This is a genomic window from Pseudoalteromonas sp. SG43-5, assembly GCF_014164345.1.
Lineage (GTDB): Bacteria > Pseudomonadota > Gammaproteobacteria > Enterobacterales > Alteromonadaceae > Pseudoalteromonas > Pseudoalteromonas distincta.
Genome location: NZ_JACJFA010000021.1, coordinates 1 through 55,309 on the forward strand (window position 1 = coordinate 1; position 55,309 = coordinate 55,309).

At 39.9% G+C, this 55,309-nt stretch carries 51 protein-coding genes; 22 read left to right on the forward strand and 29 right to left on the reverse strand.

The genetic code is table 11. From position 1 onward, the window contains the following. Window positions 1-326: 326 nt before the first annotated feature. Together H5161_RS17135 and H5161_RS17140 are read right to left on the reverse strand one after the other, a co-directional pair. Entirely contained in the window at window positions 327-2,111 is a 1,785-nt protein-coding gene (locus H5161_RS17135) for a choice-of-anchor I family protein (protein ID WP_182769743.1), read from the reverse strand. 83 nt (window positions 2,112-2,194) lie between these two features. After that, a complete protein-coding gene (locus H5161_RS17140; RefSeq protein WP_182696218.1) occupies window positions 2,195-3,424 on the reverse strand; it encodes an acyltransferase family protein in 1,230 nt (409 codons plus the stop codon). A 144-nt stretch (window positions 3,425-3,568) separates the two neighbouring features. Between H5161_RS17140 and H5161_RS17145 the strand changes: the two genes are divergently transcribed. Next, a complete protein-coding gene (locus tag H5161_RS17145) occupies window positions 3,569-4,411 on the forward strand; it encodes a LytTR family DNA-binding domain-containing protein (RefSeq protein WP_182769744.1) in 843 nt (280 codons plus the stop codon). Between the two features lie 28 nt (window positions 4,412-4,439). Here H5161_RS17145 and glmU read toward each other — a convergent pair whose 3' ends face one another. From glmU to rpmH, 20 genes are all read right to left on the reverse strand, one after another. Beyond that, window positions 4,440-5,798 (reverse strand): bifunctional UDP-N-acetylglucosamine diphosphorylase/glucosamine-1-phosphate N-acetyltransferase GlmU, encoded by a 1,359-nt coding sequence (gene glmU / locus H5161_RS17150; protein ID WP_002962912.1) that lies wholly within the window; start codon window positions 5,796-5,798, stop codon window positions 4,440-4,442. 304 nt (window positions 5,799-6,102) lie between these two features. Further along, on the reverse strand, window positions 6,103-6,525 hold the full coding sequence (locus H5161_RS17155; RefSeq protein ID WP_004335277.1) for a F0F1 ATP synthase subunit epsilon: 423 nt from the start codon (window positions 6,523-6,525) through the stop codon (window positions 6,103-6,105). Between the two features lie 13 nt (window positions 6,526-6,538). Then, window positions 6,539-7,924 carry a F0F1 ATP synthase subunit beta gene (atpD, locus tag H5161_RS17160; protein ID WP_004335274.1) on the reverse strand — a complete coding sequence of 462 codons (1,386 nt, stop codon included), beginning with the start codon at window positions 7,922-7,924 and terminating at the stop codon, window positions 6,539-6,541. A gap of 33 nt (window positions 7,925-7,957) precedes the next feature. After that, window positions 7,958-8,818 carry a F0F1 ATP synthase subunit gamma gene (gene atpG, locus H5161_RS17165; protein WP_024597176.1) on the reverse strand — a complete coding sequence of 287 codons (861 nt, stop codon included), beginning with the start codon at window positions 8,816-8,818 and terminating at the stop codon, window positions 7,958-7,960. Between the two features lie 60 nt (window positions 8,819-8,878). After that, window positions 8,879-10,420 carry a F0F1 ATP synthase subunit alpha gene (atpA, locus tag H5161_RS17170; RefSeq protein WP_004335270.1) on the reverse strand — a complete coding sequence of 514 codons (1,542 nt, stop codon included), beginning with the start codon at window positions 10,418-10,420 and terminating at the stop codon, window positions 8,879-8,881. A 14-nt stretch (window positions 10,421-10,434) separates the two neighbouring features. Then, window positions 10,435-10,968, reverse strand: coding sequence for a F0F1 ATP synthase subunit delta (gene atpH / locus H5161_RS17175; RefSeq protein WP_004335267.1), 534 nt, complete (start codon window positions 10,966-10,968; stop codon window positions 10,435-10,437). Between the two features lie 16 nt (window positions 10,969-10,984). Beyond that, a complete protein-coding gene (atpF, locus tag H5161_RS17180) occupies window positions 10,985-11,455 on the reverse strand; it encodes a F0F1 ATP synthase subunit B (protein WP_004335264.1) in 471 nt (156 codons plus the stop codon). Window positions 11,456-11,496: 41 nt separating this feature from the next. After that, complete coding sequence (atpE, locus tag H5161_RS17185; protein WP_007585980.1) at window positions 11,497-11,739, reverse strand: F0F1 ATP synthase subunit C; 243 nt, start codon at window positions 11,737-11,739, stop codon at window positions 11,497-11,499. Between the two features lie 61 nt (window positions 11,740-11,800). After that, entirely contained in the window at window positions 11,801-12,658 is an 858-nt protein-coding gene (gene atpB / locus H5161_RS17190) for a F0F1 ATP synthase subunit A (RefSeq protein WP_024597178.1), read from the reverse strand. A 14-nt stretch (window positions 12,659-12,672) separates the two neighbouring features. Next, entirely contained in the window at window positions 12,673-13,053 is a 381-nt protein-coding gene (locus H5161_RS17195) for an ATP synthase subunit I (RefSeq protein WP_004335240.1), read from the reverse strand. A 142-nt stretch (window positions 13,054-13,195) separates the two neighbouring features. Further along, complete coding sequence (locus H5161_RS17200; protein ID WP_039488567.1) at window positions 13,196-14,122, reverse strand: ParB/RepB/Spo0J family partition protein; 927 nt, start codon at window positions 14,120-14,122, stop codon at window positions 13,196-13,198. A 20-nt stretch (window positions 14,123-14,142) separates the two neighbouring features. Further along, the gene (locus H5161_RS17205; RefSeq protein WP_004335235.1) at window positions 14,143-14,928 is read right to left on the reverse strand and encodes a ParA family protein; all 786 of its coding nucleotides are present in this window, start codon (window positions 14,926-14,928) and stop codon (window positions 14,143-14,145) included. Between the two features lie 14 nt (window positions 14,929-14,942). Beyond that, the gene (gene rsmG, locus H5161_RS17210) at window positions 14,943-15,563 is read right to left on the reverse strand and encodes a 16S rRNA (guanine(527)-N(7))-methyltransferase RsmG (protein WP_004335232.1); all 621 of its coding nucleotides are present in this window, start codon (window positions 15,561-15,563) and stop codon (window positions 14,943-14,945) included. A gap of 15 nt (window positions 15,564-15,578) precedes the next feature. Beyond that, the gene (mnmG, locus tag H5161_RS17215; protein WP_004335230.1) at window positions 15,579-17,468 is read right to left on the reverse strand and encodes a tRNA uridine-5-carboxymethylaminomethyl(34) synthesis enzyme MnmG; all 1,890 of its coding nucleotides are present in this window, start codon (window positions 17,466-17,468) and stop codon (window positions 15,579-15,581) included. Window positions 17,469-17,896: 428 nt separating this feature from the next. Further along, entirely contained in the window at window positions 17,897-18,346 is a 450-nt protein-coding gene (gene mioC / locus H5161_RS17220) for an FMN-binding protein MioC (RefSeq protein WP_024604761.1), read from the reverse strand. A 1,070-nt stretch (window positions 18,347-19,416) separates the two neighbouring features. Further along, window positions 19,417-20,781 carry a tRNA uridine-5-carboxymethylaminomethyl(34) synthesis GTPase MnmE gene (gene mnmE / locus H5161_RS17225; protein ID WP_007584209.1) on the reverse strand — a complete coding sequence of 455 codons (1,365 nt, stop codon included), beginning with the start codon at window positions 20,779-20,781 and terminating at the stop codon, window positions 19,417-19,419. Window positions 20,782-20,915: 134 nt separating this feature from the next. Beyond that, the gene (gene yidC / locus H5161_RS17230) at window positions 20,916-22,553 is read right to left on the reverse strand and encodes a membrane protein insertase YidC (protein ID WP_024597181.1); all 1,638 of its coding nucleotides are present in this window, start codon (window positions 22,551-22,553) and stop codon (window positions 20,916-20,918) included. Between the two features lie 8 nt (window positions 22,554-22,561). Then, window positions 22,562-22,837 (reverse strand): membrane protein insertion efficiency factor YidD, encoded by a 276-nt coding sequence (gene yidD, locus H5161_RS17235; protein ID WP_004335219.1) that lies wholly within the window; start codon window positions 22,835-22,837, stop codon window positions 22,562-22,564. Between the two features lie 129 nt (window positions 22,838-22,966). After that, complete coding sequence (gene rnpA, locus H5161_RS17240; RefSeq protein ID WP_004335217.1) at window positions 22,967-23,389, reverse strand: ribonuclease P protein component; 423 nt, start codon at window positions 23,387-23,389, stop codon at window positions 22,967-22,969. Window positions 23,390-23,396: 7 nt separating this feature from the next. Next, window positions 23,397-23,531 carry a 50S ribosomal protein L34 gene (rpmH, locus tag H5161_RS17245; RefSeq protein ID WP_004335215.1) on the reverse strand — a complete coding sequence of 45 codons (135 nt, stop codon included), beginning with the start codon at window positions 23,529-23,531 and terminating at the stop codon, window positions 23,397-23,399. Window positions 23,532-24,049: 518 nt separating this feature from the next. Here rpmH and dnaA point away from each other — a divergent pair. From dnaA to H5161_RS17280, 7 genes are all read left to right on the forward strand, one after another. Continuing rightward, window positions 24,050-25,432 (forward strand): chromosomal replication initiator protein DnaA, encoded by a 1,383-nt coding sequence (gene dnaA / locus H5161_RS17250; protein ID WP_004335207.1) that lies wholly within the window; start codon window positions 24,050-24,052, stop codon window positions 25,430-25,432. A gap of 13 nt (window positions 25,433-25,445) precedes the next feature. After that, window positions 25,446-26,549: a DNA polymerase III subunit beta gene (dnaN, locus tag H5161_RS17255; RefSeq protein ID WP_004335206.1), complete on the forward strand. Its 1,104-nt coding sequence runs from the start codon at window positions 25,446-25,448 to the stop codon at window positions 26,547-26,549. Between the two features lie 15 nt (window positions 26,550-26,564). Then, a complete protein-coding gene (gene recF / locus H5161_RS17260) occupies window positions 26,565-27,659 on the forward strand; it encodes a DNA replication/repair protein RecF (protein WP_024597182.1) in 1,095 nt (364 codons plus the stop codon). Window positions 27,660-27,671: 12 nt separating this feature from the next. Continuing rightward, window positions 27,672-30,098 carry a DNA topoisomerase (ATP-hydrolyzing) subunit B gene (gene gyrB / locus H5161_RS17265; RefSeq protein ID WP_024597183.1) on the forward strand — a complete coding sequence of 809 codons (2,427 nt, stop codon included), beginning with the start codon at window positions 27,672-27,674 and terminating at the stop codon, window positions 30,096-30,098. 140 nt (window positions 30,099-30,238) lie between these two features. Beyond that, the gene (gene glyQ, locus H5161_RS17270) at window positions 30,239-31,141 is read left to right on the forward strand and encodes a glycine--tRNA ligase subunit alpha (protein ID WP_004335201.1); all 903 of its coding nucleotides are present in this window, start codon (window positions 30,239-30,241) and stop codon (window positions 31,139-31,141) included. Between the two features lies 1 nt (window position 31,142). Then, a complete protein-coding gene (gene glyS / locus H5161_RS17275) occupies window positions 31,143-33,212 on the forward strand; it encodes a glycine--tRNA ligase subunit beta (RefSeq protein ID WP_182769745.1) in 2,070 nt (689 codons plus the stop codon). A gap of 74 nt (window positions 33,213-33,286) precedes the next feature. Then, entirely contained in the window at window positions 33,287-33,736 is a 450-nt protein-coding gene (locus tag H5161_RS17280) for a hypothetical protein (RefSeq protein ID WP_004335197.1), read from the forward strand. Between the two features lie 197 nt (window positions 33,737-33,933). Here H5161_RS17280 and tusA read toward each other — a convergent pair whose 3' ends face one another. The 3 genes from tusA to fadB all read right to left on the reverse strand — a co-directional run bounded on the left by tusA (window position 33,934) and on the right by fadB (window position 37,799). Further along, entirely contained in the window at window positions 33,934-34,173 is a 240-nt protein-coding gene (gene tusA, locus H5161_RS17285; protein ID WP_182696209.1) for a sulfurtransferase TusA, read from the reverse strand. A 292-nt stretch (window positions 34,174-34,465) separates the two neighbouring features. Continuing rightward, window positions 34,466-35,635, reverse strand: coding sequence for an acetyl-CoA C-acyltransferase FadA (gene fadA, locus H5161_RS17290; protein WP_024597185.1), 1,170 nt, complete (start codon window positions 35,633-35,635; stop codon window positions 34,466-34,468). A 4-nt stretch (window positions 35,636-35,639) separates the two neighbouring features. Further along, window positions 35,640-37,799: a fatty acid oxidation complex subunit alpha FadB gene (gene fadB, locus H5161_RS17295; protein WP_138489862.1), complete on the reverse strand. Its 2,160-nt coding sequence runs from the start codon at window positions 37,797-37,799 to the stop codon at window positions 35,640-35,642. Window positions 37,800-37,991: 192 nt separating this feature from the next. On the opposite strand from fadB, the gene H5161_RS17300 reads away from it, so the two are divergent. From H5161_RS17300 to H5161_RS17335, 8 genes are all read left to right on the forward strand, one after another. Next, window positions 37,992-39,878 (forward strand): transglycosylase SLT domain-containing protein, encoded by a 1,887-nt coding sequence (locus tag H5161_RS17300; protein ID WP_182673063.1) that lies wholly within the window; start codon window positions 37,992-37,994, stop codon window positions 39,876-39,878. A 310-nt stretch (window positions 39,879-40,188) separates the two neighbouring features. Continuing rightward, on the forward strand, window positions 40,189-41,511 hold the full coding sequence (gene pepQ / locus H5161_RS17305; protein ID WP_182738243.1) for a Xaa-Pro dipeptidase: 1,323 nt from the start codon (window positions 40,189-40,191) through the stop codon (window positions 41,509-41,511). 86 nt (window positions 41,512-41,597) lie between these two features. After that, window positions 41,598-42,212, forward strand: coding sequence for a YigZ family protein (locus H5161_RS17310; protein ID WP_182734642.1), 615 nt, complete (start codon window positions 41,598-41,600; stop codon window positions 42,210-42,212). Window positions 42,213-42,308: 96 nt separating this feature from the next. Further along, window positions 42,309-43,760, forward strand: coding sequence for a TrkH family potassium uptake protein (locus H5161_RS17315; RefSeq protein WP_182769746.1), 1,452 nt, complete (start codon window positions 42,309-42,311; stop codon window positions 43,758-43,760). A 45-nt stretch (window positions 43,761-43,805) separates the two neighbouring features. Then, a complete protein-coding gene (locus tag H5161_RS17320; RefSeq protein ID WP_024597190.1) occupies window positions 43,806-44,465 on the forward strand; it encodes a flagellar brake protein in 660 nt (219 codons plus the stop codon). A 465-nt stretch (window positions 44,466-44,930) separates the two neighbouring features. Further along, window positions 44,931-45,143, forward strand: a complete 213-nt coding sequence (locus H5161_RS17325; protein WP_182769747.1) for an EF-hand domain-containing protein — start codon at window positions 44,931-44,933, stop codon at window positions 45,141-45,143. 140 nt (window positions 45,144-45,283) lie between these two features. Then, window positions 45,284-45,496, forward strand: coding sequence for a calmodulin (locus tag H5161_RS17330; protein WP_004335174.1), 213 nt, complete (start codon window positions 45,284-45,286; stop codon window positions 45,494-45,496). Window positions 45,497-45,559: 63 nt separating this feature from the next. Continuing rightward, window positions 45,560-45,775 (forward strand): EF-hand domain-containing protein, encoded by a 216-nt coding sequence (locus H5161_RS17335; RefSeq protein ID WP_182694279.1) that lies wholly within the window; start codon window positions 45,560-45,562, stop codon window positions 45,773-45,775. A gap of 81 nt (window positions 45,776-45,856) precedes the next feature. Here the strand turns inward: H5161_RS17335 and trkA are convergent, their stop codons facing one another. The 4 genes from trkA to def form a co-directional block, all read right to left on the reverse strand. Beyond that, a complete protein-coding gene (trkA, locus tag H5161_RS17340) occupies window positions 45,857-47,233 on the reverse strand; it encodes a Trk system potassium transporter TrkA (protein ID WP_154904167.1) in 1,377 nt (458 codons plus the stop codon). 86 nt (window positions 47,234-47,319) lie between these two features. Continuing rightward, window positions 47,320-48,615, reverse strand: a complete 1,296-nt coding sequence (gene rsmB / locus H5161_RS17345; protein ID WP_004335167.1) for a 16S rRNA (cytosine(967)-C(5))-methyltransferase RsmB — start codon at window positions 48,613-48,615, stop codon at window positions 47,320-47,322. Then, window positions 48,608-49,561 (reverse strand): methionyl-tRNA formyltransferase, encoded by a 954-nt coding sequence (gene fmt, locus H5161_RS17350; RefSeq protein WP_182696206.1) that lies wholly within the window; start codon window positions 49,559-49,561, stop codon window positions 48,608-48,610. The genes rsmB and fmt overlap by 8 nt, the downstream gene beginning before the upstream one ends. 21 nt (window positions 49,562-49,582) lie before the next feature. Then, entirely contained in the window at window positions 49,583-50,089 is a 507-nt protein-coding gene (gene def, locus H5161_RS17355) for a peptide deformylase (protein ID WP_004335162.1), read from the reverse strand. Between the two features lie 118 nt (window positions 50,090-50,207). Here def and H5161_RS17360 point away from each other — a divergent pair, with 118 nt between their 5' ends. The 6 genes from H5161_RS17360 (at window position 50,208) to hemF (ending at window position 55,155) form a co-directional block, all read left to right on the forward strand. Continuing rightward, window positions 50,208-51,326 carry a LysM peptidoglycan-binding domain-containing protein gene (locus H5161_RS17360; protein WP_004335161.1) on the forward strand — a complete coding sequence of 373 codons (1,119 nt, stop codon included), beginning with the start codon at window positions 50,208-50,210 and terminating at the stop codon, window positions 51,324-51,326. Between the two features lie 31 nt (window positions 51,327-51,357). Continuing rightward, entirely contained in the window at window positions 51,358-52,449 is a 1,092-nt protein-coding gene (dprA, locus tag H5161_RS17365; protein ID WP_182738752.1) for a DNA-processing protein DprA, read from the forward strand. 1 nt (window position 52,450) lies between these two features. Beyond that, window positions 52,451-52,924, forward strand: a complete 474-nt coding sequence (locus H5161_RS17370) for a DUF494 family protein (protein ID WP_182769748.1) — start codon at window positions 52,451-52,453, stop codon at window positions 52,922-52,924. Window positions 52,925-53,038: 114 nt separating this feature from the next. After that, window positions 53,039-53,614, forward strand: a complete 576-nt coding sequence (locus H5161_RS17375; protein WP_004335155.1) for a type I DNA topoisomerase — start codon at window positions 53,039-53,041, stop codon at window positions 53,612-53,614. 25 nt (window positions 53,615-53,639) lie between these two features. Then, window positions 53,640-54,203: an L-threonylcarbamoyladenylate synthase gene (locus tag H5161_RS17380; protein ID WP_004335153.1), complete on the forward strand. Its 564-nt coding sequence runs from the start codon at window positions 53,640-53,642 to the stop codon at window positions 54,201-54,203. 1 nt (window position 54,204) lies between these two features. Then, window positions 54,205-55,155, forward strand: a complete 951-nt coding sequence (gene hemF, locus H5161_RS17385; protein ID WP_024594982.1) for an oxygen-dependent coproporphyrinogen oxidase — start codon at window positions 54,205-54,207, stop codon at window positions 55,153-55,155. Window positions 55,156-55,309: the final 154 nt, after the last annotated feature.

Below are 55,309 nucleotides of genomic sequence, written 5' to 3' on the forward strand. Positions count from 1 at the left end.
TGTCAACACTTAAATTTAAACTTTCTAAAAAGATTCAATCTAAGTTTTACTTAACACCCTGAGTTGTTCGTGCCTCGCTATGCGTTGCTGTTTCCCGTCTCAGTGGGGTCGCATTATAGGGAGATTCGAGCGGGGGTCAATGTTTTATTTCAGCTTTTTGACAATTAAATGAATTTAGTATGAAAGCTATACAAACAAAGGGCTACAGGATACTTTTAGTTTAAAAAACACGCACAATATAAGTATCTATTGATGAGGTATTAGTAAGGTTTAAACTAAGCTGTATGTTAAACAAACAACACACAGCTTTATTTTAAATTAAAGGTTTATTTAGATGCTATTTCCCATACGGCAATGGAGCCTGATATTTCATTTCCAACGATTAATAGTGGGTTTCCTGTAGCACTTTGCTCAGCTGGAACGAATTCCATTCCTTCAGGCGCTAAATCGCCTGTAATATTAGCGTCTTTAATTAAGCCTCTATTATAGAAGTAGTCTTCAAACTGCACATTATATGGATTGGTAATATCATAAACCATAATCCCACCCATACGCTCGAGCCCTATAAAAGCAAATGTACGATCGTCAATTTTACCAATAGTCAGCGCTTCTGGCTCTGCGCCTTTATCATCTGAACGTGAGTCACCTTTGTTTTCATCTTCATTGTTGTTAAATGCTTCACCATGAACCGATGCAGTAATACGACCTATATCATCGCCTGAATCAAACACCACCAGCCCATTGCTGTCCAAAATGGTAAACGAACGTGCACCATAAGCATAAAGCGATTCGTATTGACCATCATTATTAGTATCGCCTTTTATTGTTGTTACTTTTAAGCGACCAATATCGTTATCGTCGTTATTTAAGTAATCAAAATTAGCTGCAAGCGTTAAGTCTTCAACGCGGCTCTCATCTATATAAGCTAAGCAGCCGTCGTCTTTATCGTAATCAAGTCCCCCCTTTGCTATACAATCTGCTTCATCCGTTGTATCAAAAAAGTATTCTCTTGCGTCACCTTCGTTGGCAGTGACTATAAAGTTAGCGCCTTTCCAACTAAAGCTTGAGATAGCATCGGGCTGGTACATACCATAGAGCCCTGGGTATGATTTAAAATTAACGCCGCCATCTTTATCTGAAGCATCAAGTTGTAAGCTTGACCAATCTTTAAAGCCTAAGCCCTTTAGCTCAAGGCTGTTGTCTTGTAGGTTAACTATTGCAAATGCATTGTTTTCTTGAATAGATACATAAGCGTATTTGTTATCTTTAGAAATGCTAACGTACTCGGGCTCTAAATCCATAGCTACTGTGGTATTTATCAGATTACCGTTAATAGTACGACCATTGGGGTTTGCAAAAACGACCCCTTGCGCTTCTAGTTCGGTTTGTTTGTTGTTATAGGCTTTAAAATCAATATTTATTGCCGTATCGGCTATTACATTATTTGTTATATCGATAATACTAATAGAACCTTCAGGATCTACGCTGTAGTCGCCACTTGGTTCACCTTCGTTAGCAACCACTGCCTTTGCGCCATCATGGGTGAACGTCACCATGTCTGGTAAAAATCCGACTGTAACATTTTTAATAAATACAGGTGAGTCGCCGCTTATATCGTAAAAAGCAATTTGACCTGCATCACCCGTGCTTTTAGCAGCCATTGCGACCGCTAGTAAATTATTATTTTCATCAATAGCAATGCTGTTTGCATCGCCTTGGGTATGCTCGTTTAAAGACAACGTAATAACGGACGTTAAATTTGTGGCGCTGATAACCCCTTCGTTATCTTTAACGAGTGCGGCAGTATCAAAGGTATCGGCGGGTAAAATATTAATAACAGCGTCATCGCCTGAACTGTTAATAGCGTAAATCCATTTTTTAGATGCTTGGTAAGCAACTATTTCAGCGGCACCTTCTGGACTTTGTGCATTTAATACTCCTCTTCCTACGAGGCTAATATTTAATACCGAATTAGCATTTACACCATTTATCCCATTTGCGCCTTGTTCTCCCTGTAATCCTTGAGAGCCGTTTTGGCCATCGTCACCATCAAGTGAGCAACCAGTAAGAACAGATATAAGTGACAGCGCAATAATTGATTTTTTAAACATGTGATTTTCCTTAGTATTGTATTTGCTAAATATCAACACACAGGCATGACAAGATTATGGCAATTTTAATACAGCCCCTTAGCCTAAGTAATTAGCTTATACGCTAGCGGAGTTATTAAAATTAAAGCAGCCGTATAGCCAAGTATTTTTACAGTCGGGGAATAATCTCGTTTAATTGCAACCCCTAGCAAAGGTCTAAGTACATCAATACGTGTAATACCCCATGTAATAACACCGCAAAAAGACCAAGTCCCTGTAATAATGATGAATGGTTCAGCACCAGGCCCTAAACCTAAAGGCTGTAGTAAAAAACACAAAATAATCAAAATGCTTTGATGCAATAAATAAAAGGGAAACACCCATACATTGAGCTGTTTTAAATAGTAAGTATTAAAATTTAAGAATCGGTGAGCGAGCGCAAGTACAAAAAATACACCTACAACACGTTGAATATTGTAGCTAGCGCTTAAAATAAAATGAGGAAGAGTAAACACCTTCTGATAACTTAATATTATAAGTACAAACAAAACCGCAAAACTCAAAGCTAGTAATACTAATTTTTTATTTAAGCAGTTCCAAAAGTAAGTGTTTTTGGCAAGTATGTATCCTGTGAGTAGCAGTATTAAGCCGTTAGTCTCTCTAATTGAATCGCCAGTTAAGTAATGGCTTGTAAATAGTACGGCAATAGTGAGCAAGGTAATTAAAAGCCCAAATGACATATCCCCTTTAACAAAGGTTTTTAAAGGCGTAATAAAAGGCAAGCGTGCAAAAAGAGTTAAAACAATAATGATCAGCATAAATTGCCACAACGAGCGCAAATACCATAAGTGATTTACATCCACATTCGGCCACACTCCAGACTGATAATTAATAAAAAGCGTATTGTTAGTCTCTATAAAAGCTAAATAAAATTGCCAATAGCTAATATCAATAACACCTTGCTGTGACATTTCTGCAAACAGCTGTAAAGGAACTATTAACCATAACCCCACCAGCAAGGGTAACAGTAAAAAAATAGAGCGGTATAAGGTGAAATGTAACCAAGACTTAAAGCTGCGTACTTTATCAATCATAAAACGCAGTGCTACGCCCGATATAAACCAAATGAGCAACATGCGCCAAGGTGAAAACACCAACATTAAATATTCAACATACTGTGATGTATAATTACTTTTAAAATGAAATCCCCAGTTTTCACTATACAACATGCCAATGTGATAAAAAATTAGCGACGCAAATGCGATTATCCTAAGCCAATCAAGATAATATTTACGCGAATTAACTAATGAAGGTTGTTGTACTTGAGTGCTCATGCTTTTACTACTTTATGTATGTTATGCGTTATTCATACCTAAAGCTCTCGCTAAAACTATCTATAAGTGCTTATATTACAAGCAATAGTGATAAAAGGTGGTATACAGGGATAAGCGTGCCACGTCAGCAATAAGCATATATTTATGAACCTACAGCACTTTCAACGTTTTCAAAGCATTTACGCATCAGTATTACTGTGTGCTTACGTATTAATTAATAATACAGTAAACGCTACAACCCAAATAATGGAAGCCCAAAGAGAAGGAGCTTTAACTTTTTTAATGTGGGAGCCATTTATTTGGGAGTATTCAAGTGCCTTGAGTACTTTGCTTATATTCCCTATTTTAATTTGGTTTTTAAGACACTTATCTTTTAATTGGCAAAATATTACGGCCTCATTAGGTATGTACTTTGCTGCCTCTATTATATTTAGCGTGTTACACGTTGGTATTATGGTAGGGGTTCGTAAATTCATATATTTGTTGAATGATGGGTCTTACAACTTTGGACTTAGCTGGTTTGAGCTTATTTATGAATACCAGAAAGACGCTATAAGCTTTGTGTTTTTCATCGTACTTATCAAAGTATATCAATATGTGGTGCAGCAGTTACTAGGTGAAGCCTCTTCAATTGAAGAAAGTGAGCAGCAAACAACATCGACCATAAACCGCCTATTAGTTAAAAAGCTCGGAAAAGAATTCATTATAAAAATAGAGGATGTTGATTGGCTTGAATCGTCGGGTAATTATGTAAACCTACATATAGGCTCACGTATATATCCGTTAAGGGCAACGCTTACAGCATTAAGTAAACAACTTGAAGTGCAGGGGTTTTGTAGAATTCACCGCAACCATGGCGTAAAACTCGATAAAGTGGAGTCTATTACACCACTATCCAGTGGCGACAGTGAAATAAAATTAACTACAGGTAAAGTACTAAACCTATCTAGACGCTATAAAGAGCAATTTAAACTTCAACTAAAATAAAAAAGGCTACCTAAGTAGCCTCTAATTGTTATTTTTTAACTGGGCGTTTCCAACCCGTTAAATTACGCTGTTTAGAGCGTGCTATTGCTAATTGGTCATCTTCAACGGTACTGGTGATCACAGAGCCTGCACCAATTGTTGCAGTTGCGCCTATATTTACTGGGGCAACGAGTGATGAATTAGAGCCAATAAAAGCATTATCGCCAATAATAGTTTTTGATTTATTAACACCATCGTAGTTGCAGGTAATAGTGCCAGCGCCAATATTCACTTTTTCGCCAATTTCAGCATCACCTAAATAACTTAAGTGGTTGGCTTTTGAGCCTTTGCCTAAACGGGTTTTTTTCATCTCAACAAAGTTACCAATGTGTGAGTCTTCTTCCATAACAGCGCCAGGGCGAAGGCGAGCATAAGGGCCCAGCGTACATTTAGCAGCTACGCTTGCATCTTCAATTAGGGTATTAGCCTTTATTACCACGTTATCGCCTATGGTACAGTTTTTAAGTACACAGTTAGGGCCAATTTGTACATTGTTACCAAGGGTCACATTACCTTCAAAGATAACGTTTATATCAACTAATACGTCTTCGCCTGTTTTAACATTGCCACGCACATCTATACGGGCAGGGTCGGCCAGGGTAGCGCCATTTAACATTAACTCTTCTGCTTGCCATGCTTGGTAAGCGCGCTCTAAGCCTGCAAGTTGTACGCGGTTATTTGCGCCTTCAACTTCCATTGCATGATCTGGTTGCGCTGAAGTGATCTCTACGCCTTCACTGTGAGCCATTGCAACGATATCTGTTAAGTAGTACTCGCCTTGTGCATTATTGTTAGATAAGTTACCTAACCATGTTTTTAATAGCTTACCGTTAACAGCCATAATGCCTGTATTTACTTCGTTAATAAGTAACTGCTCTGAGCTTGCATCTTTTTGCTCAACAATACCGACTAACTTACCACCAACACGAAGCATGCGACCATAGCCATTTGGGTTTACCAAATTTACCGTTAATACCGCTAAACCATTTTTAGGTGTTGCAGCTAATAAACGCTCTAGAGTTGATTGTTTTGTTAGCGGTACATCGCCGTATAAAATCAATACAGTGTCTTCATCGTTAATATGAGAGTTGGCTTGCGCTACTGCGTGGCCAGTACCGAGTTGTTCTGCTTGAAGTACCCAATTTACATCGTTATCGGCAAGTTGTTGTTGTAATAGATCGCCGCCGTGTCCGTAAACTAAGTTTGTAGTCGTTGCACCTAATGCCATCGCATTATCAATAACGTGCTGTACCATTGGTTTACCTGCAACATTGTGCAAAACTTTAGGTAGAGCAGAGCGCATACGAGTACCTTTACCCGCAGCAAGAATAACAGTTGTTAGAGCCATTAAAACAATTTCCTTTTTCCGTTGTTTTAGCTAAATAAGTATTATGTTTGTGCAGAAGATTACGTAAATCACTTCTTGTGCAGATACTCAGTAGGTTAGTTTATTCGTACTGAATCTTGACTGAAAAACACACTTAATTGGATGACGTTATTGTAGCGAGGATTGGTGAAGGATATAAGTGATAAAGCACAGATAATAGTCTGATAGACCTGTTATTTAACAATTATAAATAAGCGATACACCATGTTTAAATTACAGACACAAAAAAGCCCACATAAAGTGGGCTTTTCAAAACCGGATAGGCTTACTTGTGACGTAATTGCTGAATTACGCGTAACTGAGCAACTGCTTCTGCCAGTCGCGTAGCCGCTTGTTGATAATCAAACTCAACAGCTGACGAATTCGCCATATGTTCTTCAGCTTCACGTTTAGCTTTTTGTACAGAATCTTCATCTAAATCTTCACCACGAACCGCAGTATCTGCAAGAATCGTGATGTGATTTGGTTGAACTTCTAATGTACCGCCAGCAACATATAACACATCTTCGTGACCATATTGCTTAACTAAACGTACCATACCAGGTTTAAGGGCAGTTAGTAGTGGAGCATGACCTAGGTTTACACCCAGCTCGCCTTCACTACCAGATACTTGAATCGATTCAACAAGACCAGAGAACAAGCTCTGCTCTGCGCTTACTACGTCAAGATGTACAGTCATAGCTGTCATACTACCCTCCTAGTTACATGCCTTTGGCTTTTTCTTGAGCTTCTTCGATAGAGCCAACCATGTAAAACGCTTGCTCTGGAAGCTCATCAAACTCGCCGTTTAAAATGCCTTTGAAGCCAGCAATTGTATCTTTCAGTGATACGTATTTACCTGACGCGCCTGTAAACACCTCTGCCACGAAGAATGGCTGAGATAGGAAACGTTGGATTTTACGTGCACGAGATACAAGTTGCTTATCTTCGTCAGAAAGCTCGTCCATACCTAGGATTGCAATGATGTCTTTAAGTTCTTTGTAACGCTGAAGAACTGTTTGAACGCCACGTGCTGTATCGTAGTGCTCTTGACCAATTACTTGTGGGTCAAGTTGACGCGAAGATGAATCAAGTGGATCTACCGCTGGGTAGATACCAAGTGATGCGATATCACGTGAAAGTACTACTGTTGCGTCTAAGTGAGCAAAGGTAGTTGCTGGAGATGGATCCGTTAAATCATCCGCTGGTACGTATACCGCTTGGATTGATGTAATTGAACCAGTCTTAGTTGAAGCGATACGCTCTTGAAGCACACCCATTTCTTCAGCAAGTGTAGGCTGGTAACCTACCGCTGACGGCATACGACCAAGAAGTGCAGATACTTCAGTACCAGCAAGTGTATAACGGTAGATATTATCTACGAAGAAAAGTACATCGCGACCTTCATCACGGAACTTTTCAGCCATAGTAAGGCCTGTTAACGCTACGCGTAAACGGTTACCTGGAGGCTCGTTCATCTGACCGTATACAAGCGATACTTTATCAAGTACGTTTGAATCGTTCATCTCATGGTAGAAATCGTTACCCTCACGTGTACGCTCACCAACACCTGCGAATACTGAGTAGCCGCTGTGCTCGATTGCGATGTTACGGATAAGTTCCATCATGTTTACAGTTTTACCAACACCGGCACCACCGAATAAACCAACTTTACCACCTTTAGCAAACGGACATACAAGGTCGATAACCTTGATACCAGTTTCTAAAAGCTCAACTGAACTTGATTGCTCTTCGTATGAAGGCGCTGCACGGTGAATAGACATACGGTCTTCTTCGCCGATTGGACCCGCTTCATCGATTGGCTCACCAAGTACGTTCATGATACGACCAAGTGTTGCTTTACCAACTGGAACTTGAATCGATTCACCTGTATTCATAACTAAAGCACTACGACGTAAACCATCAGTAGTACCCATAGCGATAGTACGCACTACACCGCCACCTAGCTGTTGTTGAACTTCTAAAGTCAAACCAGCTAAATCGCCATCTGTTACTCTTAGTGCGTGGTATACCGCTGGCACGCTATCTTGTGGAAATTCAATATCCACAACGGCGCCGATAATTTGGACGACCTTACCTAAACTCATGTCTATTCCTCTCGTTAATCTTTACCCGAAGCATTAAACTGCTGCTGAGCCAGAACAAATCTCACTAATTTCTTGTGTGATTGCTGCTTGGCGAGCCTTGTTATAAACAAGCTGTAGCTCGTCCATAAGGTCACCTGCGTTATCAGTTGCAGCTTTCATTGCAACCATACGAGCAGCCTGTTCTGAAGCAGCATTTTCTACCACACCTTGGTATGCTTGAGACTCAATAAAGCGTACTAACAAAGACTCTAAAATAGCCTCTGGGTTTGGCTCGTATAAGTAATCCCATGTGTGAGCAGATACTTCTTCTTCAGCTTTTGGCAAAGGGAGTAACTGATCTATAATTGGCTCTTGCTTCATGGTATTAACGAATTTGTTATATACCAAGAATAAACGGTCTATTTTGCCTTCAGAAAATGCATCAAGCATAATTTTTACAGGACCAATAACGTCTTGTACTGAAGGTTTATCTCCTAGGCCCGCTTTTTTAGCGAGTAGTTGACCACCAAAACGTTGAAAGAAGCCTGCTGCCTTACTACCTAAAGTAGCAAATTCAGCATCAACACCTTTCTCTTTCCACGCTTTAACATCAAGTGCAACTTTCTTAAACTCGTTTGAGTTTAGACCGCCACACAGACCACGGTCTGTAGAGATAACAATATAACCAACTCGTTTCACTTCACGTTCTTTTAAGAACGGGTGAGTAAAATCAAGATTTGCTTGAGCAACACGACCAATTACTTCACGTAATTTATTAGCGTATGGACGGCTTGAAGCAACGCGTTCTTGCGCCCTTTTCATTTTAGACGCAGCAACCATTTCCATTGCGCTAGTGATCTTTTGAGTATTTTTAATACTCCCGATCTTGCTTTTAATCTCTTTTCCGCTGGCCATGACTCTCTCTCCGAATCAAGGTGTGCTTTAGTTTCCTAAAGCGCACCATTAATAACTAAATTACCAAGTTTGCGTAGACTTGAACTTCGTAAGAAGTTCTTTAAGCTGCGCTTCGATCTCGGCATTCAAGTTACCAGTTTCATTGATTTGAGCCACAAGCTCTGCGTATGTGCTAGTTGCATACGAAAGTAAAGCTGCTTCAAAGTCACCGATTTTCGCGATTTCGATGTCTTGAAGGAAGCCTTTTTCAGCAGCAAATAACGACAAAGACATTTCAGCAACAGACATTGGCGCGTACTGTTTCTGCTTCATTAGCTCTGTTACACGCTCACCATGCTCAAGTTGAGCACGAGTTGCATCATCAAGGTCAGACGCGAACTGCGAGAACGCAGCTAATTCACGGTACTGAGCTAGGGCTAGACGAATACCGCCACCTAGTTTCTTAACGATTTTAGTTTGTGCAGCACCACCAACACGCGATACCGAGATACCAGCATTTACTGCCGGACGGATACCTGAGTTGAATAAGTCAGTTTCTAAGAAGATCTGACCATCGGTGATAGAGATAACGTTAGTCGGTACGAACGCAGAAACGTCGCCGCCTTGAGTTTCAATGATTGGCAATGCCGTCAATGAACCAGTTTTACCTTTCACTTCACCATTAGTGAACTTTTCAACGTAATCTGCGTTTACACGCGATGCACGCTCTAAAAGACGAGAGTGAAGGTAGAATACGTCACCTGGGTATGCTTCACGGCCTGGTGGACGCTTAAGTAGTAATGAAATTTGACGGTAAGCAACTGCTTGCTTAGACAAATCATCATATACGATTAATGCGTTTTCACCACGGTCACGGAAGTATTCACCCATAGTACAGCCCGCGAACGGTGCTAAGTACTGAAGTGCCGCAGATTCAGAAGCAGATGCAACAACTACGATAGTATTTGCTAGTGCACCATGCTCTTCTAATTTACGAACTACGTTTGCAATAGTAGATGCTTTTTGACCAATCGCAACGTACACACACTTAACGCCTGTGTCTTTTTGATTGATGATTGCATCGATTGCTAGTGCAGTTTTACCTGTTTGACGGTCACCGATGATAAGTTCACGTTGACCACGACCAACTGGAATCATCGCATCGATAGATTTATAACCAGTTTGAACTGGCTCATCTACTGATTTACGCTCGATTACACCTGGTGCAATTTTTTCTACAGGTTCAAACCCGTCGTTATCTAAAGCGCCTTTACCATCGATTGGAGCACCTAGTGTGTTTACAACACGACCAAGTAGACCAGGACCAACAGGAACTTCTAAAATACGACCAGTTGTATATACTTTTACGCCTTCAGTAAGGTCAGCGTACGGACCCATTACTACTGCACCAATTGAGTCGCGCTCAAGGTTTAGTGCGATAGCATAACGGCTGCCAGGAAGCTCAATCATTTCACCTTGCATACAGTCAGCAAGACCGTGGATGCGGATGATACCGTCAGTAACAGATACAATAGTACCTTCGTTACGAGCTTCACTTACAACTTCGAACTTCTCAATACGTTGTTTGATCAGATCTGAAATTTCAGTGGAATTAAGTTGCATGCTCTTTTTCCCAATTACGATTGTAGTGTTGTAGCTAAGCGGCTTAATTTACCGCGAATAGTACCGTCGATTACAGTGTCGCCAGACCTAATAATAAGTCCACCAACCACTGACGCGTCTTCACTACAATTCAGCTTAACTTTGCGTGCGAAACGTTTTTCAAGTGCCGCTACCAATGACTCTTGTTGCGCAGCAACAAGAGGAGTTGCAGAAATCACATCTACTTCGATTTCTTTATCGTATTCTGCTTTAAATTCAGCAAATAACTCAGCAACGTCAGGTAGAGCTGTCAAACGTCCATTTTCAGCCATCACCTTAACTAGGTTCTGACCTTGTTCGTTGAGCTGCTCAGCACAAAGTTGAATAAATAATTCAGCTTGTGCAGTAGCTGTAGGCATACCTGCTAAAGCAGATGATGCTTGTTCATTGCTGGCTACGTGGCCTGCAAAGAACAACATATCATTCCAGCTTTCTAGAGTGCCTTTCTCAACGGCAAGTTCAAAAGCCGCTTTAGCGTATGGGCGAGCGATAGTAGTCAAATTAGACATGCTCATACCCTCCTAATTACAGCTCAGCGACAAGTTTTTCAACGATGTCACTATGTGCGGCTTGATTAATTTCACGCTCTAAAATACGTTCTGCACCAATCACTGCCAGAGTTGCTACTTGCTTACGTAGCTCTTCTGTTATGCGATTACGTTCAGACTCAACTTCAGAGTGCCCTTGAGCAATGATACTTTCACGCTCTTGCTGACCACGAAGTGTTTCTTCGTCAACAATTAGCACTGCACGCTTTTTAGCTTGATCAATGATATCAGCCGCTTGAGCTTTTGCATCTTTAAGCTGTTCAGCAGCTTTCTTTTGCGCAAGTTCTAAGTCTTTTTCGGCTCTATCAGAGGCAGCTAAACCATCTTCGATTTTTTTCTGGCGAGCTTCAATTGCACCGTTCAATGGTGGCCATACGTATTTCATACAAAATAATACGAACACCGTAAACGCAATCAATTCACCGATAAGAGTGGCGTTTAAATTCACAACCGCTCCTCCTTAAATAGTAAGCTGTTCAAAAAATAAAATTAAAGTACGAACAACAATACCATAGCGATACCAACACCAATCATTGCTACAGCATCGATTAGACCAGCAAGAATAAACATCTTAACTTGTAGCGAAGGTGCAAGCTCAGGTTGACGCGCACATGCTTCAAGGAATTTACCGCCCATGTTACCAAAACCGATTGCTGTGCCGATTGCACCAAAACCGATTAGTAAAGCTACTGCGATGTATTTTAAGCCTGTTAATAATTCTAAAGCTTCCATTTATTTCTCCAAAGTTTCAATTGTAAAGTTAAAAGTAAAAGTAAAATTGTAAATCTAAAAATTAGTGATTATCTGAACTTGCCATGCTTAGGTATACAATCGTAAGCATCATAAATACGAATGCTTGCAATACAATTACTAAGATGTGGAATACAGCCCAAACAAAATGCAATGGTAATTGCATAAATCCGATAGCGCCGATCAAGATGAAAATCAATTCACCTGCATATAAGTTACCAAACAGACGTAGCGCTAATGAAAACGGTTTAGAAACCAGCGCAATCAGTTCAAGTAATAAGTTAAACGGGATTAAAAGGATTTGTAGTGCAGTATTATTTGAACTAAACGGGTGAAGTGTTAGTTCTTTAATAAAACCACCGATTCCTTTTATTTTAATTGAGTAGCCTATCATTAAAATAAATACACCCAGCGCTAGCGCTGCAGTCATATTAATGTCAGTCGTTGGTACAATTTTCATGTACACATCGTGTGAATCCATACCAAACGCAGTCTCACCAACAAAACCAGCTAATGCAGGTAAAAAGTCAACCGGTATTAAATCCATTAAGTTCATTAAAAATATCCAAACGAATATTGTTAATGCTAATGGTGCAATAAGCTTGCTTTTACCATGGAAAGTATCACGTACGTTGTCACCAACAAACTCTACTACCATTTCAATGAAACATTGAAATTTTCCAGGTACACCTAGTGTTGATTTTTTAGCGGCACTACGAAAGATCCATAAAAATATAAGACCTAAACCGATAGACCATGCGAGGGTATCTATATGCCATGTCCAGAAACCACTATCCGTACATGCTTTATTGAAGGCGAGACCTGTATCGGTCGAACACATCTTAGCATTGGTCAAATGGTGCTGGATATGGCCAGATAGAGTAACTTCTTCTGCTGCCATGTTATATCCCAAAGTTAATGTTTAAAAAAAACGGGTGCGAACAATCCAGTAAAGAGCGCCAGTATATAAGTACTAAAAAAGGGTAATAAAATTACCGGAAAATGCTTCAGTACTAGCGCAAACAATACAATTGTTAGCATAAATTTTAATCCGTTGCCGCGTTTCAACGAGGCATACGCTTGATTTGCTCGACTTGCACCCATATGTCTGAATGCATAAAGACCAAATACAAAGTGCGGAAGTACTGCGACAACTCCACCAGCGAGTGATGAAAGCGCGGCATTGACTCCCGAACTAAAACAAATAATTACAGCAGCAACTAATGCTACAACACCCTGAAGGCAAATTAACTTTAATACGGCAAGTCGATATGGACTCGCTAACTTATCAGTCACGTTTAGTTAACCTTTATTGCGTTCTAATTGTTAGGGTGTGAAAACTGGCGAAATTATACTTAATCCTGCCAGTTTTGCAACTTGAGTAGACGCTTTGTAACACGAAATAGCTACAAATGTCCCTTTTTAGACATGTAGAAAACTAATGGTGGGTATTGTCTTGATTAATGCGATTTAAAATGCCGTCAAGTTCGTCCAAATTAGTATAAGAAATAACAAGCTTACCTTTGCCTTTTTTGTTGTAATTTATTTCTACTTTGGCACCTAGGTTTTCAGCGAGTTGTTGCTCTAACTGTTTAACATCTGGATCTTTTTCAGCTATTTCTTTAGCTGGCACGGGTTCTAAAATTGAACGAACTAACTTCTCGGTTTCACGAACGGTTAGTGCTTTAGCAACAGCTAAACGAGCAGCATCTGATTGTGCTTCTCCCTCAAGGGCTAATAAACAACGAGCGTGCCCCATTTCAATGTCGCCATGTTCTAACAGAATTTTTACATCACTGTTTAAATTATTTAAACGAAGTAAGTTAGTTACTGTAGTGCGTGATTTGCCAACCGCATCAGCAACTTGTTGATGTGTTAGTTCAAACTCATTGAGTAAGCGATTTAACGCAACCGCTTCTTCCATGGCATTTAAGTCTTCACGTTGAATATTTTCTATTAGCGCAATAGCTACTGCAGCTTCATCTGGTACGTCTTTAATAATACAAGGTACTGTTTCAAGCTTAGCTATTTGCGCTGCACGCCAACGACGCTCACCGGCGATAATTTCAAAACTATTTTGTGCAATAGGGCGCACGACTATAGGTTGAATAATACCTTGTGAGCGAATAGAACTAGCAAGCTCTTCTAGTGCCTCTTCGGACATGTCTTTACGAGGTTGATATTTACCAGAGTGTAAAAACTCGATTGGGAGTTTTTGTAATTCACTGTTATTTGGCCCAGCCGCATTTTTTACAGCTTCAGTCACGTTTGATGTGTCTTGTTCCTTGCTTGCGCTCGGTGTAGGCTTTGACGAACTTAAAAGTGCATCGAGTCCTCGGCCTAAACCTCGTTTTTTAGCAGACATGTTATTTTTTTACCTCAAAGTTAGGCGACAACGGACGCTGTTTTTTCTTTTCTACGTAACATTTCACCAGCGAGTGCTAAATATGCTTTAGCGCCACTTGATGCCCGGTCATAATACATAGCAGGTGTACCAAAACTAGGTGCCTCTGCTAAACGAACATTACGCGGGATCACCGTACGGTATACTTTGTCGCCAAAATGTTGTTTTAATTGTTCTGATACGTCATTCGCTAAACGGTTACGCGGATCGTACATAGTACGAAGTATGCCTTCAATTTGTAAGCTAGGGTTTACTAACTTAGCAAGCTGCGTAATCGTATCCATTAATGCGGTTAACCCTTCAAGTGCATAATACTCACACTGCATTGGCACTAAAATAGAATCAGCTGCGGCCATTGCGTTAACAGTTAACATATTTAAAGAGGGTGGACAGTCGATAAAAATAAATTCGTACTGATCCTGAATTTTTTCAAGTGCGTTACGTAAGCGCACTTCACGGGCAAATAATTCCATAAGTTTAACTTCTGCAGCGGTTACATCACCATTTGCAGCAATCATATGGTACTCGCCAGACGTTTCTTTGATAATAACGTCTTCTATAGGTTTATCTTCAATGAGTAAGTCGTAAATAGTTGGTACGTCGCCGTACTTATCTACGCCACTTCCCATAGTCGCATTGCCTTGCGGATCGAGATCAATTAACAGCACTTTACGTTTCGTTGCAGCCATAGACGCAGCGAGGTTTACAGCGGTTGTAGTTTTACCCACTCCACCTTTTTGATTTGCTAATGCGATGACTTTTGCCACGGTGTCTCTGATCCCTAGTCTTTAGAAAGAATAATTAAATGTCGTTGTGCATCTAACTTAGGTACTTCTAATGCAATTTTTTGCTCAAACTTAACGCCAGTAGGTAATGACTCTAGCTCTTCACTAGGGAACACACCTTTAAGCGCTATAAATTTACCCGAATGATCAATTAAGTGCGAACACCAGTCAACCATATCTTGTAATGAAGCAAATGCACGACTGAGTACGCCATCTAATTTAACACTTGGCTGATATTCTTCAACTCTTGACTGAACAGGTGTTACGTTATCAAGGCCAAGCTCATGTTTAACATGCATTAAAAAGCGAACGCGTTTACCTAGACTATCTAGTAACACAAATTGTGTGTTAGGTAATGCAATCGCTAATACAATGCCTGGAAGGCCAGGCCCTGTGCCAACATCAATATAATGATGACCGGGTAAGTGAGGTGCAACAACTAAACTATCCATAATATGCTTAATCATCATTTCTTCAGGTAAGCGTACCGAAGTTAAATTATAAGCTTTATTCCACTTATCTAATAACTCGACGTAACGAACTAGCTGTTGCTGTTGTTTTTCCGTTAGCGCAATATCAGTTTGCGCTAACAATGTAGTTAATTGTTGCTGTAACACTATGTACCCTTATCGTTACGCAGATTTGCGTAATAAGCCTTGCTTCTTCAGATACACTAATAATAGCGAAATCGCCGCTGGGGTGATACCAGAAATACGCGATGCTTGGCCAATAGTGTCTGGACGTGACTCAATAAGCTTAGCAACAACCTCATTTGATAAACCTGATACAGTTTTGTAATCAAACTCTTTTGGTAAAATTGTTTGCTCATGACGAAGCTGCTTATTGATCTCATCTTGTTGACGCGCAATATAGCCTGCGTACTTAGTATGGATCTCAACTTGTTCAAGTGCTGCTACGTTTGTAAATTCAGATCCTAAACCGTCAATAGCCATAAGATCGTTATAACGAATCTCTGGACGACGAAGTAATTCTTCTAAACTTGCTTCACGAGTTAATGGTGTTTTTAGTAATGCATTTACTTGATCAACAACAACGTGATCTTTATGAATCCACGTATCTTTAATGCGTTGCTTCTCTTTTTCGATTACTTCCATTTTTTCGTTAAATGCCTGCCAACGTTCGTCATTAACTAAACCCAGCTCACGGCCTTTTTCAGTTAAGCGAATATCTGCATTATCTTCACGAAGTAGTAAACGGTATTCGGCACGGCTAGTAAACATGCGGTACGGTTCTTTCGTACCCAGTGTTGCTAAGTCGTCGATTAATACACCCACGTAAGCTTCATCGCGACGTGGCGTCCAAGAATCTTTACCTTGCACTTTTAACGCAGCATTCATACCTGCGATTAAGCCTTGTGCACCCGCTTCTTCATAACCGGTAGTGCCGTTAATTTGACCCGCGAAAAATAAGCCTTCGATAAATTTTGTTTCTAAAGACTGTTTTAAGTCGCGTGGATCAAAGTAGTCATATTCTATTGCATAGCCTGGTCGACAAATATGTGCATTTTCAAAACCAGAAATAGATTGTACAATCTCAAGTTGTACATCAAACGGTAAACTAGTAGAAATACCATTTGGATATAATTCGTATGATGTTAAGCCTTCAGGTTCAACAAATATTTGGTGCTTATCTTTATCCGCAAAACGTACAATTTTATCTTCAATTGATGGGCAGTAGCGTGGACCAATACCTTCAATAACACCTGAGTACATAGGTGAGCGATGTAGGTTTTTACGAATAACATCATGTGTTTTTTCGTTGGTGTAAGTGATGTAACACGGTATTTGTTGTGGGTGATCTGATTGTTTACCCATAAATGAAAATACAGGTGTTGGCATATCACCAGGCTGTGCTTCCATTTTTGTAAAATCAACAGTACGTGCATCAATACGTGGCGGAGTACCTGTTTTTAAACGATCCACTCTAAAAGGGTGTTCGCGTAAACGTTCAGCCAATGCAATTGATGGTGGATCACCAGCACGACCGCCTTTGTAATTTTCTAAACCAATGTGTATTTGGCCACCTAAAAAAGTACCCACGGTTAAAACAACACTTGGAGCACTAAAACGTAAACCCATTTGAGTTACTACGCCAGTAACACGATCGTTTTCAACAATAAGATCATCACATGATTGTTGAAAAATCTTAAGGTTATCTTGATTTTGTAATGTTGTTTGAATAGCTGCTTTGTACAAAGCGCGATCTGCTTGTGCTCGAGTTGCACGAACAGCAGGTCCTTTTGAAGAGTTTAGTGTGCGAAATTGGATCCCGCCTTTGTCAATGGCCTGTGCCATTGCACCGCCAAGCGCATCAATTTCTTTTACCAAATGACCTTTGCCAATCCCACCAATCGCTGGGTTACAAGACATTTGACCAAGGGTATCCATATTGTGAGTCAGTAGCAGGGTATTCATCCCCATACGGGCAGCTGCTAATGCGGCTTCAGTGCCAGCATGTCCACCACCTACTACGATAACGTCAAAATTTTCGTGAAAAATCATTAATGGGATCCTACTTAAATCAAACCGGTAAACTTCAAAAGGGAGCGTATTCTACCTAGAAATTGGCAGAAGATAAATGATTAAACAAAGAGCAAGATCTAAGTATGTGATCTCTAATAATATAAAGGATCTTTTAAAGAGATCTTTTATTACTATAACTACTACTGATCAGCTTTTCTGTTGATAAGGTTTAGATCTTCATTTAAAACATGAAATTAGATCAGATTTAAAGGTGTTAATATGATCGGATCATCCAGCAGATAAGCTCTGATCAAAAAGGCTCCTTATGCACAGGGCTGAATCAGTTGGATCTTATCCCATGGATAAGCATGCTTTAAAAAGCAGTTTATTCAATCTTTATCCACAAAATCTATTAAATTATTAGTAAATTGTGGGTAACTTTATATATAACTTTTTACTTGATCTATCTATTTTAAGCCTGTTTTGGTTATCCAAGAGTCTAACCATGCTAATGCTGTGTCTTCTGGTAGTGCTTCATCGAGAATATTAAGCTCTAAGCGTTCTGCTACTTTTATAGCGCCTTTTTGAGATAATAAGGCATCTATATTACGTCCAGCTTGGTTGTAAGTGTCATAACTGGTATCACCTAAAGCGATTACTGAGTATTTTAATTCTGATAAATCATTAGCTTGAGTCACATCTTCAACAAAGCTAATAAAGTTTTCAGGATAATCACCTGCACCATAAGTAGATGTGCAAATTAACCAAATAGTATTTTGCTGATCTATATCGCTAAATTCAGGTTGATCATGTAGTTGTGTAGTAATACCAAGGTTATTAAGCGCGTCGCTTAGTTGCTCTGCAACATACTCGGCTGATCCCATTTGGCTGCCAACAATAAGATTTACTGAACTCATGAATATTAGTGATCACATTGGTTTTAATTGCTGCCTATGATAACTGAGTGTGAGTAACAGTAAAGTTAAGAGTGCTTTTTTGTATAACTATTTTTGTGCTAATTTTACTCTTATTTGAAAGCGCCTCCTTAAGCTGTTGATATTATAGGAATTAACAAAATATCTTTAAATGTAATCTTCTGATCAAGTTGTTGATAACAGTGGGGGAAGCTCTGTTTAAACACACCTTTTAGGTTGTTTAATAATCGCTAAGTTATTGATATTACTATTTAGTGAAAGATTTAATTATAAATCTAGGCATAAAAAGCACAAGGTGATCATAATGTGGATATAAAGGTTGTTGATAACCTTAAATTTAGATCGAAAATAATTTTATTAAATGATCTAATTGAGCTGATCTAACGAAATTAATTAAAAATAAGCTTATAAACAGATAATTTTTAATAGAACATTAGGTTTTTATCTGCGAGGTGGCTCAATTTACTATTTATTTGAGCTAAAAATTAGGTTTTGTGGATAAGTGATCTCAATATATTTAATTTAATGCGTATTTATAGCTGCTTTTTTTATGTATTTTGCTGGTGGATTAGTAGATCAAAAGTTTGATGCACTCAAATCTCGAGTCATTTTTATTAAAAAGCCGCAGTGATCGTCTGTCCATATGTTGTATAAAGTTGATTATTTAGAGTGCTTATCGTCACGTTTTAGCTCTTAAATTGAGCAAATAATATTAGTTTTTATGAGCTAGGTAATTATAAAAAAGCTATTTATAACTAACTTTTGTGTGGAGGATAACGATTTTAAAACGTATTTTTGTTTGAAATATGTATCGGTTTTGAGGTTTTGACCTTAAAATGGGTGTTACTTGCGCTATTAATACCTTACTTAAAGGCTCTTTTCACTGTCTAATCTACATGATCTGGCTGGTAATAATTATCGCTTTGGGTATGATTTTATTGGCAGAACTGGCTGGGATTGACGGTACAAATACATATTTTATAGTGAATATTTTACATAAAAAAAGAGCACCGAAGTACTCTTATAATAAAAATATATCTGTAATAAGGTGCTTATTTACCAATACAAAATGAGCTAAATATTTTGCCAAGTAAGTCGTCTGAGGTAAATTCACCGGTTATTTCGTTTAAATACTGCTGTGTTAAACGCAGTTCTTCAGCCAATATTTCACCAGCAATGTGCATTTCTAATTGTGTTTTACCTGTTTCTAAATGATACGCAGCACTCTCTAGCGCATCCAAATGACGACGGCGCGCCATAAAGCCACCCTCTGTTGCGCCTTGAAAGCCTATACAGGCTTTTAAATGCTCGCGAACAAGTTCAATACCGTCAGCATTTTTAGCACTTAAGCTGATGACCGGGTATTGTTGCTCTTGCTCCATTCCTACTATATCACCCGATAAATCAGCTTTATTTCTGATGACCGTAACCCCCATACCTTCTGGTAATTTGGCCATAAATTCAGGCCAAATTTTATGCGGGTCAGTATCTATAGTGTCAGTGCCATCAAGCATAAATAAAACGCGATCGGCTTGGTTTATTTCATCCCACGCCCGCTCAATACCTATTTGTTCTACGCGGTCAGGGCTCTCTCGTAGGCCTGCTGTATCTATAATATGCAGTGGCATACCATCTATATGTATATGCTCTCGTAGTACGTCGCGAGTGGTACCGGCTATTTCTGTTACGATTGCAGCTTCACGACCGGCTAGGGCATTTAATAGGCTTGATTTACCGGCATTTGGGCGACCAGCAATAACAACACGCATACCTTCGCGCATGATGCTGCCTTGCTTGGCTTGGTTGGTTACGGTATTAAGCTGGGTAATGATGGCGTCTAAGTCGCCTGATACCTTACCGTCTGATAAAAAATCAATTTCTTCATCAGGAAAATCTATTGCCGCTTCTACATACATACGTAAGTGAATTACTTTTTCTACAAGCGTTTCTATGTGTTTAGAAAATTCACCTTGGAGAGACTGTAGGGCGCTTTTGGCAGCTTGTTCGCTTGTAGCATTAATTAAGTCGGCGATGGCCTCTGCTTGTGTTAAATCAAGCTTGTCATTCATAAATGCGCGTTCAGAAAACTCACCAGGCTTTGCTAAACGAACGCCCTCTATTTTACTAATTTCTTTAAGTAGCATATCAAGTACTACAGGACCGCCGTGGCCTTGTAATTCAAGTACGTCTTCACCAGTAAATGAGTTAGGACCTGCAAAGTAAATCGCAATACCTTGGTCAAGTTGCTCGCCAGCTAGGCTTTTAAATGGCACGTAATCGGCGTAGCGAACTTTAGGAATTTTACCTACTACTTTTTCGGCGACACTTTTAGCAAGGCTACCTGAAACGCGAATAATACCAACACCACCACGTCCGGGGGCAGTTGCTTGTGCTGCAATTGTATCTTGATTGATCATGCTATTAATTTGCCAACGATGAGTAACTTTATGGCGGTATTGTAACCTATGAAATAAACACTCGCGAATACTCTGGTGAAAAACAGGCAATAAAAAAGGCGACCGAAGTCGCCTTTATATAAGTAGGAGCTTAGTTAGCCTCTTACTTTAATTCCTTTCTTTTCCATGCCACGGTAGATGATTAACATCTGGACAATAGAAATAAGGTTAGACACTAACCAGTAAAGAACTAAACCCGATGGGAACCATAAGAAGAATACAGAGAAGATAACCGGCATAAAGGTCATCATTTTTTGCTGCATTGGATCAGTTACCGTCATAGGCTGAAGTTTTTGCGTCACAAACATACTCGCACCAAATAAGATTGGTAATACGTAGTACGGGTCTTGTGCAGAAAGGTCTGTTAACCAAAAAATAAATTCAGCATGGCGAAGTTCAGTTGACTCTAAGAATACGTAGAACAAGGCTAAGAAAATTGGCATTTGTAGCAAAATAGGGAAACAGCCACCCATTGGGTTAACTTTTTCTTTTTTGTACATTTCCATAGTTGCTTGGCCGAACTTTTGACGGTCGTCACCAAACTTTTCTTTAAGAGCTGCCATTTTAGGCTGTAGGGCACGCATTTTTGCCATTGAAGTGTATTGCGCTTTAGTAAGTGGGTACATTAACGATTTAACGATAATAGTGATGGCAATAATTGCTACACCCCAGTTACCTAAAATGCTATGTAGCCATTTTAGCAATACAAATAAAGGTTGCGAAATAAACCATAACCAACCGTAATCTACAGTTAAGTCTAAGTCTGGGTGAATTGCTTCAAGAATATCTGACTCTTTCGGACCCATATAATAAGTAGCAGTTAGTGTTTGCTCACTACCAGCTTGAATATTTACAGCGGGATCTTTAGCACCAATAATAGCGGCATTACTTTTTGTAATTAAACTATAAATTGTATTTGTTTGATCCTGCATTGGAACCCAAGCACTTACAAAGTAATGTTGTATAAATGCAACATAACCACCTTGCGTGTTTTTGTTTAGGTTTTTATCAGCCATATCTGAAAAACTATACTTTTCGTATGGTTCTTCGTCAGTACCGTATGCAGCACCTAAATAGTTTTGATCAACCATGCTACCTTTTTCTTGTACGGTACGCTTAATTTGCGTGTATAGCTGTACTTGAAGAGGTGCGCTGGTAGTGTTGTTGATTTTGTATTCTAAGCCTACGTCATACTGACCTTTTTTAAATACATATGTTTTAGTAAAACTAACACCATTACTATCAGTAAACTGAAGTGGAACGCGAAGCTCATCACCCGTTAAGGTATATGATTTTTGTTCGGTACTATAAGTAGGGCGACCGTTAGCTGATGCGTCAGGGCCATTTAAGCCAATTAAGCCACTTTGTGAAAAGTATTGTTTGCCACTATCAAGCTGACCAAGAAGCATATAAGGTGTTTCACTTCCTTTAGTTTCTTCGTATTGAAGAAGGTCTGTTTCAACAATGTCACCGCCTTTGGTGTCAATTTTAACTTTAAAAACGTCAGTTGTGATTTCAATAACTGAACGTTTAGCTAAAGTTGCTGAAGCGGGTAAACCTGAATCTGACGATGAAGGAATATAATCATCCGACTCTGGTGAATTTGCTTGTAGTGTTTGTGTTGTGGCACTTGGATCGGCTTTAGGCTTGTTGTAATCATTATCCCATTCTTGGAACAATAAAAACGACACTAGCATTAGGCCAATTAATAAAAACGTGCGTTGCGATTCCATAACAGCTCTTATTTCTCGTGTTGGTGGTTAATATGGGTTAATTTTTCAGGTACGGGATCGTCTCCACCTGAATGTAAAGGATGGCATTTTAATATGCGTTTTAAAGCTAACCAACTACCTTTTATAAATCCATGCAAATTAATTGCTTGAATTGCATAATGTGAGCAGCTTGGATTAAAACGACAATGCGGACCTAACAGCGGGCTAATCCACTTTTGATAACCGCGGATAAATAACACTAAACAAATCTTAGGAAAAGCAACAAGTGGTTTAATTAACCTCATGATGTTTATGCCCCTACTTAAGTTTAGTGAGATAGATATCATGTATTTAAAGACTCAATTAGAAATTTTAAATGCATGATTAAAAGGTGAGCTAAAGATACATTAATTAACCCTGCAATTCTATTGCAATTAGGTTTGTTTATTAGATTTAGCTGATTTGTTTGGGCGTTTCTTAAAAGGTGGCGGTTTAGGTGCACCTGGTTTACAGCGTTCGTTAATTTTTCGCCATAATTTAGTAAGTTGTTTGGTTAATTCTTCATTAGACTGTTCATCAATACCACTTTTCACCATAAGCACAATATCAATATTATCGATGCTGTGTTGATTTAAACGAAAACTTTCGCGAGCGAGACGTTTAATACGGTTTCGTTGGCATGCCTTTTTTACGCGTTTTTTAGCAACAGTAAGACCTAACCGAGGTTTTTCTTGGTCATTTGGTTTAGCTAATAGAGTAAAGAAAGGAGTTGCAGCCCGAGCGGGTTCATTAAATATGCGAGAGTAATGCGAGGGAGTTAACAGACGTAACTCCCTGCCAAAGCTAAAGTCTTCCACTTATAAATTAAGCAGAAAGAACTTTGCGGCCTTTAGCGCGGCGACGTGCTAATACTTTACGGCCATTTACAGTTGCCATGCGAGCACGGAAGCCGTGTGCACGTTTGCGTTTTAAAACGCTAGGTTGAAAAGTTCTTTTCATAACAATCTCATCCGATCGGTTAAAGTTAAAACATCCTATACAGGTCGCGATCCTGGCATAGGTGCCATTGCGAGCGCGAGATATTATAGAGTAAGTAACGTAAAGTCAATCATAATTACGTTCGCAGTATAGAGCCTACTTATGGTTCATAAAGAGATCATGTAGAGCGATCTGATAGGATCATCATAAATAAGAAGTTTTCCACAGCCCCTGTATAAAAAGTGAATAAAAGCGGGGGAAAAGAAAATTGGATCGTAAATTTGGTTCGCGATCTTGGTGTTATTTTGTTATGATCTCCTCTTCGGATCTAAAATAAAAACTGTTTTAAATCAGGTTGTTAATGGTTTTATACATCGATATCAACAATTTTATAAAAATCAATCTTTTACTTGTGGATAAAGTGCCTTCATAATACGCGGTCTTGGGTCGCTTATTGGACCATTTGAACGCAATAAATGTATGATTTATAATCATTAATGATGTGCGGGAATAAAAATTATATCTCTGGGAGTTTAACTGTGTATCTGTCGGTTTGGCAAAGTTGTTTATATGTATTGCAAGATGAGCTGCCTTCGCAGCAATTCAGTATGTGGGTAAGACCACTACAAGCAGAAAGTACCGAAGATACCTTGACGATTTATGCACCTAATCGCTTTGTGCTTGATTGGGTAAGAGAAAAGTACCTAAATAGAATTAACGAATTATTAGTAGAAATTTGTGGTGTTGAAGCACCAAAGCTACGTTTTGATGTAGGTAGTAAGCCTTTATTAAATGCACAAGCTGCACCGGTTATAGAAACGCAATCAGCACCACAAGCTTCTACAAAACAACAGCCTCGTGAGCAAAAGCCTGTTGTTGAACCTGCACCTAAGTCAGGTTACAAATCTAACATTAAAGAAAACTATACCTTTGACAGTTTTGTTGAGGGTAAGTCAAACCAATTAGCAAAAGCAGCGGCCACTCAAGTTGCCGATAATCCTGGCTCTGCTTTTAACCCTGTATTTATTTATGGTGGTACTGGTTTAGGTAAAACTCACTTATTACATGCTGTAGGTAACGGCATTATGGCAAACAAGCCAGATGCTAAAATTGTTTACATGCATTCAGAACGCTTTGTTCAAGACATGGTAAAGGCACTACAAAATAATGCGATAGAAGAATTTAAGCGTTATTACCGCAGTGTTGACGCATTAATGATTGATGATATTCAATTTTTTGCTAATAAAGAGCGTTCACAAGAAGAGTTTTTTCATACCTTTAATGCATTGCTTGAAGGCAACCAACAAATTATTTTAACCTCTGACCGTTATCCAAAAGAGATTGAAGGGGTCGAAGACCGTCTTAAATCACGTTTTGGTTGGGGATTAACAATCGCGATTGAGCCACCAGAGCTTGAAACTCGCGTTGCTATTTTGATGAAGAAAGCACAGCAAAGTAAGATTAACTTACCACATGAAGTTGCCTTTTTTATCGCCAAAAAATTACGTTCAAATGTACGTGAACTAGAAGGCGCACTTAACCGTGTAATTGCTAATGCTAATTTTACAGGTCGTCCAATTTCGATTGATTTTGTAAAAGAAGCACTACGCGATTTACTTGCCTTGCAAGATAAGCTGGTTACGATAGATAATATTCAGCGCACCGTTGCTGAGTACTACCGAATTCGAGTGTCAGATCTATTGTCTAAGCGCCGCAGCCGCTCTATAGCAAGGCCACGCCAAGTTGCCATGGCATTATCTAAAGAATTAACTAATCACAGCTTACCTGAGATTGGTGACGCATTTGGTGGACGCGATCATACGACCGTATTACACGCATGTCGTAAGATAAAATCACTACGTGACGAAAGCCACGAAATTAAAGAAGATTACCAAAACTTAATAAGAACATTGTCATCTTAGGGCTGACTTTATTATGCAAATAACAATATCAAGACAACAATTTTTAAAGCCATTGGTGCAAGTGTCGGGTGCAATAGAGCGCAAACACACGCTACCAATCTTATCTAACGTTTTGTTAGTGGTAGAAAACGGACAACTTTCAATGACGGGTACTGACCTTGAAATTGAATTAGTTTCTGGCGTATTTGTAGGTGATGATATTGCCGATACAAAACTAACGTTACCCGCTAAAAAGTTACTCGATATTTGTAAAAGTCTACCTGATGGTTCAGACATTACTTTAAGCTTGCAAGAGCACCAATTACTTTTAACCAGTGGTAAAAGCCGTTTTTCATTAACGACTTTATCTGCTGATGATTTTCCTAATTTAGAGCAGTGGGATGGTGAGGTTGAATTTCAACTAACTCGTTTAGAGCTTCGTAAATTACTCGAAAGCACACATTTTTCGATGGCAAATCAAGACGTACGTTATTACTTAAACGGTATGTCGTTTGAAGTAGATAATACAGATATAAAAACAGTAGCAACAGATGGTCACCGTTTAGCTATTGCACAAAAGCAATTAACGCAATCGCTTAATACTCAACGTCAATTAATTATACCTCGCAAAGGTGTGCAAGAAATTATGCGCCTTATGGTAGCTGACGACGAATTGGTTACAATTCAGTTTGGTGCTAACCATATACGTATTATTGATATTGAGTTTACATTTACAAGTAAGCTAGTTGATGGACGCTTTCCTGATTACCGTCGTGTATTACCACGTGGTGGTGACAAAGTAATTACAGCTAACCGAGAATGGTTACGAAATGCGTTTCAACGAGTGTCTATTTTATCGAATGAAAAATTTCGTGGTGTACGCTTGAACCTATCAAACGGTTTATTAAAAATTACTGCCAATAACCCAGAGCAAGAACAAGCTGAAGAAGTTGTTGAAGTAAGTTACGAAGGCGCGGACCTAGAAATAGGATTCAACGTGTCTTACGTATTAGATGTACTAAACACATTAAAAACAGAAGACGTACTATTTACATTAGCCGACTCAAACAGCAGTGCATTAATTGAAGGTGCAGGCGATGAAGAAGCAATGTACGTTGTTATGCCTATGCGTTTATAAGACTATAAATACATAATGAGCTTAAGTCATTTGAGCCTCAAATATTTTCGTAATATTGAGGCGCTGACGCTAGAACCAGTCAACGGCGTTAATATAATTTATGGTGAAAATGGCAGCGGAAAAACCAGCCTTTTAGAGGCTATATATTACCTTTCTCATGGCAAATCTTTTCGTACTCCAAAACACAAAAGTATTATTGCGCACCAGCAAGAGCAATTTGTAATTCACGGGCGTAAAACAATACACGATTTATCAATTCCAATTGGTATTAGTAAAACGCAAACGGGTGAGACCAATTTAAAAATTCAAGGTAAGGCGAGCCGTAAGATATCAGAACTCGCTCAACTTATGCCTGTACAAATTATTACACCAGAGAGTTATTCTTTGTTTTTTGGTGGACCTAAAGAGCGCAGAAAGTTTTTAGATTTAGGTTTGTTCCACGTGGAACATGAGTTCTTTTTTTTGTGGCAATCATTTAATAAAGTACTTAAGCAACGTAATGCATTGTTAAAAACTAAGCCCAAGAATTATTTTGACCAAATTAAGTTTTGGGACAAAGAATTTGTTAGACTGGCTGAAGAAATAAATAAATTAAGATTGGCGTATATAAGTAGGTTTAAGCAGCAATTTTTTGATAAAATGTGTGCAGAATTGACGCTTGTACGTGATTTAGAAATGACCTTTAGCGCAGGCTGGAAAGAGACTGAATCTCTTGCAGATGCGTTAGAGCAAAACTTTGAGCGAGATGCTCGCCAAGGGTTTACAAGTAAAGGCCCTCATAAGGCCGATTTTAGTTTTAGTGTCGCTGGCAACAGTGTGGAGAATACATTCTCACGCGGTCAATTGAAGCTATTATTGTATGCGTTGAAAGTTACGCAAAATAGCTTAATTGAGTCAGAGACAGATAAGCAATCTATATTGCTAATAGATGATCTACCTTCAGAATTAGGCGAAGATACAAAAGAGAAAGTGGGACAATTACTTGCTCACTGCAGTTCTCAAATTTTTATCTCTTCAATTTTATCTGAAAGTATTTCTGCTGTGGTGGAACCCATGCAACGAGAACTACAAATGTTCCACGTGAAACATGGCAACCTAATAACAAGATAAGTGGGATTAACCATGTCTGAGAATTATGACTCGTCGAGTATTAAAGTACTTAAAGGATTAGACGCAGTAAGAAAGCGTCCTGGAATGTATATTGGGGACACCGATGATGGCACAGGCTTACACCACATGGTGTTTGAGGTCGTTGATAACTCGATCGATGAAGCCTTAGCAGGTCATTGTGATGATATTTATGTAACGATTCACTTAGACGGTTCTGTCTCAGTTCGAGATAACGGTCGTGGTATCCCAACTTCTATCCATGAAGAAGAAGGCGTATCTGCAGCCGAAGTTATTATGACGGTACTTCATGCCGGTGGTAAGTTTGATGATAACTCTTATAAAGTATCAGGTGGCTTACACGGTGTTGGTGTTTCTGTTGTAAATGCACTTTCAGAAAAACTAAAACTGACTGTTCGTCGTGAAGGAAAGCTTCATGAGCAGTTTTATACTATGGGTGTTCCAGATGCACCTTTAGCTGTAATTGGTGACTCAGAAACAACTGGTACAGAATTACGTTTTTGGCCAAGCGCTGAAACATTCACAAATTTAGATTTTCATTACGACATTTTAGCTAAGCGTTTACGCGAGCTTTCATTCCTAAACTCAGGTGTGAGCATCATCTTAAATGATGAGCGTGAAGAAAATAAATCTGACCACTTTAAATATGAAGGCGGTATTCAAGCTTTCGTAGAATACTTAAACCGTAATAAAACACCTATACATAAAGGTGTGTTCCATTTTACTCACGAACGTGAAGAAGATGGTATTAGTGTTGAAGTATCAATGCAGTGGAATGATGCATACCAAGAAAACATTTACTGTTTCACAAATAATATTCCACAACGTGATGGTGGTACTCACTTAGCCGGTTTTAGATCAGCGCTAACACGTACACTTAATAACTACATGGAAAAAGAAGGCTTTAACAAAAAAGCTAAAACAACCAGCAATGCTACCGGTGATGATGCCCGTGAAGGCTTAACGGCTGTTGTTAGTGTTAAAGTTCCTGATCCTAAGTTCTCATCACAAACTAAAGACAAGCTAGTATCAAGTGAAGTTAAATCTGCGGTTGAACAAGCAATGGCTGAAAAATTCACTGAGTTTTTACTAGAAAACCCAACTGATGCCAAAATTGTTGTAGGTAAGATTATTGATGCCTCACGTGCACGTGAAGCGGCGCGTAAAGCCCGTGAAATGACACGACGTAAAGGTGCAATGGACTTAGCAGGCTTACCAGGTAAGCTAGCTGATTGCCAAGAAAAAGACCCAGCACAATCTGAACTATATATAGTGGAAGGGGACTCTGCTGGCGGATCAGCCAAGCAGGGACGTAACCGTAAAAACCAAGCTATTCTTCCGCTTAAAGGTAAAATATTAAACGTAGAAAAAGCACGTTTTGATAAAATGTTATCTTCGCAAGAAGTAGCAACACTAATTACTGCATTAGGGTGTGGTATTGGTCGTGACGAATATAACCCTGAGAAATTACGTTATCACCGTATCATCATCATGACCGATGCGGACGTGGATGGTTCTCACATTCGTACGTTACTACTAACATTCTTCTATCGTCAAATGCCTGAAATTGTAGAACGCGGTTATATTTATATTGCTCAACCACCACTTTATAAAGTGAAAAAAGGTAAGCAAGAGCGTTATATTAAAGATGATCCAGCATTAGTAGAGTACTTAACGTCGCTTGCACTTAATAATGCTGCTTTATATCCAAGTGCAGATGCTTCTGCGCTAGAAGGTGAAGCGCTAGAGAAAGTCGTTCACGATTACCAAAATACAGTTAAAGTTATTGAGCGTTTAAAGCGTAAATATCCTAACACGGTAATGGAACGCTTAATCTACCAAACAGAGTTGAAAACTGATGACCTTTCTGACGAAGCTAAAGTAATTGCTTGGACAAAAGAGTTAGTTGATGACTTGATTGCACGTGATGAAGATGCAACTATTTTCCATGCAGGCACAGAGTTTGACGCTGAGCGTAATATGTATTACCCGGTTGTGAATATTCGTCAGCACGGTGTTGATAAAGCACATGTACTTCATTATGACTTTATTGCATCACGTGACTACCAACGCATTGCTGTGACTGGTACTAACATTGCAAACATCCTAAAAGAAGGTGCTTATATTCAACGTGGTGAGAAAACAAAACCTGTTGATAACTTTGTGGATGCTTTGGAATGGTTGATCACAGAATCTAAGCGCGGGATCTACATTCAACGCTATAAAGGACTGGGTGAAATGAACCCAAGCCAGCTTTGGGAAACGACAATGGATCCTAGTGCCCGTCGTATGTTACAAGTAACGATTGAAGATGCTGTTGGCGCGGATCAATTATTTGCCACCTTAATGGGTGATCAAGTAGAGCCTCGTAGAGAGTTTATCGAAACTAACGCTCTACGCGTAGTTAATCTAGACGTGTAAAAATATTACTTACACCGAAAAAGGAGCCTAATGGCTCCTTTTTTATTTTTTCAATTACACAAACTGCTTAAAACCTGAGTGTACACACGGTATACTAAGGGTAATTTTCACGCTACTTCTTAGATAGTAAAAAGCCAAATATGCAAAAATATGACGTAAAAACCTTCCAAGGTTTGATCCTGGCTTTACAGGATTATTGGGCGCAGCAAGGCTGTGTCATTATTCAACCACTTGATATGGAAGTGGGCGCCGGGACATTTCACCCGCAAACATTTTTAAAGTCTATTGGTCCAGAGCCAATGTCGAGCGCGTACGTTCAGCCGTGTCGTCGTCCTACGGATGGCCGCTATGGTGAAAACCCAAATCGCCTACAACATTACTACCAATTCCAAGTAGTTTTAAAGCCATCGCCAGATAACATCCAAGAGCTTTACTTAGGCTCATTAGCGGCAATGGGTATTGATACCCTTACTCACGAAGTTCGCTTTGTAGAAGATAACTGGGAATCACCTACGCTAGGCGCATGGGGCTTGGGATGGGAAATTTGGTTAAACGGCATGGAAGTAACGCAGTTTACCTACTTTCAACAAGTGGGTGGCTTAGAGTGCTCACCAGTAACAGGCGAAATTACTTACGGCCTAGAGCGTTTAGCAATGTACATTCAAGGCGTAGATAGCATTTACGACCTAGTATGGGCAGACGGTCCACTAGGGCGCGTAACATACGGCGACGTGTTCCATCAAAATGAAGTAGAGCAATCTACTTATAATTTTGAACATGCAAACGTAGAAGACTTATTTGCACAGTTTGATAAGTGTGAAGCAGAAAGCCAAAAGTTAATTGAAGCTAACTTACCACTACCTGCATACGAGCAAGTAATGAAAGCATCGCACGCATTTAACTTACTAGACGCACGCCACGCAATTTCGGTAACCGAACGTCAGCGTTATATTTTACGCGTTCGTGCGTTATCAAAAGCGTGTGCACAAAGTTACTATGACAAACGTGAAGCGCTTGGTTTCCCGCTGTGTAAGGATAAGTAAAATGTCAGCACAAAATTTATTAGTAGAAATTGGCACTGAAGAGTTACCACCAAAAGCATTGCGTAAATTAGCAGAAGCCTTTGCTGCAAACTTAACTCAAGAGCTAGAAACATTAGAATTAGCACACCAAGGCGTAAGCTGGTATGCATCGCCTCGTCGTTTGGGTTTACAAGTAAAAGCGCTTGAAGCTAAGCAACAAGACAAAGAAGTTGAAAAGCGTGGCCCAGCAACAAAGGCAGCGTTTGACAGCGAAGGTAACCCAACAAAAGCAGCAATGGGTTGGGCACGTGGTTGTGGTATTGAAGTAAAAGACGCACAAACACTTGAAACCGATAAAGGCGCTTGGTTATTGCACATTGCTAAAGTAGCAGGGCAAGAAACTAAAACCCTAATGACAGATGCAATCACAAAAGCATTAAGTAAATTACCAATCCCTAAACCAATGCGTTGGGGCGCGAATAAAACACAATTTATTCGCCCTGTGCATACAGTAACTATTTTATTTGGTGATGAGCTACTTGAAGGCGAAATTCTTGGTAAGCAAATAACTAACCAGCTTCAGGGTCATCGTTTTCATCACCCAGAAAAAATTAGCATTAACCATGCAGATGACGTTTTTGACGTACTTAAATCTGCTTACGTTATTGCTGATTACGAGCAACGTAAGGCGCAAATTCGAGCACAAATAGAAGAGGCTGCAAGCGCAGTTAACGCTGTTGTTGCAATGGATGAAGATTTACTAGAAGAAGTAACATCACTTGTAGAGTGGCCAGTTACTTTAACGGCAACATTTGAAGAAGCATTTTTAGATGTACCAGCCGAAGCGTTAATTTACACCATGAAAGACGATCAAAAATATTTCCCGTTATTAGATCAAAACGGCAAACTTTTAAATAAGTTTTTGTTTGTATCTAACATCGAAAGTAAAGATCCAAGTGTGGTTATTTCTGGTAACGAAAAAGTAGTGCGCCCGCGTTTAGCCGATGCACAGTTCTTCTTTGAAACAGATAAAAAGAAAACCCTAGAAAGCCGATTAGAGTCGCTTGATAGCGTATTGTTCCAAAAGCAACTTGGTACGCTTAAAGATAAGTCTGAGCGCATTAGTGAACTTGCAGGTTATATTGCTGAGCAATTAGGTGCTGATAAAGACCTAGCACAGCGTGCAGGCTTATTAAGTAAAACTGACCTAATGACTGAAATGGTTATGGAATTTACCGACGTGCAAGGTGTAATGGGAATGCATTACGCTCGCCACGATGGTGAAGCCGAAGATGTAGCCGTAGCGCAAAACGAGCAGTACATGCCACGCTTTGCAGGCGACAACTTACCTACAAACTTAATTAGCTGCGCAGTAGCGATTGCTGATAAGTTTGACACGCTGGTGGGTATTTTTGGTATAGGCCAAGCACCTAAAGGTGACAAAGACCCATTTGCTCTTCGTCGTGCTGCTATTGGTGCACTGCGCATCATGGTAGAAAAAGAACTACCACTTGATATTTTAGACCTAGTAGCTAAATCGCAAACATTGTTTGGCGACAAGTTAACTAACTTAAATGTATCAACTGACGTATTTGAATTTATGCTAGGGCGCTTCCGTGCTTGGTATCAAGACGAAGGTATTGAAGTAGACGTAATTCAATCAGTGCTTGCACGTCGTCCGACTAAACCTGTTGATTTTGATCGCCGTGTTAAAGCCGTAAGCCACTTCCGTACATTAGACGCAGCAGAAGCGCTTGCAGCGGCTAATAAGCGCGTAGGTAATATTCTGGCTAAAAACGACATTACCAGCCAAGGTAGTGTTGATGAGAGCTTATTAAGCGACGACGCCGAAAAAGTATTGGCATCACAAGTAGCAAAATTTGCCACTGACCTTGCACCACTTTACGCAGATGGAAACTACCAAGAAGCATTAAGCCAATTGGCGGGTATTCGTGAAAGTGTTGATAACTTTTTTGACAACGTAATGGTTATGGCCGACGATGAAGCTGTTAAGCAAAATCGTCTTGCGCTATTAAGCCAGTTAAGCGGATTGTTTTTAGGTATTGCAGATATTTCTGTTTTACAAAAATAACACCGATTAGCAATTTTAAAAGCCAGCGTTTTGCTGGCTTTTTAGTTTTCACTGTATGCAAAGGATACCCATTGATGATTTCTATGAAACGAATTTTAACCTTAGCAATTGCTGGTTTACTTACTGCCTGTACAAGCCAAATTTCGATTAACGATGTATTGCCACAGCAAGAGCTTGACCGCACAATTTACTTACGTGGCGACTTTACATTGTGGGATGCAGAACCCCAGTATCAGTTTGCGCCAGTTGGCCCTGCGCTTTATCAAGCGCAAGTTAAATTTTCGACCCCAGGTAAAGTGTACGAATTTAAAATAGCCGATGCCGATTTTAGTGAAGGTTACAACTGTGGTTACAGCGACGCACAACCAGCAGGACAAAAGCTAACACTGGGCCAGCCAGCTATCGCAGACTGTAATACTATTTATAACTACTTTAGTTTCACACCAGCAATAAAAGGCACGTACATAGTAAGTATTGATTACAGTGACTACGATAAGCCACAAGTGACGATAACGAAGAAGTGATTTTTAGCTATTTAATAGCCCTAGTGGGTTGATGGATTTGTGACAAGGACGTTGTAGGATTTATTCAGCATTAACACCAAGGGGGTTTCGTAGTTTGGGTAGAGTGAAGCGAAACCCAACATGTGTGGCGAACAAAACTATTTTGGTGGTTATTAAATACGTTGGGTTTCGTAAAACTCAACCCGACCTACGTGAGTTTAAAGCCCTTTCTTCACCACATATCTATACGGTGCTGCTTCTGCATCTTTAGCTACCAGCGTGTGATCCATAAACGTACAAAAGCTCGGAATATCGCGAGTGGTTGACGGGTCATCAGCAGTTATTAATAACGTTTCACCGTCATTCATTTTACGAATAGCAGCACGTACCATCATTACTGGCTCTGGGCAGCGAAGGCCTATGGCATCTAATTGGTGATCGGGATTATCAAAGCTCATAATAAATTGGCCTGTTTAATTAAAGTGATTGCTGTGTACGCGAGTGCTTAGGTATAGCAATTAATAAGTTTGGCAGTTTAACGCAATTTTATGTGTAATTTAACTATTTTACTTAATGCTTTTAGCAGTTTCAAAATGCTTTATTTAATAATACGCCCGATCACATAATTACGCTGTTACATGCTTGTTTGATAAAGGGACGTTTTATAAATTGAAGCTAATAAAAAAGGCGAACTGAATAAAATCAGTTCGCCTTTTTAATCACCAAGATGGTTTTACATGTTTAAACTAATTAGTCTTGAACACGTTCAAATACAGTTGCAATGCCTTGGCCTAAACCAATACACATAGTTGCTAAACCGTATCGTACATTTTTGTCTTCCATTAAGTGAATAAGCGATGTGCTAATACGCGAACCCGAACAACCCAGTGGGTGACCAAGTGCGATTGCGCCGCCATTTAAATTCACTTTTTCGTCAACAACATCCATTAACCCTAAATCTTTCATTACAGGTAATGATTGTGCTGCAAAGGCTTCATTAAGTTCTACTACGCCTAGGTCATCAATTGTAATACCGGCTTGAGCAAGTGCTTTTTTACTTGCTGGTACTGGGCCGTAACCCATAATTGATGGATCGCAACCAGCGACTGCCATTGCTTTAATGCGCGCACGAATTGGTAAACCAAGTTCTTTTGCTTTTTCTTCGCTCATTACTAACATTGCAGATGCGCCGTCAGAAAGTGCTGAAGAAGTACCGGCTGTTACCGTACCTGATGCAGGATTAAATACTGGGCGAAGCTTTGATAGACCTTCTACTGTTGTTTCTGGGCGAATTACTTCGTCGTCTTCAACTAAGATAAGCGAACCATCTGCATCGTGACCTTCCATTGCTAAAATTTCGCGACGGAAGCGGCCTTCAACAGTTGCAGCTTGTGCACGTTGATGTGAACGGTAAGCAAATTCATCTTGTTGCTCACGGCTAATGCCATGAAGCGTTGCAAGGTATTCTGCTGTTAAGCCCATAGAGCCAGACGCTTGTGCAATTGATGTTGCTAAGCCTGGGTGAAAGTCGTTGCCGTGAGTCATAGGTACGTGACCCATGTGCTCAACACCACCAATTAGGTAAGTGTCGCCAGCGCCTGTCATTATTGCGCGTGCTGCGTCATGCAATGCTTGCATAGAAGAGCCACATAAACGGTTAACCGTAACAGCAGGAACGCTGTGCGGAATACCGGCAAGCAATGATGCGTTACGTGCTACGTTAAAGCCTTGCTCTAATGTTTGCTGTACACAACCCCAATAAATATCGTCAATTGATGCTGGATCAACTGCAGGGTTGCGATCTAGTAAGCCTTTCATTAAATGTGCGCTTAAGTCTTCTGCACGTTTATGTTTGAATACACCACTTTTAGAGCGACCCATTGGTGTGCGGATACAATCTACAATTACTGGATTATTCATGATATTAACCTTCCACCTTATAGAAAACACGACCTTCTTCGGCCCACTTGCGAGTTTGTTCAGATACTTGGTAAATCGCACCTAGGTGAGCGTATTTGTCTGCTGCTGCAACAAAGTTAGCTAAACCAGTTTGATCTAAGTAACGGAACGCGCCGCCTCTAAATGGAGGGAAACCAACACCGTAAACTAATGCCATATCTGCTTCTTGCGGCGAGGCAACAATGCCTTCTTGCAAACACAGTAGCACTTCGTTAATCATTGGAATCATACAACGGTCGATGATTTCTTGTTTATCAAATTCTTTTGGTGCGTCTGTGATTGGGCTTAGTAGCTCAATTGCTGTCTCGTCATGAGACTTTTTAAGACGACCGCGACGATCTGTTTCGTATTTGTAAAAACCGGCTTTGTTCTTTTGTCCAAAACGTTTTTCGTTGGCAAAAATAGTCACAGGGTCTTTATCAGCACGCGCCATACGCTCAGGGAAACCGTCAGCCATTACGCCAGTACAATGGAACGCTGTATCAATACCTACAACATCAAGTAGGTAAGCCGGACCCATAGGCCAGCCAAATACGTTTTCCATTACTTTATCTACTTTTGCAAAGTTAGCGCCTTCAACCACTAATTTGCTAAAACCTGCAAAGTAAGGGAATAAAACACGGTTTACAAAAAAGCCTGGGCAATCGTTAACAACAATTGGCGATTTACCTAATTTAAGCGCGTAATCAACTACTGCATTAATTGTTTTATCTGAGGTTTTTGCACCACGGATAATTTCTACTAATGGCATTTTTGGCACAGGGTTGAAAAAGTGCATACCACAGAAGTTTTCTGGCTTATCTAGCGCTTGTGCTAGTAAATCAATACAAATAGTCGATGTATTTGAAGTAAGTACAGTGCCTTCTGGCATGTTCTTTTCAAGATCAGCGAGTACTGCTTGCTTAACTTTAGGGTTTTCTACAACGGCTTCAACAATGATGTTGGCACTTTGTAGGTCTGACTCGTTAAGTGTTGGTTTAATTTTGCTAAGTGTTGCCAACATTTTTTCCATTGGCATGTGGCCACGCTTAACTTTTGCACCTAACAATTTAGATGCTTCACCCATACCTAAATCAAGCGCATCTTGTTGGATGTCTTTCATTATAATAGGTGTGCCTTTATAAGCAGACTGGTATGCAATACCGCCACCCATAATACCAGCACCTAATACAGCGGCTTGTTTAATTTCTACATCGCTGTGCTTAGCAAATTTACGTGCTTTACCTTTAATGTATTGATCAGCTAGGAATATACCAGTTTGTGCTGCTGCTTCTGGTGTACGTGCTAATTTAGCAAAGTTAGCGTTTTCGATTGCCATTGCTTCATCGCGAGTACAGTTTGCCGCTGCTTTAATAGTACGTACAGCCATAACCGGTGCAGGATAGTGGCCTTTGGTTTTACCCATTACCATACCTTCTGCCATAGCAAAGCTCATGCCTTGCTCAACACGGTTTAATTTAAGTGGCTGTAGTTTTACGTTGCGTTTTGCTTGCCAATCTAGCTTGCCAGCAATCGCCAGTTCAAGTGTTGATACACTTGACTCTAGAAGTTTGTCAGCACTAACTACCGCGTCAAACGCACCTACTTTAAGGGCATCTGCTGCGCGGTTTTCTGCGCCTGAGGTAATCCACATCATCGCGTTATCGGCGCCAATGATACGTGGTAAGCGCACTGTGCCACCAAACCCTGGCATTATGCCAAGTTTAACTTCTGGTAGGCCCATTTTAGCTGTTTCGCTTGCCACACGATAATCGGTAGCAAGTGCCCACTCACAACCACCGCCAAGTGCCATACCGTTTATAGCGCTTAGAGTTGGGAATGGTAAATCTTCAATTGCATCAAAAACGTCGGTTGCGTTTTTGATCCACACTACTAATTCTTCTTCAGGTTTAGTAAATGTAGGTAAAAATTCGAAGATATCGGCACCAATAATAAAGTGGTCTTTATCACTGGTAAAAATCATGCCTTTGATATCAGTATTGGCGGCTAATTCTTTTAATGCTGCTGCGCAATCTGAAAGAGTTTTTTGAGATAGTGTGTTTACAGAACCTGCAACACAAAACTTAAACTCGGCGATGTTTTCCTTCAGGAAGCTAACTTCAAAGGAATCGCTTTTATATAACATTATTATTCTCCCTAGTTGACGAACTAAGACTGGTACGATGAGTTTGCATTTCAATCAGTGTGCTTGCTTTAAATTAAAAATGCAACGAAAAATTTAACTCGGTTACAATCGACTGGTTAAAATATAGCTGGTTTGGTGCTAAGGTGGTTGAAAAGTTTTTATTCACAACTTTAATTTTTATTAAAGGACATTATGAAAAAATATTTACTAAGTGTTGCGGCAGCTGCATTCATTTTTCCTCTTCATTCTGCCGAGGCAAGTATTGATAACGATGCATTTTTAGATGCCGAAAAAAAAGTAAGGTACGGCAGTTACCAAGACTTTAAACAAGCGGTTAGTAACCTAAATCATCCGTTAAAACCTTATGTTGAAAAAACGTATTGGCAACGCCATCCGAGCATTAAACATCAGGCAGAAATAGAAGAATATTTAAATATATACCAGCATACGCCGCTTGAGTGGCCGGTCCGTAAAGCATGGTTAGAGTATTTAAAAGATAACAACGAAAAGGCGGCGTATATCCGCAACTATCGTGAAACGTCTAATACGGAGCTTACTTGTACTTATTTAGATTTTCAGCTTGATTTAGGTGCGCCCGAAAAGGCAATTCTAAATCAGGTGACCGACTTATGGGCTGTAGGTAAATCGCAACCTAATGGTTGTGATAGTTTATTTTCTACGTGGCGTAAAAAAGGCTACATGAAAGAAGAAACGGTTTGGAAGCGTGTAACACTTGCTGCACAAGGCGGAACGCAAAGCTTATTACCTTACTTAAAAACTTTATTACCAAGTAAGGAGCGTTACTTAGCTGACTTATATTTAAAAGTGCGAAAAGATCCAAGCGCAGCCGCTGGATTATATAGATATAAAAACAAGTCGGCTAAAGAAGGGCAAATAGCTATTTATGGTGTTAAGCGTTTGGTTTGGCGCGATAAAGAGCTAGCTTTAAAAGCATGGGAAAAGCTAGAAAAAATATTTAAGTACAGCGATGAAGAAAAAGCGGATGTGTATTACACTTTTGCATTGTCACTTGCCTCTAGCGGGCATAAACAAGCGAGCTTTTGGCTAAATAAAGTGCCAAAAGAGCGACTAGACAGCAAGCTTATTCAGTGGCAACTGGGCAATATGCTCAAAACCCAAGATTGGGAAGGGATTGCTGCATTTTTTACAGGTAAAGAAAATTTAAGTCTTGGTCAGCAATATTGGTTAGCTTATAGCTATGCACAACGTGGCGAGCAACAAAAAGCAGACGACATTTGGAAAAAAGTAGCGGCTAATCGTGATTATTACGGCTTTTTAGCCGCAGCACGTTTGGGGTTGCCCGTTGATTTAAATAATCAGCCTTTAGCAGTCGATAAGGTACTTGTAGATAAAGTGAGTAATGCACCAGGCTTTAAGCGTGCAAAAGCACTTTATGATATTGAGCGCTTTACGTCGGCACGCCGTGAATGGAATTACCTAACGGATACCTCCAGCGATGAAGAAAAGCTGGCAGCATCACAGTTATCTACCGATTTAGGTTGGCACGACAGTACTATTTTTACTTTAGCAAAAATTAAAGCATGGGATAACGTAGAGCAACGTTTTCCGTTTGCGTTTCAAGATGTTTTTGAGCGCTACAGTAAACGTAGCAAGATAGATGTTGCTTGGAGTATTGCTATTGCAAGGCGCGAAAGCTCTTTTGCGCCAGATGCACGCTCGCATGCTAATGCGCGTGGTTTAATGCAGTTATTACCTAGTACTGCTGAGTATGTAAATAAAGGCAGTGTGACAAGTAGTCGTTTATATCAACCTAAAACAAATATTAGGTTAGGTACGAGTTACTTACAATACTTAAAAAAGAAAAACCATGGCAATGAAGTGCTGGCTACGGCTTCTTATAATGCGGGTTATCACCGTATAAAGCGTTGGTTACCTGATGACGCTATTCCGGCTGAGTTATGGGTAGAGCTTATTCCGTATCGCGAAACCCGCGATTACGTAAAAAATGTATTTGCGTACAGGCAGGTTTACCATACAAGAATGGGCCGAGAAGGTAATGTATTAGCGCCGCTACTCGAAATGAAAATGGGCGGTTGAATATATGATACCAATCGACCAATAACTTAACACGATAGGTATAGGTATTAATAAGGGGGATGTTTACATGTTAAATATCCCCCTTTTTTGAGCGCTTAGGGTAATACCAATTTTATTAAAAACGTGATCATTCTAGCGTATTAAATAACTCAATAACTGCGTTAAAAATTATTTATATAGAACAACTATGTATCATAATTTTAGCCTTGTTATTAAGCTATTTTCTTATCGCTATAATAGATCATTAATTTAATGCAATTGGTATAAGTGATAGACTCATAGCAAGTTAAATTTAACAGATGGATTAACAATGGATAAATTAGCCGTTTTATACGCCGAACATATTGCAACACTGCAACAGCGTACTCGTACAATTTGTAATAGCGAAGGGTTAGAAGGATTAGTAATTCATTCAGGCCAAGCTAAGCGCCAGTTTTTAGATGATATGTATTATCCATTTAAAGTTAATCCACAGTTTAAAGCATGGTTACCGGTTATTGATAATCCTCATTGCTGGATTGTGGTAAATGGCAGCGACAAGCCAAAACTCATATTTTATCGCCCGGTAGATTTTTGGCATAAAGTACCAGACGAGCCTCGCGACTTTTGGGCTGAGTACTTTGATATAGAGCTACTACTTCAGCCTGATCAAGTAGAAAAGTTATTACCATATGATAAAGCTAAATATGCTTACATGGGTGAATACATTGAAGTAGCGCAAGCACTTGGTTTTAGTATTATGAACCCTGAGCCTGTACTTAACTATTTTCATTACCACCGCGCTTATAAAACCCAGTACGAACTTGAATGTTTACGCAACGCTAACCGCATTGCAGTAGATGGGCATAAAGCTGCACGCGATACATTCTTTAATGGTGGTAGCGAGTTCGACATTCAGCAAGCGTACTTAATGGCGACACGTCAAAGCGAAAATGAAATGCCGTACGGCAACATTGTTGCGCTTAACGAAAACTGCGCTATTTTGCACTACACGCACTTTGATCCAAGAGTGCCACACACCCACAACTCATTTTTAATTGATGCCGGTGCAAACTTTAATGGTTACGCTGCTGATATTACTCGTACGTATGATTTTAAAAAGCAGGGTGAGTTTGCTGAGCTTGTACAAGCGATGACTGTTCAACAAATCGAGTTAGGTAAAGGTTTAAAGCCGGGTATGCTTTATGGTGATTTACACGTTGAATGCCATAACCGTATCGCACAAATACTCAGTGACTTTAAAATTGTTAACCTACCCGCGGAGGAAATTGTTGAGCGTAAAATTACATCTACTTTCTTCCCGCATGGACTAGGACATCACCTAGGTTTACAAGTGCATGATATGGGCGGTTTTATGAGTGACGAAAAGGGCACACATCAACCATCGCCTGAAGGGCATCCGTTCTTGCGTTGTACTCGCCTGATCGAAAAAAACCAAGTGTTTACTATTGAGCCAGGTTTATACTTTATTGATTCACTGCTTGGTGATTTAGCGCAAACCGATAATAAGCAGTTTATTAACTGGGAAAAGGTAGAGTCATTTAAACCATTTGGCGGCATTCGTATTGAAGATAACATTATTGTTCACGAAGATAGCCTAGAGAATATGACGCGTAATTTAGAACTCGATTAATTTCTATAAAGACGAGTTAGCGAATAAACGTTAAAATATGCATATGAACGGGGCCTTTAGGCCCCATTTTTAATTGAGCTTTTAATATGTCTGAATATAAATATCCTGCTGCTGACGTTTTTCATCAAGAAGAAATAAAAAAAAGTACGTTTATAGTCCACATTGCACACACCCCCGATTTAAATTCAGCAAAAACATTTATTAAAAGCATTGAAGAAAAGTATAGCGATGCACGTCATAACTGCTGGGCACATGTGGCAGGCAACCCCGGTGGCAGCCATGTTTATGGTTTTTCGGATGATGGTGAACCTAATGGCACTGCAGGAAAGCCTATGCTAAATGTGCTGGTGGGTTCGGGCCTTGGCGAAATTACTGCCGTGGTGACACGTTATTTTGGCGGCATAAAATTAGGCACCGGCGGACTAGTACGTGCTTATGGTGGCTCATTAAATAATGCACTAGTAAAATTGCAAACGGTGCTTAAAGTTCCCTGCGTTGAAATTACTGGGAGTAGTGAGTACAGCATGCAAGGCGCGATTGAGCAGTTATTAAAAACAAAGTATCAAGTGCTTAATATTGATAAGCAATTTACTGCTAATATTGAGTGGGTGATTACAATCGATAGCCGCGAAGCCAAGCAAGCAGTCAAAGATATTTTTGATTTAAGTCACGGCGCAGTTGAGTTAACTATTAAAGAGTAATAACCTACACAAATTGCATATAATGCATACTGACCCTATTTAATTTGGTTGATACTACTCAGCCTGAATTTACTAATAATAAAAGCGACAAGCTAAATGCAATTTCGTACCATCATAAAAATTCTTGGCCAACTTGTTGCGCTGTTTAGTATTACCATGGTGCCTCCGGCACTGGTGTCTTTAATATACAAAGACGGTGGTGGTGTTCCTTTTGTTTTAGCATTTATCTTTAGTGTTGTTATTGGCATGATGGCTTATTACCCAAACCGCCATGAAAACGGTGATTTAAAAGCACGTGAAGGCTTTTTAATTGTTGTTTTGTTTTGGCTGGTACTTGGGGCGTTTGCGTCCTTGCCGCTTATCTTTTTACAAGAACCTAACTTATCGCTCGCCGATGCGGTATTTGAAGCATTTTCTGGCTTAACAACCACCGGCGCTACGGTGCTTACCGGTATTGAGTATTTACCCAAGTCGGTATTGTTTTATCGCCAGCAACTCCAGTGGTTTGGCGGTATGGGTATAATCGTACTCGCTGTTGCTATACTCCCAATGCTAGGTGTTGGTGGTATGCAGTTGTACCGCGCTGAAATACCAGGGCCTGTAAAAGATTCTAAAATGACCCCGCGAATTGCCGATACTGCAAAGCACCTTTGGTATATTTATGTGTCGTTGACTATTACTTGTATGATGGCTTATTGGGCTGCGGGAATGGAGTGGTTTGATGCTATATGCCATGCATTCTCAACGGTGGCGATAGGTGGTTTTTCTACTTACGACGCCTCCATGGGGCACTTTGACAGCCCTGTAATTAACTTTATTTGTGTGTTCTTTTTAATTATTGCCGCTGTTAACTTCTCCCTGCATTACGCCGCAGTGGCGAGCCGAAATATACAAGTTTATATTAGAGACCCAGAGTTTAAGGTGTTTTTGTGTATTCAATTAGCGCTGGTGGTTATTTGTTTTACCGTACTTTCCTCTAACGAAATATTTGCTAATGGCGATGAAACCCTCGATCAGGCGTTATTTCAAGCTGTTTCAATGAGTACAACAGCAGGCTTTGCTACTGATAACTTTTCAACATGGCCTTTGTTTTTACCTATTTTACTTATATTTTCGAGCTTTATTGGTGGCTGTGCAGGCTCTACCGGTGGTGGTATGAAAGTAGTGCGCGTATTTTTACTTTATTTGCAGGGCGTGCGTGAGCTCAATCGTTTAGTGCACCCACGGGCTATATATTCAATCAAGCTGGGTCGTAAGGCGTTGCCAGACAAAGTAGTAGAAGCCGTGTGGGGATTTTTCTCTGCATATGCGCTTGTATTTATTATTATCATGTTAGCGCTTATGGGCACGGGTATGGATAACATAACTGCGTTCTCAGCCACTGCGGCTTGTTTAAATAACTTAGGGCCTGGCTTAGGAGATGTAGCGTCGCATTATGGTGCTATAACCGATGGTGCTAAATGGTTGCTTACTATTGCAATGGTGTTTGGTCGCCTAGAAATATTTACTTTATTAGTGTTATTTACGCCTACTTTTTGGCGTGGATAAACGAGCGGCTTAAGTTTTAAATTACAAAATATTGGAAAAAGGGATATGCCAACAAATTTAGAAAAGCTAAAGCATATAGGTGTAGGCAGTTTAGTTGACCTAGAAATATTAACACCTACAAGCAGTAAGCGTGTTAAAACTGAATTAGTTGGTTTACTCGATAAACAGTTTATTATTTTAAATTATCCCAATGCTAAGCGTTTACCTGCAGCGAGTGACTATTTACGTGATGGTGTAATGGTTGTTGTAAGAGCACTGATTGAAGGCAGTGGCGGGCAAGTTATTGCGTTTCGCCAGCAAATTATGTCAGTAGCCTCTCATCCCGCTAAACTCGTCTTTATTAATTTTCCTAAGCAAGTGCAGCTATTTGCGCTACGCTCGCAAACACGCATACCTACCTTGTTACCTGCAAAGCTAAAACTAAGTGACGATAGAGTGCTTGAAGGCCTTATTAAGGACATTTCACTCACTGGTGTAATGTTTGATATTAGAGGCGATCAGCAAGCTGAAGGTATTAAAGATATGCAATGCACTGTCGTACTCAATAGTAGTGATAAAGATTTTGAAGGTGAAATTTGCAGTGTTAAAGAGCATGTCGCAGGTGTGCACTGCGGAATTAAGCTACTAGCAAGCGAGGATGAAATGAAAACCTTTATGAAAGAGCATTTTATAGACCCATCTGCGCTTGAGCCCACCGTTGACTAAATCGTTTTTCGCTTATTTGCAACAAAATGTCGTTTTACGTGAGTATTTATAAAGTGTTTTTTTGTTTTTATATAATTAAAAATATTATTCAGATAAAACAATGTTTTACGTATTTTTTGTTATGGCTTGTTTGTTGTTGTTATAGCTACTTCGTTAAAATTAACCTTAATTATTTTTTAAAATCCCTCCTTTTATAGCTCTACATTTTAAAATGTATCTTTTTATATAAACATAACTAGTTGTTTTTAATGACTTTAGTTTTTCACCTCTAAAGCGTGTTGCGAAAAGGCAACAGTAATGACTCTGAAAATTCCTACTTATTGTACGTATTCTTTTTAACTTCTTGAAATTTAATGGCTTTTCAATGTTGGCATTTAAGTTGTAATAGTCAGGGTGTACTGAACGAAATCGTGATTCAAAGTGAAACACTTAATCGCACACACATAAATTTGAAGGATACATATTATGAAAAGCATTAATAAAACTTTAGCACTTATCGCTATTGCATCTTCTTCAGCCGCTTTTGCAGCAACAGATTTTGACACACTTGATGTAGACAGCAGTGGCACAATTAGCCAAGCAGAAGCATCAGTAGACGCAAAATTAATGAGCATGTTTTCTGAGCTTGATACTGACCAAAATGGTGAGTTATCAAAAGAAGAATTTTCAGAAGCTTAATTAAAAAGTATTTATCCTGAGTTGCCAAAGACAACCTAAGTAGGCAAGGGAGCTTACGAAAGAGGATAACAAGGAAGTGAAAAATTACGTTTTAAGTTAAACGAAGCAATTTTTTTGATAGAACATTGAAGGATTAAGTTATGAAACATTTAAATAAAGCATTAGCACTTATAGTACTAGCATCTTCTTCAGCTGCATTTGCAGCATCAGATTTTGACAGCCTTGATATCGATGGTAGCGGCACAATTAGCCCAAGCGAAGCGGCAGTCGATACCGATTTAATGGCTGAATTTATTGAGCTAGACACAGATGGTAGCGGCGAGCTTTCTAAAGAAGAGTTCGCTAATTACTAATTAAACATTTTTCACAGTCAGGGATCTTTGAACAGGACTTCCCATATTACTAGGAATATTATTATGAAAACATTCAATACAACACTTGCAGTTATCGTTTTAGCATCTTCATCAGCAGCATATGCTGCAGTAGATTTTGCCTCTTTTGATGCAGATGGCGACGGTGCGATTTCAATGGAAGAAGCGAAGGTTAACCCTCAACTTGTGAAGATTTTTGATGATTTAGATACTGATGGAAATGGTGAAATCTCTAAAGAAGAGTTTTCAAAGGTACAGTAATCAATATTCGAAGATACTCCACTAAAGCCGCCTTAGTCAGCGGCTTTTTTGTATTTTAAATTAACTAATTAGCGTAACTAGTTAAAGGAATATAGCACTTACTTGGAATAGTTTTTCTACAACGGTAATATGTTTTTTGTCGATTAAAAACATAATGACATGATCGCCCGACATAATAATTGTATCATCGTGAGCTATCAGTACATCGTCATTACGTACTATTGCGCCAATAGTTGTACCCGCTGGAAGTTTTATGTCGGCAATCGCGCGACCAACAACTTTAGATGTGCTTTCATCACCATGAGCAACCGCTTCTATGGCTTCTGCCGCACCTTTACGCAGTGAATACACATTAACAATATCACCACGGCGTACGTGCGTTAATAACGCTGATATTGTTGCTTGTTGTGGCGATATGGCAATGTCTATTTCGCCGCCTTGTACCAAATCAACGTAAGCACCACGCTGGATAAGCACCATGGTTTTCTGTGCGCCCATACGTTTTGCAAGCATGGCTGACATAATGTTTGCTTCATCGTCGTTGGTTACGGCAATAAACACATCTACTTGTTCAATATGCTCTTCTGAGAGCAGTTCTTGATCAGATGCGTCACCACAAAAAACGACCGTGTTATCGAGCATTTCTGAGAGTTGCTCAGCACGTTCTTTACTGCGTTCAATTAGTTTAACGGTGTGGTTTTTTTCAAGTGAGCGGGCAAGGCCTGCCCCAATGTTACCGCCACCAGCTATCATAATTTTTTTGTACGAACGCTCAAGTTTTTGTAGCTCGTTCATTACTGCGCGTATATGTTTTGTAGCGGCAATAAAGAATACTTCGTCATCGGCTTCAATAACGGTGGTACCCAATGGTTTTATTGCTTTACCTTGACGATAAATAGCGGCAACACGAGTTTCTACATTAGGAATATGTTCTTTAAGTGCAGATAACGCATAACCTACAAGTAAACCGCCATAGTAAGCTTTTACGGCTACTAACGAGAGCATGCCATCAGCAAACTGCAATACTTGCAGAGCACCAGGGTAGTCAATTAAACGGCGAATATACTTAGTGACCAGTGCTTCGGGAGCAATGTAATGATCGATTGGTAAATCATCGTTTTGAAAAAGTTTTTCGCGGTATTTTAAGTATTGCTCTGAGCGAATACGAGCAATTTTAGTAGGCGTTTTAAAAATACTGTATGCCACTTGGCATGCAACCATGTTCACTTCATCTGAACTGGTTACCGCTATAATCATATCGGCATCTTCAGCACCTGCGCGGCGTAATACATCAGGATGCGCGCTGTGGCCCATAACCCCTTGTAAGTCGTACTTATCTTGAAGTTCACGTAATCGGTTACCGTCTATATCAACAACGGTAATTTCGTTTTGTTCGCCAACTAAGTTTTCAGCAAGCGTAGCACCAACTTGCCCGGCACCGAGTATAATTATTTTCATTATTTACCCGTGGTATTGATCATAATTTAATTAAAAAAATAGCCATTTAATGTTTCATAAATGGCTAACTATTTAGTGTACGGCTATTAGGCTTTTTTAACTAGCTTAGCGTAATAAAATCCATCACTTTCACCGGGCAGTAACTGCAAACCTGGCGTTGTTACGGTATCGTTTTCGTGTAGAGGTATATGTTCTACATCATCGTTATTAGCTAAAAACTTAGCAACTTGCTGTTGGTTTTCTTGTGGAAGAACCGAACACGTAGCATATACCAATGTGCCACCTGGTTTTAACAGTGGCCAAATGCTATCAAGAATATCGCTTTGTAACTTGGCTAAGTCTTCGATATCTGATGCGCGACGTAACCATTTTATGTCAGGGTGACGGCGAATTACGCCAGTGGCCGAACAAGGCACATCAAGTAAAATACGATCAAATAATTTTTCATCCCACCAGGTATGTGGTTGCGATGCATCGCCACATTGTAGGTCTGCACCTAAGCCAATACGAGTTAAGTTTTGCTTAACACGTTCAAGGCGAGTTGAGTCGCTATCAAGTGCAAGTACATCAGCATCAGCAAGCTCTAAAATATGACATGTTTTACCGCCAGGGGCTGCGCAGGCATCCAAAATATAGTCGTCTGCTTTAGGTTCTAAAAAGCGAGCTGCAAGTTGTGCGGCAGCATCTTGTACTGAACATGCACCTGTATCAAACTCAGGTAACGAAAATACATCACGTGGTTTGGCAAGCTTAATCCCATCAATAAAATCAGGGTTTAAGGTGTGTTCAATATCGTTAGCGCTAAGCATGTCGCTGTATTCTTGCGTGCTAAATTGTGCTTGGTTTACACGAAGCCACATCGGCGCTTGTTGCTGGTTTTCTTCAAGTAGTGCTTCCCAGCTATCTGGGTAGGCTGTTTGCACCTGTTTAATAAACCAATTTGGATGGTTGTATAAACATACCGGAATAAGCTTCGCTTTTTCTTCAAGCTCAGCTTGTTGACGCTGAAAGCTACGTAAAATGGCGTTTATCAGTCCTTTTAATCCTAAAGCGCGTAGTTGAGCCAGTGCGTTAACCGTTTCTGAAATGGCAGCATGAGGTGGTACGCGCATATGCTGCAGTTGATAAATACCTACGTATAATAAAAACTGAAATATTCTACGTTTACCTTTTAATGGCTGCTCTACTAAGTGTTGGCAGTAATTTTCAAGGCTCGGTAAGTAGCGTAAAACGCCATAACAAATTTGCTGTAGCAACGCTTTATCTTTAGGCGGCAAGCCTTGGCTTGCAAATGGAAGTTCTTGATTAAGCGATGCGCCTTTATCAACTACGTTATATAAAGTTTCAGCGGCAAGCGCTCGTACGTTTGGAACATTACTCATTGTTTTCGCCTAATATTGTGCCAGGAGTAACCCAGTCACTACGACCATTTAAAAAGTCGTTAATTGCCATTGGTTTTTTACCTTGCGGCTGTAATTGCGTAATACATAAAGCGTGTTCGCCACACGCCACTACTACGCCATTTTTGTCGCTTGATAAAATTTGCCCAGGATCACCTGATTGCAGCATAACCTGCGCTTGATGAATCTTTACTGTTTGCCCACCCATTTGGGTAAAGCACATTGGCCACGGGTTAAAAGAGCGAATGTTTCGCTCGATTTGAAGCGCACTCATGGACCAGTCGATATCAGCTTCCTCTTTAGAAAGCTTTTTAGCGTAGTTAGCAAGTTCATCGTCTTGAGGTTCAGGGGTGATCTCACCATTAGCTAATTTATTAATGGTTTCAATTAACGCATCTGGACCTAGCTCAGCAAGCTTTGTATATAAGCTTGCGCTAGTTTCTGTTGTGCTAATAGGGCAGCGGCTTATATGTAGCATATCGCCGGTATCTAGCCCTTCATCCATTTGCATTATTGTTACGCCGGTTTGTTCATCACCTGCCCAAATTGCGCGTTGAATAGGTGCAGCACCGCGCCAGCGCGGTAATATAGAGCCATGCACGTTTAAACAACCTAAACGTGGCGCTTCTAAAATAGCTTTAGGTAAAATTAAGCCATATGCTACAACAATCATAATGTCGGCATTTAAGCTTGTTAGCTCTGCTAGTGCTTCATCATTTTTTAATGACTGTGGCTGAAAAACCGGTAAGTTGTGCTCAAGCGCTAGCTCTTTCACTTCACTGGCTTTTAACTTTTTACCACGACCTGCAGGGCGATCTGGCTGGCTATATACACCCACTATTTGGTGTTCGCTTTGTATCAGCGCTTGTAAATGACGTGCGGCAAAGTCCGGCGTACCGGCAAATATAATGCGTAATGGTTGAGTCACTGAGTTTTCCTAAGGTGCTTATTACTGTTCTGCAAACTTGGCTTCTTTTTCAAGCTTTTTACGAATACGTTGGCGCTTTAATGGAGATAAGTAATCAATGAATAGCTTACCTTGAAGGTGATCTAGTTCATGTTGAATACAAATAGCCAATAATTCATCTGCATCTAATACAAATTCTTCACCGTTTTCGTTAAGTGCAGCGACTGTTACTGTTTCTGCGCGATCTACTTTTGCATACGAGTTAGGTACTGATAAACAGCCTTCTTCGCTAACGGTAGAGCCGTCTTTTTTAATGATTTGTGGATTAATTAATACCAGTGGCTCATTGCGCTCTTCTGACACATCAATAACAACGATTCGTTGATGAATATCTACTTGCGTGGCCGCAAGACCAATGCCATTTTCATCGTACATTGTCTCTAGCATGTCTTTTACAATTTGGCGTACTGTGTCATCAACTTGTACAACATCTTTTGCTACAGTACGTAAACGTTCATCTGGAAATCTTAAAACTTCTAACCTAGCCATAGTTACCTTTTTCACTTGTGCTTAATTTAGGGTATTGTATGCTCTTATTTTAGCCATTCGCGTTCACCTTTAACAGGTTTTGGGCAATAATAATGAAAAAACAATACAAGGAAGCTCGATGAAATCTCCACTACTTGCAATCATGCTTACGTTAAGCGCTGCGTTTCCCGCAGTTGCTGATGTACTTAAAATAAAAAAAGACGCACCAAAACAGTATGTTGTAAAAAAAGGCGATACACTTTGGGATATTTCTGGCATCTATTTAGATGAGCCTTGGCTATGGCCTGAACTTTGGCAAATGAATCCACAAATTGACAACCCACACCTAATTTACCCCGGTGATGCATTAGCGTTGATATACGATGCAGATGGAAACCCACGTTTAGTGATCAATAAAGGATATAGAAAGCTATCTCCTCAGGGTCGTATTACACCAAAAGGGCGTGATGCTATTACTACTTTGCCGCTTGAAATGATCAAACCTTATATCAGTTACGAGCAAGCAATGAACAGTGACGATATTAAAGGTAAACCTTATATTTTAGGTGCAAACGAAAATACTAAAACACAAACGCTAGGCCATATTTTATATGTTAAAGGGGACTTACAAGTACATAAAGCATATGCCATTTACCATAAAGGTGACCCCTACACTGATTTAACCGGTGAAGTGTTAGCAACGCGTGCATCTTATGTGGGTATAGCACGTGCTTTTAGAGCGGGCGATGAGAAAAATGGCGTGCCTTCATCATTACGTGTTGAGTCTGTTAAACGAGAAATTCAGCAAGGTGACTTTTTAATGCCGGCAATGGAAGGCCAAATGCTTCCTGCGTACTTTGATATACACCGTCCTTCAGAACCTGTAACAGGTAATATTATTGCTTCACCACGCGAAGTTAGAGAATTCAGCACAATGGATGTTGTGGTGCTAAACTTAGGCAGTGAACAAAATATAGAAGCGGGTCATGTATTAGATCTAGAGCGTCAATCGCCAACGGTTATTGATGGTCCTCGTGGCCCTCGTTACCCAGAAGATTCTAGTAAATATGAGAAGCTTTTATCTGATGTGAGCCAATTATTTGGTGATGAGTCTGACGAACAAAACACAACGTGGACCATGCCTAAAGAAAAAGTTGGTGAGCTAATTGTCTTTAAAGTGTATGACAAAGTAAGTTATGCATTAATAACTAAAAACCAGCACCCAATTCGCATTGGAGATATTGCAGTTATTCATTAAGAAGTAGCGAGTCGGTGCTCTAGGAGAGAGCATGGATCAGTCATCTGGCAAGCTAGCCCACTGGCTTGCCTTTTATATGTGTAAAGGGTTGGGTATAAAAACCCTTTTAGCACTATCTACAAACTATTCCCTTGGGTCGTTATTCGACTTATCTCATAACAAGCTTTTACAGCTTGGGTTAACCGCTAATCAAGCGAGTAATTTACTCAACACCAATTGGCAACAAGTCAGTCATTATGAGCAATTAATAGCGCTGAACAACATTACTGTTGTCTGTATTTTTGATGCGCTTTACCCAGAAGATCTCCGGCAGATTGCCAGTGCGCCTTTATTACTATTTTGCAGGGGAGATGTCTCGTTATTATCAACTCCACAAATTGCAATTGTTGGCAGTCGTAATGCTACACCTACCGGGCTTGAAATAGCCTCAGAATTTGCATACGAGTTAACTTTGGCGGGTATTACGGTTACTTCAGGTATGGCGCGGGGAATAGATGGTGCAGCACACAAAGGCTCTCTTGCTGGTACGGGGAAAACCATAGCGGTGCTTGGTACTGGGGTTGATATTTACTACCCCAAACGCCATAAACTATTAACAGACCAAGTTTTAGAAAGCGGTTTGCTGGTGAGTGAGTTTTTACCAGGCACAGCTGCTCATGCGCACAACTTTCCGCGCCGTAATCGTATTATTTCTGGGTTATCGTTAGGAGTGCTTATTGTTGAAGCTGAAATTAAAAGTGGTTCGTTAATTACAGTACGCTATGCGCTTGAACAAAATAAAGAGGTATTTGCAGTACCGGGTTCTATTAAAAACCCGTTAGCGCAGGCAAGTCACTTTTTAATAAAGCAAGGTGCTAAGCTGGTAGAAAACGTGGCTGACATTCTTGATGAGGTGAGTTTTACTTACGACAATAACGTATTTAATAAAGAGCAGCCGATTCAAGCCAATTCTCAATGTGAGGTTTTAAATAGTATTGGCTTTGAAGTAACCAGTGTAGATGACATTGTGCGTCGTGCGCAGTGGCCAATAGATAAAGTACTCAGTAGGTTGCTCGATTTAGAATTAGACGATCAGATTGAGCGAGTGTTAGATGGTTACATCAAGTTAAGCGCAGGAAGGTAATATGTTTGATATTCTTTTGTATCTTTTTGAAAATTACATTCATAGCGAAGCGGATATATTTGCAGAGCAAAATGAGTTAACCGATGAGCTACTGCGTGCTGGCTTTAATAAGCCTGAGATATTTAAAGCTCTTGATTGGTTAGAGCAACTAGCCGATTTACAACACAGCGATGAGTCTCCTTATCTTATAGCTAATCCTAAAAATGCAATTCGTATATTTACCGATAGCGAGTGCCAAAGGCTCAGTACTGAGTGTCGTGGTTTTTTAATGTTTATTGAGCAAATAGGCGTAATTAACAATGTAACACGTGAAATGGTAATGGACTGTTTAGCCTCTCTCGATAAACCAACTATAAGCCTAGAAGACTTAAAGTGGATTGTACTTATGATCTTGTTTAACGTTCCTGGCTCTGAAGAGGCATATGAGCAAATGGAAGATTTGATTTTTGATGAACCCAGCGAACTTCTTCATTAGAGATAATTATCTTGATTGTACTCAAATTACTTAAAAGGATAAGCACGGCATTGCTTGTATCTTTAAGTGGTTTGGGTATATTAGGCGAAAATTCACCAACCTATTAGGATCACCATGAGTAAAATCGACCATTCGCTTTTCTCGGCGAACAAGCACGCCCTCGAAAAAGAATACGAGATATGCCCACAGTGTGGTTCAGAGTTAGTGATCCGCAATAGTAAATCAGGCCCTTTTTTAGGATGCGCAAGTTATCCCAAATGCGACTTTATTAGGCCGCTGGCACATCACGACAGTAACGAAATCAAAATATTAGAAGATTCAGCATGTCCTGAGTGTAGCAAACCGCTGGTGGTTAAAAATGGCCGCTATGGTATGTTTATTGGGTGTACGGGCTATCCAGAGTGTCATTACATTGCTAACGAAAATGAAGAAAAGCAAAGCGAAGATACTTTGCCTAGTTGCCCTAAATGCAAAAAAGGTCATTTAGTCGCGCGCAGTAATAAGTTTGGTAAAGTATTTTATTCTTGTGATTGCTACCCAAGTTGTAAATACACGCTTAATAATAAACCGGTTGAACATCCGTGTCCTGAATGTGACTGGCCTATCGTCATAGAAAGAAATATGGCAAACGGCATATTATTGCAATGCCCACAAAAAAGCTGCATGCATAAGCTCACCCCAACTGAATAACGTTTAATTATATCTGGAGACTACTTTGTCAGACCTTTCAAATACGCCCACTGCAATAACATGCTTAACGCAAGGCGAAGTTATTTTATACCCAACAGAAGCTGTATATGGTTTAGGTTGTGATCCAGATAATCAACAAGCCGTTGAGGCACTATTAGCTATTAAGCAGCGCCCGGTTGAAAAAGGGCTTATTTTAATCGCTGATAACTACGGACAATTATTAAAATACGTAGATGATGCAAAAATACCAATGGATAAACGCGCTGATATTTTTTCGAGTTGGCCTGCTGCAATTACATGGGTTATGCCTGCATCTAAAAATACGCCTAAATGGCTCACAGGGCAGTTTGATACCATCGCGGTAAGAGTAACAAACCATCCAACAGTAAAGCGTTTGTGCCAAGAGTTTGGTAAGCCATTAGTATCAACCAGTGCAAACTTAACCGGTCAAGAAACGGTAATTAGTATTGAGCAAGCCAAAGCGCAATTTGCAGAACAAGTTGGCTTTTACGTTGACGAGCCGTTAGGTGGTAATACTCAACCAAGCACAATAAAAGACGCCATGACTGGCAAAATATTTAGAGGTTAATATGCAAAGCGAATTATTAAATCAAGTAAAAGCATACTTTATGGCTTTGCAAGACACTATTTGCCAAGGTTTGGAGGCTGCAGATGGCAGTGCTAAATTTATAGAAGATAACTGGCAGCGAGCAGAAGGCGGTGGTGGTCGTACACGCGTAACCACTAATGGCACTGTAATAGAGCAAGGCGGAGTTAATTACTCTCATGTATTTGGCGCTTCAATGCCTGGTTCGGCAACAGCGCACAGACCAGAGCTTGCAGGGCGCAGCTTTCATGCGTGTGGTGTGTCGTTAGTTATTCACCCTAAAAACCCTCATGTACCAACAAGTCATGCCAATGTGCGCTTTTTTATAGCCGAAAAAGAAGGCGAAGAGCCAATATGGTGGTTTGGTGGCGGGTTTGATCTCACTCCTTTTTATCCAGTATTAGAAGACGTACAACATTGGCATCAAGTTGCTCACGACATTTGTGCGCCTTTTGGCAGCGACGTTTATCCAAAATACAAAACCTGGTGCGACGAGTACTTTTATTTAAAGCACAGAGATGAGACTCGCGGAGTAGGCGGTTTATTCTTTGACGATTTAAACGAACTTGGTTTTGAAAAGAGTTTTGCGTTTATGCAATCGGTGGGTAATGGATTTTTAGATGCCTATTTACCTATTATTGAACGTCGCAAAAATGACGAATACACAGAGCAACAACGTGATTTTCAGCTTTATCGTCGCGGGCGCTACGTTGAGTTTAATTTAGTATGGGATAGGGGCACTTTATTTGGATTACAAAGTGGCGGGCGCACTGAGTCTATATTAATGTCTATGCCACCACTTGCACGCTGGGAATATAACTATAAACCAGAGCCAAGTAGCCCAGAAGCTAACCTATATCAGTATTACTTACGCCCGCAAGAGTGGTTAACGAGTCAACCAAGTGAGCTGATAGCCAGAGAGTGGCAATTATAAAAATTAAACAATAATCAAAAAGGCGCTAATTAGCTGTCTCTTATACACAAATCCCTGCTAAGAAATTAGCGGGGATTTTTTTGAACTAAATCTCAATGTCATGATCAGATCTTCAAATCTTGTTTGAGGGCACATTATGATTAACGAACATACT

Coding starts and splice junctions, on each gene's coding strand:
- H5161_RS17135 (WP_182769743.1), bottom strand. CDS start 2,111: ATGTTTAAAAAATCAATTATTGCGCTGTCACTTATATCTGTTCTTACT.
- H5161_RS17140 (WP_182696218.1), bottom strand. CDS start 3,424: ATGAGCACTCAAGTACAACAACCTTCATTAGTTAATTCGCGTAAATAT.
- H5161_RS17145 (WP_182769744.1), top strand. CDS start 3,569: ATGAACCTACAGCACTTTCAACGTTTTCAAAGCATTTACGCATCAGTA.
- glmU (WP_002962912.1), bottom strand. CDS start 5,798: ATGGCTCTAACAACTGTTATTCTTGCTGCGGGTAAAGGTACTCGTATG.
- H5161_RS17155 (WP_004335277.1), bottom strand. CDS start 6,525: ATGACAGCTATGACTGTACATCTTGACGTAGTAAGCGCAGAGCAGAGC.
- atpD (WP_004335274.1), bottom strand. CDS start 7,924: ATGAGTTTAGGTAAGGTCGTCCAAATTATCGGCGCCGTTGTGGATATT.
- atpG (WP_024597176.1), bottom strand. CDS start 8,818: ATGGCCAGCGGAAAAGAGATTAAAAGCAAGATCGGGAGTATTAAAAAT.
- atpA (WP_004335270.1), bottom strand. CDS start 10,420: ATGCAACTTAATTCCACTGAAATTTCAGATCTGATCAAACAACGTATT.
- atpH (WP_004335267.1), bottom strand. CDS start 10,968: ATGTCTAATTTGACTACTATCGCTCGCCCATACGCTAAAGCGGCTTTT.
- atpE (WP_007585980.1), bottom strand. CDS start 11,739: ATGGAAGCTTTAGAATTATTAACAGGCTTAAAATACATCGCAGTAGCT.
- atpB (WP_024597178.1), bottom strand. CDS start 12,658: ATGGCAGCAGAAGAAGTTACTCTATCTGGCCATATCCAGCACCATTTG.
- H5161_RS17200 (WP_039488567.1), bottom strand. CDS start 14,122: ATGTCTGCTAAAAAACGAGGTTTAGGCCGAGGACTCGATGCACTTTTA.
- mnmG (WP_004335230.1), bottom strand. CDS start 17,468: ATGATTTTTCACGAAAATTTTGACGTTATCGTAGTAGGTGGTGGACAT.
- mioC (WP_024604761.1), bottom strand. CDS start 18,346: ATGAGTTCAGTAAATCTTATTGTTGGCAGCCAAATGGGATCAGCCGAG.
- mnmE (WP_007584209.1), bottom strand. CDS start 20,781: ATGATCAATCAAGATACAATTGCAGCACAAGCAACTGCCCCCGGACGT.
- yidC (WP_024597181.1), bottom strand. CDS start 22,553: ATGGAATCGCAACGCACGTTTTTATTAATTGGCCTAATGCTAGTGTCG.
- yidD (WP_004335219.1), bottom strand. CDS start 22,837: ATGAGGTTAATTAAACCACTTGTTGCTTTTCCTAAGATTTGTTTAGTG.
- rpmH (WP_004335215.1), bottom strand. CDS start 23,531: ATGAAAAGAACTTTTCAACCTAGCGTTTTAAAACGCAAACGTGCACAC.
- dnaN (WP_004335206.1), top strand. CDS start 25,446: ATGCAAATAACAATATCAAGACAACAATTTTTAAAGCCATTGGTGCAA.
- recF (WP_024597182.1), top strand. CDS start 26,565: ATGAGCTTAAGTCATTTGAGCCTCAAATATTTTCGTAATATTGAGGCG.
- gyrB (WP_024597183.1), top strand. CDS start 27,672: ATGTCTGAGAATTATGACTCGTCGAGTATTAAAGTACTTAAAGGATTA.
- glyQ (WP_004335201.1), top strand. CDS start 30,239: ATGCAAAAATATGACGTAAAAACCTTCCAAGGTTTGATCCTGGCTTTA.
- glyS (WP_182769745.1), top strand. CDS start 31,143: ATGTCAGCACAAAATTTATTAGTAGAAATTGGCACTGAAGAGTTACCA.
- H5161_RS17280 (WP_004335197.1), top strand. CDS start 33,287: ATGATTTCTATGAAACGAATTTTAACCTTAGCAATTGCTGGTTTACTT.
- tusA (WP_182696209.1), bottom strand. CDS start 34,173: ATGAGCTTTGATAATCCCGATCACCAATTAGATGCCATAGGCCTTCGC.
- fadA (WP_024597185.1), bottom strand. CDS start 35,635: ATGAATAATCCAGTAATTGTAGATTGTATCCGCACACCAATGGGTCGC.
- fadB (WP_138489862.1), bottom strand. CDS start 37,799: ATGTTATATAAAAGCGATTCCTTTGAAGTTAGCTTCCTGAAGGAAAAC.
- H5161_RS17300 (WP_182673063.1), top strand. CDS start 37,992: ATGAAAAAATATTTACTAAGTGTTGCGGCAGCTGCATTCATTTTTCCT.
- pepQ (WP_182738243.1), top strand. CDS start 40,189: ATGGATAAATTAGCCGTTTTATACGCCGAACATATTGCAACACTGCAA.
- H5161_RS17310 (WP_182734642.1), top strand. CDS start 41,598: ATGTCTGAATATAAATATCCTGCTGCTGACGTTTTTCATCAAGAAGAA.
- H5161_RS17315 (WP_182769746.1), top strand. CDS start 42,309: ATGCAATTTCGTACCATCATAAAAATTCTTGGCCAACTTGTTGCGCTG.
- H5161_RS17320 (WP_024597190.1), top strand. CDS start 43,806: ATGCCAACAAATTTAGAAAAGCTAAAGCATATAGGTGTAGGCAGTTTA.
- H5161_RS17325 (WP_182769747.1), top strand. CDS start 44,931: ATGAAAAGCATTAATAAAACTTTAGCACTTATCGCTATTGCATCTTCT.
- H5161_RS17330 (WP_004335174.1), top strand. CDS start 45,284: ATGAAACATTTAAATAAAGCATTAGCACTTATAGTACTAGCATCTTCT.
- H5161_RS17335 (WP_182694279.1), top strand. CDS start 45,560: ATGAAAACATTCAATACAACACTTGCAGTTATCGTTTTAGCATCTTCA.
- trkA (WP_154904167.1), bottom strand. CDS start 47,233: ATGAAAATAATTATACTCGGTGCCGGGCAAGTTGGTGCTACGCTTGCT.
- rsmB (WP_004335167.1), bottom strand. CDS start 48,615: ATGAGTAATGTTCCAAACGTACGAGCGCTTGCCGCTGAAACTTTATAT.
- def (WP_004335162.1), bottom strand. CDS start 50,089: ATGGCTAGGTTAGAAGTTTTAAGATTTCCAGATGAACGTTTACGTACT.
- H5161_RS17360 (WP_004335161.1), top strand. CDS start 50,208: ATGAAATCTCCACTACTTGCAATCATGCTTACGTTAAGCGCTGCGTTT.
- dprA (WP_182738752.1), top strand. CDS start 51,358: ATGGATCAGTCATCTGGCAAGCTAGCCCACTGGCTTGCCTTTTATATG.
- H5161_RS17370 (WP_182769748.1), top strand. CDS start 52,451: ATGTTTGATATTCTTTTGTATCTTTTTGAAAATTACATTCATAGCGAA.
- H5161_RS17375 (WP_004335155.1), top strand. CDS start 53,039: ATGAGTAAAATCGACCATTCGCTTTTCTCGGCGAACAAGCACGCCCTC.
- hemF (WP_024594982.1), top strand. CDS start 54,205: ATGCAAAGCGAATTATTAAATCAAGTAAAAGCATACTTTATGGCTTTG.